At 71.6% G+C, this 56,665-nt stretch carries 51 protein-coding genes (2 of these 51 only partly in view); 39 read left to right on the top strand and 12 right to left on the bottom strand.

Annotated features, from left to right (window positions below):
• From grpE to AB0D53_RS25620, 3 genes are all read left to right on the top strand, one after another.
• A protein-coding gene (gene grpE, locus AB0D53_RS25610; protein WP_072487848.1) for a nucleotide exchange factor GrpE crosses the window boundary here: on the top strand, positions 1 to 493 show its 3' portion. It extends 161 nt beyond the left edge of the window; 493 of the gene's 654 nt are visible here — the last part of the coding sequence; its start codon lies beyond the left edge, outside the window; the stop codon is at positions 491 to 493.
• A 93-nt stretch (positions 494 to 586) separates the two neighbouring features.
• Positions 587 to 1,777, top strand: coding sequence for a molecular chaperone DnaJ (gene dnaJ, locus AB0D53_RS25615; protein ID WP_362450478.1), 1,191 nt, complete (start codon positions 587 to 589; stop codon positions 1,775 to 1,777).
• A 1-nt stretch (position 1,778) separates the two neighbouring features.
• Positions 1,779 to 2,225: a helix-turn-helix domain-containing protein gene (locus AB0D53_RS25620; protein WP_072487850.1), complete on the top strand. Its 447-nt coding sequence runs from the start codon at positions 1,779 to 1,781 to the stop codon at positions 2,223 to 2,225.
• Between the two features lie 147 nt (positions 2,226 to 2,372).
• Here the strand turns inward: AB0D53_RS25620 and AB0D53_RS25625 are convergent, their stop codons facing one another.
• Positions 2,373 to 3,386 (bottom strand): helix-turn-helix transcriptional regulator, encoded by a 1,014-nt coding sequence (locus AB0D53_RS25625; protein WP_362450481.1) that lies wholly within the window; start codon positions 3,384 to 3,386, stop codon positions 2,373 to 2,375.
• Positions 3,387 to 3,487: 101 nt separating this feature from the next.
• Here AB0D53_RS25625 and AB0D53_RS25630 point away from each other — a divergent pair, with 101 nt between their 5' ends.
• Together AB0D53_RS25630 and AB0D53_RS25635 are read left to right on the top strand one after the other, a co-directional pair.
• Entirely contained in the window at positions 3,488 to 3,868 is a 381-nt protein-coding gene (locus AB0D53_RS25630; RefSeq protein WP_362450483.1) for a hypothetical protein, read from the top strand.
• The gene (locus AB0D53_RS25635) at positions 3,865 to 4,185 is read left to right on the top strand and encodes a (2Fe-2S)-binding protein (RefSeq protein ID WP_072487853.1); all 321 of its coding nucleotides are present in this window, start codon (positions 3,865 to 3,867) and stop codon (positions 4,183 to 4,185) included. The genes AB0D53_RS25630 and AB0D53_RS25635 overlap by 4 nt, the downstream gene beginning before the upstream one ends.
• A 146-nt stretch (positions 4,186 to 4,331) precedes the next feature.
• On the opposite strand, the gene AB0D53_RS25640 is transcribed toward AB0D53_RS25635, so the two are convergent.
• Positions 4,332 to 4,736 (bottom strand): TIGR03618 family F420-dependent PPOX class oxidoreductase, encoded by a 405-nt coding sequence (locus tag AB0D53_RS25640; RefSeq protein ID WP_362450485.1) that lies wholly within the window; start codon positions 4,734 to 4,736, stop codon positions 4,332 to 4,334.
• Between the two features lie 248 nt (positions 4,737 to 4,984).
• On the opposite strand from AB0D53_RS25640, the gene clpB reads away from it, so the two are divergent.
• The 5 genes from clpB (at position 4,985) to AB0D53_RS25665 (ending at position 10,890) form a co-directional block, all read left to right on the top strand.
• A complete protein-coding gene (gene clpB / locus AB0D53_RS25645; protein ID WP_362450487.1) occupies positions 4,985 to 7,606 on the top strand; it encodes an ATP-dependent chaperone ClpB in 2,622 nt (873 codons plus the stop codon).
• A gap of 362 nt (positions 7,607 to 7,968) precedes the next feature.
• Positions 7,969 to 9,222, top strand: a complete 1,254-nt coding sequence (locus AB0D53_RS25650) for an MFS transporter (RefSeq protein WP_362450601.1) — start codon at positions 7,969 to 7,971, stop codon at positions 9,220 to 9,222.
• Between the two features lie 69 nt (positions 9,223 to 9,291).
• The gene (locus tag AB0D53_RS25655) at positions 9,292 to 9,852 is read left to right on the top strand and encodes a YbjN domain-containing protein (protein WP_362450489.1); all 561 of its coding nucleotides are present in this window, start codon (positions 9,292 to 9,294) and stop codon (positions 9,850 to 9,852) included.
• A 205-nt stretch (positions 9,853 to 10,057) separates the two neighbouring features.
• Complete coding sequence (locus AB0D53_RS25660) at positions 10,058 to 10,543, top strand: prevent-host-death family protein (protein WP_362450491.1); 486 nt, start codon at positions 10,058 to 10,060, stop codon at positions 10,541 to 10,543.
• A complete protein-coding gene (locus AB0D53_RS25665; RefSeq protein ID WP_362450493.1) occupies positions 10,540 to 10,890 on the top strand; it encodes a hypothetical protein in 351 nt (116 codons plus the stop codon). The genes AB0D53_RS25660 and AB0D53_RS25665 overlap by 4 nt, the downstream gene beginning before the upstream one ends.
• An 80-nt stretch (positions 10,891 to 10,970) precedes the next feature.
• Here the strand turns inward: AB0D53_RS25665 and AB0D53_RS25670 are convergent, their stop codons facing one another.
• Positions 10,971 to 12,149 carry a pyridoxal phosphate-dependent aminotransferase gene (locus tag AB0D53_RS25670; protein WP_362450496.1) on the bottom strand — a complete coding sequence of 393 codons (1,179 nt, stop codon included), beginning with the start codon at positions 12,147 to 12,149 and terminating at the stop codon, positions 10,971 to 10,973.
• A gap of 730 nt (positions 12,150 to 12,879) precedes the next feature.
• On the opposite strand from AB0D53_RS25670, the gene AB0D53_RS25675 reads away from it, so the two are divergent.
• The 15 genes from AB0D53_RS25675 (at position 12,880) to AB0D53_RS25745 (ending at position 28,981) form a co-directional block, all read left to right on the top strand.
• On the top strand, positions 12,880 to 13,422 hold the full coding sequence (locus AB0D53_RS25675; RefSeq protein ID WP_362450498.1) for a DUF2617 family protein: 543 nt from the start codon (positions 12,880 to 12,882) through the stop codon (positions 13,420 to 13,422).
• 63 nt (positions 13,423 to 13,485) lie between these two features.
• Positions 13,486 to 15,084 carry a polyamine aminopropyltransferase gene (locus tag AB0D53_RS25680; RefSeq protein WP_362450500.1) on the top strand — a complete coding sequence of 533 codons (1,599 nt, stop codon included), beginning with the start codon at positions 13,486 to 13,488 and terminating at the stop codon, positions 15,082 to 15,084.
• A 145-nt stretch (positions 15,085 to 15,229) separates the two neighbouring features.
• The gene (locus tag AB0D53_RS25685) at positions 15,230 to 16,186 is read left to right on the top strand and encodes an SRPBCC domain-containing protein (RefSeq protein WP_362450502.1); all 957 of its coding nucleotides are present in this window, start codon (positions 15,230 to 15,232) and stop codon (positions 16,184 to 16,186) included.
• A gap of 83 nt (positions 16,187 to 16,269) precedes the next feature.
• Complete coding sequence (locus AB0D53_RS25690; RefSeq protein WP_362450504.1) at positions 16,270 to 17,070, top strand: aldose 1-epimerase; 801 nt, start codon at positions 16,270 to 16,272, stop codon at positions 17,068 to 17,070.
• A 41-nt stretch (positions 17,071 to 17,111) separates the two neighbouring features.
• Positions 17,112 to 17,651 carry an orotate phosphoribosyltransferase gene (pyrE, locus tag AB0D53_RS25695; RefSeq protein ID WP_266731675.1) on the top strand — a complete coding sequence of 180 codons (540 nt, stop codon included), beginning with the start codon at positions 17,112 to 17,114 and terminating at the stop codon, positions 17,649 to 17,651.
• 277 nt (positions 17,652 to 17,928) lie between these two features.
• The gene (fbaA, locus tag AB0D53_RS25700) at positions 17,929 to 18,951 is read left to right on the top strand and encodes a class II fructose-bisphosphate aldolase (protein ID WP_362450507.1); all 1,023 of its coding nucleotides are present in this window, start codon (positions 17,929 to 17,931) and stop codon (positions 18,949 to 18,951) included.
• Positions 18,952 to 19,040: 89 nt separating this feature from the next.
• Positions 19,041 to 20,216: a MalY/PatB family protein gene (locus AB0D53_RS25705; RefSeq protein ID WP_362450509.1), complete on the top strand. Its 1,176-nt coding sequence runs from the start codon at positions 19,041 to 19,043 to the stop codon at positions 20,214 to 20,216.
• A gap of 67 nt (positions 20,217 to 20,283) precedes the next feature.
• Positions 20,284 to 21,810, top strand: a complete 1,527-nt coding sequence (locus tag AB0D53_RS25710) for an MFS transporter (RefSeq protein ID WP_362450511.1) — start codon at positions 20,284 to 20,286, stop codon at positions 21,808 to 21,810.
• Between the two features lie 56 nt (positions 21,811 to 21,866).
• Positions 21,867 to 22,280, top strand: coding sequence for a DUF3151 domain-containing protein (locus AB0D53_RS25715; RefSeq protein WP_072487865.1), 414 nt, complete (start codon positions 21,867 to 21,869; stop codon positions 22,278 to 22,280).
• A gap of 215 nt (positions 22,281 to 22,495) precedes the next feature.
• Entirely contained in the window at positions 22,496 to 23,344 is an 849-nt protein-coding gene (locus AB0D53_RS25720; RefSeq protein ID WP_362450515.1) for a tryptophan 2,3-dioxygenase family protein, read from the top strand.
• A gap of 13 nt (positions 23,345 to 23,357) precedes the next feature.
• Entirely contained in the window at positions 23,358 to 24,605 is a 1,248-nt protein-coding gene (kynU, locus tag AB0D53_RS25725) for a kynureninase (protein WP_362450604.1), read from the top strand.
• A gap of 90 nt (positions 24,606 to 24,695) precedes the next feature.
• Positions 24,696 to 25,568, top strand: a complete 873-nt coding sequence (locus AB0D53_RS25730; RefSeq protein ID WP_362450517.1) for an alpha/beta hydrolase — start codon at positions 24,696 to 24,698, stop codon at positions 25,566 to 25,568.
• 169 nt (positions 25,569 to 25,737) lie between these two features.
• A complete protein-coding gene (locus AB0D53_RS25735; RefSeq protein WP_362450606.1) occupies positions 25,738 to 27,015 on the top strand; it encodes a histidine kinase in 1,278 nt (425 codons plus the stop codon).
• Positions 27,012 to 27,689 (top strand): response regulator transcription factor, encoded by a 678-nt coding sequence (locus AB0D53_RS25740; protein ID WP_362450520.1) that lies wholly within the window; start codon positions 27,012 to 27,014, stop codon positions 27,687 to 27,689. Before AB0D53_RS25735 ends, AB0D53_RS25740 begins: the two co-directional genes overlap by 4 nt.
• 62 nt (positions 27,690 to 27,751) lie before the next feature.
• Entirely contained in the window at positions 27,752 to 28,981 is a 1,230-nt protein-coding gene (locus AB0D53_RS25745; protein WP_362450522.1) for a cytochrome P450, read from the top strand.
• Positions 28,982 to 29,026: 45 nt separating this feature from the next.
• Here AB0D53_RS25745 and AB0D53_RS25750 read toward each other — a convergent pair whose 3' ends face one another.
• The 3 genes from AB0D53_RS25750 to AB0D53_RS25760 form a co-directional block, all read right to left on the bottom strand.
• On the bottom strand, positions 29,027 to 29,356 hold the full coding sequence (locus tag AB0D53_RS25750) for a hypothetical protein (RefSeq protein ID WP_362450525.1): 330 nt from the start codon (positions 29,354 to 29,356) through the stop codon (positions 29,027 to 29,029).
• 68 nt (positions 29,357 to 29,424) lie between these two features.
• Positions 29,425 to 31,059 carry an ABC transporter permease gene (locus AB0D53_RS25755; protein ID WP_362450527.1) on the bottom strand — a complete coding sequence of 545 codons (1,635 nt, stop codon included), beginning with the start codon at positions 31,057 to 31,059 and terminating at the stop codon, positions 29,425 to 29,427.
• On the bottom strand, positions 31,056 to 31,988 hold the full coding sequence (locus AB0D53_RS25760) for an ABC transporter ATP-binding protein (RefSeq protein ID WP_362450529.1): 933 nt from the start codon (positions 31,986 to 31,988) through the stop codon (positions 31,056 to 31,058). Before AB0D53_RS25760 ends, AB0D53_RS25755 begins: the two co-directional genes overlap by 4 nt.
• Before the next feature lie 218 nt (positions 31,989 to 32,206).
• On the opposite strand from AB0D53_RS25760, the gene AB0D53_RS25765 reads away from it, so the two are divergent.
• Positions 32,207 to 32,653 (top strand): MarR family transcriptional regulator, encoded by a 447-nt coding sequence (locus AB0D53_RS25765; RefSeq protein ID WP_362450608.1) that lies wholly within the window; start codon positions 32,207 to 32,209, stop codon positions 32,651 to 32,653.
• A 277-nt stretch (positions 32,654 to 32,930) separates the two neighbouring features.
• Here the strand turns inward: AB0D53_RS25765 and AB0D53_RS25770 are convergent, their stop codons facing one another.
• Positions 32,931 to 34,868: a hypothetical protein gene (locus AB0D53_RS25770; protein WP_362450531.1), complete on the bottom strand. Its 1,938-nt coding sequence runs from the start codon at positions 34,866 to 34,868 to the stop codon at positions 32,931 to 32,933.
• A 28-nt stretch (positions 34,869 to 34,896) separates the two neighbouring features.
• Positions 34,897 to 35,754, bottom strand: a complete 858-nt coding sequence (locus AB0D53_RS25775) for a diacylglycerol kinase (protein ID WP_362450534.1) — start codon at positions 35,752 to 35,754, stop codon at positions 34,897 to 34,899.
• A gap of 186 nt (positions 35,755 to 35,940) precedes the next feature.
• Between AB0D53_RS25775 and AB0D53_RS25780 the strand changes: the two genes are divergently transcribed.
• The 3 genes from AB0D53_RS25780 to AB0D53_RS25790 all read left to right on the top strand — a co-directional run bounded on the left by AB0D53_RS25780 (position 35,941) and on the right by AB0D53_RS25790 (position 39,535).
• Positions 35,941 to 37,224: an adenylosuccinate synthase gene (locus AB0D53_RS25780; protein ID WP_329197109.1), complete on the top strand. Its 1,284-nt coding sequence runs from the start codon at positions 35,941 to 35,943 to the stop codon at positions 37,222 to 37,224.
• Between the two features lie 238 nt (positions 37,225 to 37,462).
• A complete protein-coding gene (locus AB0D53_RS25785; protein ID WP_362450611.1) occupies positions 37,463 to 38,341 on the top strand; it encodes a glycoside hydrolase family 19 protein in 879 nt (292 codons plus the stop codon).
• A gap of 306 nt (positions 38,342 to 38,647) precedes the next feature.
• A complete protein-coding gene (locus tag AB0D53_RS25790; protein WP_362450538.1) occupies positions 38,648 to 39,535 on the top strand; it encodes a glycoside hydrolase family 19 protein in 888 nt (295 codons plus the stop codon).
• An 86-nt stretch (positions 39,536 to 39,621) separates the two neighbouring features.
• Here the strand turns inward: AB0D53_RS25790 and AB0D53_RS25795 are convergent, their stop codons facing one another.
• On the bottom strand, positions 39,622 to 41,100 hold the full coding sequence (locus tag AB0D53_RS25795; protein WP_362450613.1) for a helix-turn-helix domain-containing protein: 1,479 nt from the start codon (positions 41,098 to 41,100) through the stop codon (positions 39,622 to 39,624).
• A gap of 337 nt (positions 41,101 to 41,437) precedes the next feature.
• On the opposite strand from AB0D53_RS25795, the gene dnaN reads away from it, so the two are divergent.
• The 3 genes from dnaN (at position 41,438) to AB0D53_RS25810 (ending at position 44,492) form a co-directional block, all read left to right on the top strand.
• Positions 41,438 to 42,571: a DNA polymerase III subunit beta gene (dnaN, locus tag AB0D53_RS25800; RefSeq protein WP_362450541.1), complete on the top strand. Its 1,134-nt coding sequence runs from the start codon at positions 41,438 to 41,440 to the stop codon at positions 42,569 to 42,571.
• Between the two features lie 7 nt (positions 42,572 to 42,578).
• On the top strand, positions 42,579 to 43,409 hold the full coding sequence (locus tag AB0D53_RS25805; protein ID WP_362450544.1) for an aminoglycoside phosphotransferase family protein: 831 nt from the start codon (positions 42,579 to 42,581) through the stop codon (positions 43,407 to 43,409).
• A gap of 150 nt (positions 43,410 to 43,559) precedes the next feature.
• Entirely contained in the window at positions 43,560 to 44,492 is a 933-nt protein-coding gene (locus tag AB0D53_RS25810) for a CPBP family intramembrane glutamic endopeptidase (RefSeq protein ID WP_362450547.1), read from the top strand.
• Between the two features lie 114 nt (positions 44,493 to 44,606).
• On the opposite strand, the gene AB0D53_RS25815 is transcribed toward AB0D53_RS25810, so the two are convergent.
• Positions 44,607 to 46,595, bottom strand: coding sequence for an Ig-like domain repeat protein (locus AB0D53_RS25815; RefSeq protein WP_362450550.1), 1,989 nt, complete (start codon positions 46,593 to 46,595; stop codon positions 44,607 to 44,609).
• Positions 46,596 to 47,064: 469 nt separating this feature from the next.
• Positions 47,065 to 48,936, bottom strand: coding sequence for a serine/threonine-protein kinase (locus AB0D53_RS25820; RefSeq protein ID WP_362450552.1), 1,872 nt, complete (start codon positions 48,934 to 48,936; stop codon positions 47,065 to 47,067).
• Positions 48,937 to 49,172: 236 nt separating this feature from the next.
• Here AB0D53_RS25820 and AB0D53_RS25825 point away from each other — a divergent pair, with 236 nt between their 5' ends.
• The 3 genes from AB0D53_RS25825 to AB0D53_RS25835 all read left to right on the top strand — a co-directional run bounded on the left by AB0D53_RS25825 (position 49,173) and on the right by AB0D53_RS25835 (position 52,232).
• Entirely contained in the window at positions 49,173 to 50,537 is a 1,365-nt protein-coding gene (locus AB0D53_RS25825; RefSeq protein ID WP_329820303.1) for an aspartate aminotransferase family protein, read from the top strand.
• Between the two features lie 164 nt (positions 50,538 to 50,701).
• A complete protein-coding gene (locus AB0D53_RS25830; protein WP_362450554.1) occupies positions 50,702 to 51,457 on the top strand; it encodes a GntR family transcriptional regulator in 756 nt (251 codons plus the stop codon).
• 124 nt (positions 51,458 to 51,581) lie between these two features.
• On the top strand, positions 51,582 to 52,232 hold the full coding sequence (locus AB0D53_RS25835; RefSeq protein ID WP_362450616.1) for a hypothetical protein: 651 nt from the start codon (positions 51,582 to 51,584) through the stop codon (positions 52,230 to 52,232).
• A gap of 106 nt (positions 52,233 to 52,338) precedes the next feature.
• Here AB0D53_RS25835 and AB0D53_RS25840 read toward each other — a convergent pair whose 3' ends face one another.
• Positions 52,339 to 53,100, bottom strand: a complete 762-nt coding sequence (locus AB0D53_RS25840; RefSeq protein WP_362450556.1) for an SLATT domain-containing protein — start codon at positions 53,098 to 53,100, stop codon at positions 52,339 to 52,341.
• A gap of 357 nt (positions 53,101 to 53,457) precedes the next feature.
• Between AB0D53_RS25840 and AB0D53_RS25845 the strand changes: the two genes are divergently transcribed.
• The 4 genes from AB0D53_RS25845 to AB0D53_RS25860 all read left to right on the top strand — a co-directional run.
• Positions 53,458 to 53,793: a YbaB/EbfC family nucleoid-associated protein gene (locus AB0D53_RS25845; RefSeq protein WP_189543466.1), complete on the top strand. Its 336-nt coding sequence runs from the start codon at positions 53,458 to 53,460 to the stop codon at positions 53,791 to 53,793.
• Between the two features lie 37 nt (positions 53,794 to 53,830).
• On the top strand, positions 53,831 to 54,430 hold the full coding sequence (gene recR, locus AB0D53_RS25850; RefSeq protein WP_329820306.1) for a recombination mediator RecR: 600 nt from the start codon (positions 53,831 to 53,833) through the stop codon (positions 54,428 to 54,430).
• A 131-nt stretch (positions 54,431 to 54,561) separates the two neighbouring features.
• A complete protein-coding gene (locus AB0D53_RS25855) occupies positions 54,562 to 55,221 on the top strand; it encodes a DUF5063 domain-containing protein (RefSeq protein ID WP_329820307.1) in 660 nt (219 codons plus the stop codon).
• 839 nt (positions 55,222 to 56,060) lie between these two features.
• On the top strand, positions 56,061 to 56,665 hold the 5' portion of the coding sequence (locus tag AB0D53_RS25860; RefSeq protein WP_072487889.1) for an aspartate kinase. It continues 667 nt past the right edge of the window; only the first 605 of its 1,272 coding nucleotides appear in the window; its start codon is at positions 56,061 to 56,063; the stop codon falls past the right edge of the window.

The following is a 56,665-nucleotide window of genomic DNA, read 5'->3' on the forward strand; positions in this document are numbered from 1 at the left end:
CCAGGTCCGCACCGCGCTCAACGAGCGCACGGGCGACCTCCAGCGGCTCCAGGCCGAGTACCAGAACTACCGCCGCCGCGTCGAGCGGGACCGGGCCACGGTCAAGGAGATCGCCGTAGCGGGTCTCCTGTCCGAGCTCCTGCCCGTGCTCGACGACGTCGGCCGGGCCCGGGACCACGGCGAGCTCGTGGGCGGGTTCAAGTCGGTGGCCGAGTCTCTCGAGACGGTCGTCGCCAAGCTGGGCCTGCAGCAGTTCGGCAAGGAGGGCGAGCCCTTCGACCCGACGATCCACGAAGCCCTGATGCACTCGTACGCGCCGGATGTCACCGAGACGACCTGCGTGGCGATCCTGCAGCCGGGGTATCGGATCGGCGAGCGCACCATCCGCCCCGCGCGGGTGGCGGTGGCCGAACCCCAGCCGGGTGCGACACCGGCAGCGGCCAAGGAAGAGAAGGCAACCGACGAGGAGAGCGGTGGCACCGAGGAGGTCTGACATCCCGTCTGACCATCTCGCCGCACACCGCCCGGCCATGCGACCGGCCCACGGGCCGGTCGCATGGCCGATCGTCCGGAAGGAGGGACGTCGATGAGCACGAAGGACTTCGTCGAGAAGGACTACTACAAGGTCCTCGGCGTCCCCAAGGACGCCACCGACGCCGAGATCAAGAAGGCGTACCGGAAGCTCGCCCGCGAGTTCCACCCGGACGCCAACAAGGGCGACGACAAGGCGGAGGAACGCTTCAAGCAGATCTCCGAGGCGAACGACGTCCTCGGTGACAGCAAGAAGCGCAAGGAGTACGACGAGGCGCGCGCCCTCTTCGGCAACGGCGGCTTCAGGGCCGGGCCCGGAGGCGCGGGAGGCAACTTCAACTTCGACCTCGGCGACCTCTTCGGAGGCGGCCAGGGCGGCGGTCAGGGCGGCGGAGCCGGCGGTTTCGGCGGCGGAGGCGGCGGTCTGGGCGATGTCTTCGGCGGCCTGTTCAACCGGGGCGGTACGGGGACACGGGTGCAGCCGCGACGCGGCCAGGACATCGAGTCCGAGGTGACGCTCAGCTTCACCGAGGCGGTCGACGGGGCGACGGTCCCGCTGCGGATGTCCAGCCAGGCGCCCTGCAAGGCGTGTTCCGGCACCGGTGACAAGAACGGCACCCCCAGGGTCTGCCCGACCTGTCTCGGCACCGGCCAGGTCTCGCGCGGCACCGGCGGCGGCTTCTCGCTCACCGATCCCTGCGTGGACTGCAAGGGCCGGGGCCTCATCGCCCAGGACCCCTGTGACGTCTGCAAGGGCAGCGGACGGGCGAAGTCCTCCCGGACCATGCAGGTCAGGATTCCGGCGGGCGTCTCGGACGGCCAGCGGATCCGGCTGCGCGGCAAGGGCGGCCCGGGCGAGCGCGGTGGACCGGCCGGCGATCTGTATGTCGTGGTCCACGTCGGCGCCCACCCGGTCTTCGGCCGCAAGGGCGACAACCTCACGGTCACCGTGCCCGTCGACTTCACGGAGGCGGCGCTGGGCGGCGAGGTGAAGGTGCCCACGCTCGGCGGACCGCCGGTCACCCTGAAGCTGCCCGCAGGCACCCCCAACGGGCGCACGATGCGCGCCCGCGGCAAGGGCGCCGTACGCAAGGACGGCACCCGGGGCGACCTGCTGGTCACCGTCGAGGTGGCGGTCCCCAAGGGCCTCAGCGACGAGGCCAGGGACGCACTGGAGGCCTACCGGAAGGCGACCGCGGGCCAGGACCCGCGGGCGGAACTGTTCCAGGCGGCGAAGGGAGCTTGAGGTGGACGGCCGACGACGCAATCCGTACGAACTGACCGATGAATCACCGGTGTACGTGATCTCGATCGCGGCCCAGCTCTCGGGCCTGCATCCGCAGACGCTGCGCCAGTACGACCGCCTCGGCCTGGTCTCGCCCGACCGCACGGCCGGGCGCGGCAGGCGCTACTCGGCCCGCGACATCGAGCTGCTGCGCACCGTGCAGCAGCTGTCGCAGGACGAAGGCATCAACCTCGCCGGCATCAAGCGCATCATCGAGCTGGAGAACCAGGTTGCCGCGCTCCAGCAGCGTGTCGCCGAGCTCTCGGCGGCCGTGGACGGCGCGGCACAGGCGATGCAGCAGCGCGAGGCCCAGGTCCACGCCTCGTACCGGCGCGATCTGGTGCCGTATCAGGACGTGCAGCAGACCAGCGCGTTGGTGGTCTGGCGGCCGAAGCGTCCGAAGGACTGAGCGGGACGGGCGACCGGGCACGGCTGTGCCTGGTGGACCGCCCGCCCGCACGGCGAAGGGCCGGGGAGCCGACTCACGGGTCGGTTCCCCGGCCCTTTGCCGTACACCGACGCGAAGGGGGAAGCTGCTCGCGGGGCGGGCGGCGCCTCAGTTCTGCTCCTCTTCCAGGATTCCCGACCGGGCTATCAGATAGCCGAGCTGGGCCCGGCTGTTGCTGCCGAGCGCGGCGGCGAGTTTGGCGACATGGGCCCGGCAGGTGCGGACGTTCATGCCGAGACGGCGGGCGATGGAGTCGTCCACGTGGCCCTCCACGAGGAGCTGGGCGATGGAGCGCTGGACCCCGCTGATGCCCAGGGAGGTCGGTTCGTACTTGACCTCCTCCCGCAGCGGAGCCGCCCTGGTCCAGAAGTGCTCGAACACGTTGGCCAGGTACTGCACGAGCCCGGGGTGGCGGAGTTCCAGGGCGACGTGGTCGTCGTCGCTGGCCGGGATGAAGGCGACGGTCCGGTCGAACACGATCAGGCGGCCGATGAGCTCTTCGAGCGTGCGTATTTCCACGTTGTCGTCGGTCATGCGTTCCGCGTACGCGAGTGTGCTGGGGCTGTGGCGCGCGGTGTGCTGGTAGAGGGTGCGCATGCTGACGCCGCGGTGGATCACGGACAGGCCGCGTTCCAGCGACTTGCTCAGACGATGCTCGGTCCGGCCGCCGCCGGGCTGGACGGTGAGCACTTCGGTGCGGCACTCTGCGGTGGCGAGATCGAGGGCCGCGTTGATCCGGTTCCCGCCCTCCAGCACGGTGATGGCGTGGGTGCTGGGCGGCCCCAGAGTGCTGATGTCCATGAACGGCTCGAACGACTCCGTCAGTTCGACCGAGTGCCGGCGCCGTTCCAGGATCTCGCGCTCGATGGGATGCAGATATTGCGCAAGAGCGGTGGACGGCGGAACGGGCCGGAGCCAGGCCGCGTCGTCCGGATCGGGATGCAGCAGCGCGAACTCCATCAGGCAGGGCGCCGGTTCCACTTCGACGCGGGCGATGCGTCCCAGCCGCAAAGCGCTGGCGTAAAGGCGTGCTCCCGCGTCGCACAGTTCGGTGATCCCGTGAGAATGTGTCGGCTTTGTGTTGCTTGTGGTCATATCGTCACCCCCCAGGTTCCTGAACATGCAGGAACATGATGCATCTACTCAGTGGTGCTGGCGTGCCCAGGTGAGACATCGTCTTAGGTGCGGGGGAGAAGAATCCACAAGTGAGGACGAAGCCGACTATGTATAAGCGAATGCATCGCTCGGCGCTTGCCGTCTCGTTCGTCGCGGCCCTGGGCATCGGGCTGCTGGGCGGCAGCGACATTGGCTGGAGCGAGGACAGTGTTGCCGGTGGCGACATCGGGTGGGCTGTCCAGGCTGCGGCCGACGGTGACATCGGGTGGCCGGTCGCACCTGCCAAGTCGTCCGACATCGGGTGGGTCGTCCAGGCTGCGGCCGACGGTGACATCGACTGGGGTTCGCCCGGCAAGTCGTCCGACATCGGCTGGGTCGTCCAGGCCGCGGCCGATGGTGACATCGGGTGGCCGGTCGCACCTGCCAAGTCGTCCGACATCGGCTGGGTCTCGCCCACCGGCTCCGCCACGGCCCGCACAGGCGCATGACCATCCCGCCGGACGACCGGACCTTCCGGCGAGAGATGGCCACGGCCTACCGATCAGGCTGGCATTTCATCGATCTCGTCACTGCCATCCCCCACTGTGGCGACTCGTTGATGGTCACTCTGTTCGGCGACCCCATCGTTGTCGCACGTGAAGAAGACGACGAAGTACGTGCCTACCGTTGCCTGCGCAAGCCGCGCGGAGCACCGCAGCCCGTTCGCTGTGCGATCCGGTACGACATGATCTTCGTCAACCTCGACCGGCGGGACCACCAGCTGTTCGAGCCAGAGACTATCTCCGCCACCCCCCGCAGTGCCTGAGCGATCCCCCGTCGTTCCATGTCGCTCAGTCACTCCCCCACACAACGGCGCCATCGTGACCTGAACACGATGGCGCCGTTGTGCTTTTCCCGGCCGCGCCCGCCGTGTCTTCCCCGGCCCGGCGCGGCCCCCGGCCCGCGGACCGCTCAGGCCCTGCCGAGCGCCCGGTCCACGGCGATCTCGATGACGATCCGGTCCGGGTTGGGCTTCGGCGTGCGCCCGTAGCGCTCCGTGTAGCGGCGTACCGCGTCGGCCACCGCCTCCGGCTCCGTGCGCACCGTCGCGCGCCCCTCCAGCGTCGCCCAGCGGCGCCCGTCGATCTGGCAGACGGCGACCCGTGCGCCGTCCGGGCCCGCGGCCAGGACGTTTGCGGCCTTCCGGGTGTTCTTGCCGGTGATGACGCGCGCCAGCCCCGTCCCGGGGTCGTACGTCACGCCCACCGGCACCACGTGCGGTGTGCCGTCGGGACGGGGCGTGGTCAGGGTGCACACATGGCGTGCGCGCCAGAAGGCGAGGTACTCGGGGCCGGGGTTCGTCACGTCTACTGCCATGGGGACAGCGTAGGCAGCGCGGGCGCGGCGCCGGCCGTGCCGTGGGCCCGCTGCGGTGGCGGAGGGCCGGTGCGGCCGGTTCACTCGAAGCACCGGGACGAGGGCGGGGCCCGCGCGGACAGCTCCCGGCATCAAGTTGAGTGGAGTAGACTCAACATTGGCTTGAGTGGAATAGACTCAACTTTATGCACGTTGACTAAGTCAGTGTTGTCGAGAGGGCAAGTCGCCGCAAGGAGGAGAAAGCGCACGTGGACGCCGAGCTGACCAACAAGAGCCGGGACGCCATCAACGCGGCCACCAGCAGGGCCGTGAAGGACGGGCACCCCGATCTGACCCCCGGGCACCTGCTGCTCGCGCTGCTCGCGGGCGAGGACAACGCGAACATCACCGATCTGCTCGCCGCCGTCGAGGCCGACCAGATCGCCGTACGCACCGAGACCGAGCGGCTGCTGGGCGCGCTGCCCAGCGTCACCGGGTCGACCGTCGCCCCGCCGCAGCCCAACCGCGAGCTGCTCGCCGTCATCGCCGATGCCGCGCAGCGCGCGAAGGAGCTCGGTGACGACTACATCTCCACCGAGCACCTGCTGATCGGCATCGCCGCCGAGGGCGGCCGCGCCGGTGAGATCCTCGGTGGGCAGGGGGCCAGTGCGAAGAAGCTGCTGGACGCATTCGAGAAGAGCAGGGGAGGGCGCCGGGTGACCACACCCGACCCGGAGGGCCAGTACAAGGCGCTGGAGAAGTTCGGTACGGACTTCACCGCGGCCGCACGCGAGGGCAAGCTCGACCCGGTCATCGGGCGCGACCAGGAGATCCGCCGCGTCGTCCAGGTCCTGTCCCGCCGCACCAAGAACAATCCCGTGCTCATCGGTGAGCCCGGCGTCGGCAAGACGGCCGTCGTCGAGGGCCTCGCCCAGCGCATCGTCAAGGGCGACGTCCCGGAGTCGCTGAAGAACAAGCGGCTCGTCTCGCTCGACCTCGGCGCGATGGTCGCGGGCGCCAAGTACCGCGGTGAGTTCGAGGAGCGCCTGAAGACCGTCCTCTCCGAGATCAAGGACAGCGACGGGCAGATCATCACCTTCATCGACGAGCTGCACACCGTCGTCGGCGCGGGCGCCGGCGGCGACTCCGCCATGGACGCCGGCAACATGCTCAAGCCGATGCTGGCCCGCGGCGAGCTGCGCATGGTCGGCGCGACGACGCTCGACGAGTACCGCGAGCGGATCGAGAAGGACCCCGCTCTGGAGCGCCGCTTCCAGCAGGTGCTGGTGGCCGAGCCGAGCGTCGAGGACACCATCGCGATCCTGCGCGGGCTCAAGGGCCGCTACGAGGCCCACCACAAGGTCTCCATCGCGGACTCCGCGCTGGTGGCCGCCGCGACCCTGTCCGACCGTTACATCACCTCCCGCTTCCTCCCCGACAAGGCCATCGACCTGGTCGACGAGGCGGCGTCCCGGCTGCGCATGGAGATCGACTCCTCGCCCGTCGAGATCGACGAGCTCCAGCGCGCCGTCGACCGCCTCCACATGGAGGAGCTGGCCCTCAAGAACGAGACCGACCCCGGCTCCCGGCAGCGCCTGGAGAAGCTCCGCCGCGACCTCGCCGACAAGGAGGAGGAGCTGCGCGGCCTCAACGCCCGCTGGGAGAAGGAGAAGCAGGGCCTCAATCGTGTCGGTGAGCTGAAGGAGCGCCTCGACGAACTGCGCGGCCAGGCCGAACGCGCCCAGCGCGACGGCGACTTCGACACCGCGTCCAAGCTTCTCTACGGCGAGATCCCGGGCCTGGAGAGGGAGTTGGAGGAGGCGTCCGAGGCGGAGCAGGAAGCGGCCAAGGACACGATGGTCAAGGAGGGCGTCGGCCCGGACGACATCGCCGACGTCGTCGGCTCCTGGACCGGCATCCCCGCCGGACGCCTGCTGGAGGGCGAGACCCAGAAGCTGCTGCGCATGGAGGACGAGCTCGGCAGGCGCCTCATCGGGCAGGGCGAGGCCGTGCGTGCGGTGTCGGACGCGGTGCGCCGTACCCGCGCCGGAATCGCCGACCCCGACCGGCCCACCGGATCGTTCCTCTTCCTCGGCCCGACCGGTGTCGGCAAGACGGAGCTGGCGAAGGCCCTCGCCGACTTCCTGTTCGACGACGAGCGGGCCATGGTCCGCATCGACATGAGCGAGTACGGCGAGAAGCACAGCGTGGCGCGGCTCGTCGGCGCCCCGCCCGGATACGTCGGCTACGAGGAGGGCGGCCAGCTCACCGAGGCGGTCCGCCGCCGCCCCTACAGCGTCGTGCTGCTGGACGAGGTCGAGAAGGCCCACCCCGAGGTCTTCGACATCCTGCTCCAGGTCCTCGACGACGGCCGGCTCACCGACGGACAGGGCCGGACGGTGGACTTCCGCAACACCATCCTGATCCTGACCTCCAACCTCGGCAGCCAGTTCCTGGTCGACCCGCTGACCAAGCCCGAGGAGAAGAAGCGGCAGGTCCTGGAGGTCGTCCGGGCCTCCTTCAAGCCGGAGTTCCTCAACCGGCTCGACGACCTGGTGGTCTTCTCCGCGCTCTCCGGCGACGAGCTGGCGCACATCGCGCAGCTCCAGATCGACCGGCTCGCCGGCCGCCTGGCCGACCGCCGGCTCTCCCTCGACGTCACGCCCGAGGCCCTGGCCTGGCTGGCCGAGGAGGGCAACGACCCGGCGTACGGGGCACGGCCGTTGCGCCGGCTCATCCAGACGGCGATCGGCGACCGGCTGGCGAAGGAGATCCTCGCGGGGGAGGTCAGCGACGGGGACACCGTCCGGGTGGACCGGGTCGGGGACGACCTGCTCGTCGGCCGCGCGACCTCGGACGCCGGCGCGGCGGCCCCGGGCGGCGCCGCGTAGAAGGCACACGGACCGTCGATGCGTTCGCCCCTTGCCGTGCGGAAGGCCGCCGCGCAAGGGGCGATGCATTGCGGTGATTTCGGGAGAAAGTGAAAGCGGTCGCCGTCGGGGGTGATCCATTGTTCAACATCGGTATTGAGCCAAACGCCTCGCTGTGCACCGGTGGGCGGCATCTCCTGAACCGGCGCCGCCACGGACCGCATCACCCGCCCCTGACAAGGGACTTCCGTGCGGGTGCGGGCAGTGTCCGCCCAGCGGTGAGGGAATAATCAGGACACCTCGGTGGGCCCGTCATGACCTGCTCGCAAGCAAGGTTGGGGGTCGAATTCGGCAGTCGGTAGCGTGCCCGTATGAACGAGCGGATGGGCGATGAGATAAATCCGGGGCCAAAAAAGCCCAGATCTGACAATCTCTTTCACCTTGGCGAATTCCGTACCCTTTGGGCTGCTTATGCTCAGTCGATCCTGGGTGACCAACTGGCCCGCGTGGCCCTGTCGTTGCTCGTGTTCGAACGCACCGACTCGCCGGGGTGGACCGCGGCGACGTACGCGCTGACCACCTTGCCCGCTCTGTTGTCCGGGGTGCTCCTGTCCGGACTGGCGGACCGGTTCCCCCGGCGTACGGTCATGATCGGCTGCGACCTGGTGCGGATGGTGCTGGTCGGGCTGATGGCCCTGCCCGGGATGCCCCTGCCGCTGCTCGCCGGACTGCTGGTGCTGGCGCAGCTGGCCGAGGCGCCCTTCGGTGCCGCCCAGGGCGCGCTGCTGCCCACCGTGCTCGGCGCGCAGAGGTACGAACGCGGCCAGCGGGTCATGCAGATCACCCACCAGACCGGACAGCTGGTCGGCTTCGCCGGTGGCGGTCTGCTGGCCGCGTGGCTGGGCAGCAACCTGTCCCTGGGCGTGAACGCGGTGACCTTCCTCCTCTCGGCGACCCTGGTCAGGTTCGGCGTGAAGGCCCGTCCCACGGCGAGTGCCGACGCCCGCAGGACGCGGCTCGGCGCACAGGTCGGGGGCGCGGCCGCACTGATCTGGTCGGACCGCAGGCTCCGGTCGCTGCTCGCACTGGGGTGGCTTGCGGGGTTCGTGGTCCTGCCGGAGGGACTGGCCGCCCCGTTCGCGGACGAGGCCGGTGGCGGCGCCTACTCGGTGGGACTCCTGCTCGCCTCGCATCCGGCGGGAATGGTGCTGGGAGCGGCCCTGCTGGGGCGGGCCAAGGTCGGCGACGAGTCGCGGCGCCGCCTGTTGGGGCCGCTGGCGGTCGGTGCGAATCTGCCGCTGCTCGCCTACTGGCTCGATCCCAGTGTGGGCGTGGCCATGTTCCTGCTGCTGGTGGCCGGGGTGTGCTCCGCGTACCAGATCACCGCCGGGGCCACCTTCGTGCTTCTGACCCCGGCCGACCGGCGTGGCCAGGTGCTGGGGCTCGCCAGGTCGGGGGTGACCGCCATGCAGGGGATCGGCGTCGCCCTGGGGGGTGTGGCGACGGAGCTGACCGGCTCGTCGGCGAACACCATCGGCGCGTCCGGGCTCCTCGGAGTGCTGTGCGCGATTCTTGCCGCCACTGCCTGGGCGCGGGCGCGGGGAGCCGATGCGCAGATGATTACCCGCAGTGCGTAGGGCCTGGCGGCGAAACGCGGCTAGGGTCGTCGGCAGGAAACCACGTGCGATCCACAGGAGTACCCAGCGATGTCTATCGATCCGTCCTCGATTCCGAATTTCGGGGGCCAGCCCGAACCGCAGGCGGCAGGACCCGAGGGCCCCGTTGTCCCTGACCAGGACCTCGTCAAGCAGCTTCTCGAACAGATGGAGCTGAAGTACGTCGTCGACGACGAGGGCGACCTCGCGGCGCCGTGGGAGGACTTCCGCACGTACTTCATGTTCCGGGGCGAGGACGAGCAGCAGGTCTTCTCGGTCCGTACGTTCTACGACCGCCCGCACGCCGCGGACCAGCGTCCGGTCCTCCTCGACGCGATCGACGACTGGAACCGCCGCACCCTGTGGCCCAAGGTCTACACGCACACCCACGAGCCCGAGGAGGGCTCCGAGGACACCGAGATCTCGGTCCGTCTGATCGGTGAGGCGCAGATGCTCATCGGTACGGGCGTCAGCCTGGAGCACTTCGTGTCGTCGACGGTCAGCTGGGTGCGCGCCTCGATCGAGTTCGACAAGTGGCTCCAGGAGCGTCTGGGCCTGGCCCCGGCCGAGGAGCCGGCGGACGGCGAGGACCCGGTCCCGCCGAGCGCCTGAGCCCTCGTACGGCAGTGACACCCCCACCCCGGGGCGGCGGTCCCAGTGACCGCCGCCCCGGGGTGCTGCCGTTTCAGGGCGCCAGACGCCGCAGGCGGGCGACCGCCTCGTGCAGGACGTCGTCCTTCTTGCGGAACGCGAAGGTGTACACATCGATGGCCGGGCAGCACTGGAAATCAGAACAGGATCTGAGTACACTCTGATCATGTCTAGCCTGCGCCTGGAAGCAGAAACGGAATCCGTCTCCTTCACCGATCTCTCCCGCAACCCCAAAGGGGTCGCGGCCAGGGCTGCGGCCCTGGGGCGCCTTCGCGTGACACATCGGGACGCGCCGGACATGGTGCTGACCACGGCAGCACGGGCGCAGAATGACGAGGAGAACCTGACCACCGCCTCACGGCTTTTCCTCGCACTCATGAAGCGGGACGACGGCGCCAAGTCGCTCCTTCTCGCGCTCCCTGAAGTGTTCCCCTGGGTGCGGCACCTGGACGCGGAAGAAGTTCGGGCCTTCACCGTCGAGCTCCTTGAAGCGCTGTCGGACGCTGCTGAACTGGGGGCGGGAGAGGCGGTGCATCGCGCGATCATCTCCTGGCGCGCCACGGCTCGCATCAATGCCGATCCCGACCAGCTCCGGGAGTCGGTGCGGCCGCTCGATGGTGATGACCTCGGCCCGGTCGAGGTGCGTGGATGAGCCCGAAGAAAGGGGATCGGGTCAGTGTCCCGCCCCTCAACGGGTGGAACGTCGTCTTTGGAACCACGGAGGCGGTGACCGGCTGGGAGGAGCTGTGCCGCGTTGCGTTGCCGAGCGCGCATCGCTGCCTCGACGCCCTCCGAGGAGACCCCCTGTCCCGCTCCAACTGGAATCGCCAGCATCAGTTACGAGGCAGGCACGCGACCAAAGCGTGGAAAGGGTCCGACCTTGAGCAGTGGGAGTACGAGGTCACCAGCGGTGGTCGAGTGCGCTACCTGGTCAGCGCGGAGACTTCCACCGTGATCCTCGTGTACGCCTCCCCGCGGCATCCGAAAGACACCGAGTGAGCCGTGGTCGCTTCGGGGGCGGGGCTTGAGCAGCTCCCGGCGCCGAAGCGAACCGGCGGCACTCTTTTCGCGCTCCCCTGTCAGACCGTCAATCGCTTGAGGCGGGTAACCGCTTCTTCCAACACACCCTTCCGCTTGCAGAAGGTGAAGCGGACCTGGCTGCGGCCGGCGTCGGGGCCGTCGTAGAAGACGGAGTTGGGGATGGCGACGACGCCGCAGCGTTCGGGGAGCGCGCGGCAGAAGGCGTAGGCGTCCTTCTCGCCGAACGGGGTGATGTCGGTGGTGATGAAGTACGTGCCCTGGGGCCGGTGGACCTCGAACCCGGCCGCACGCAGGCCGTCGCCGAGCAGGTCGCGCTTGCGGCGCAGGTCTGCGCGGAAGTCCTCGAAGTAGGTGTCCGGCAGCCGCAGTGCTTCGGCGACGGCGTACTGGAACGGGCCCGCGCTGACGTAGGTCAGGTACTGCTTGGCCGTCCGGACGGCGGCGACGAGCGGGGCGGCCGCGACGACCCAGCCGACCTTCCAGCCGGTGTACGAGAAGGTCTTGCCGGCGGACGAGATGGAGACGGTGCGCTCGCGCATGCCGGGCAGTGAGATCAGCGGGATGTGTTCGCCCTCGAAGACCAGGTGCTCGTACACCTCGTCGGTGACCACCAGGAGGTCGTGCTCCACCGCCAGTCCGGCGATCGCGGTCAGTTCCTCGCGGGTGAGGACCATGCCCGTCGGGTTGTGGGGGCTGTTCAGCAGCAGCAGCCGGGTGCGGGGCGTGATCGCGTCCCGGAGGGCGTCGAGATCGGGGCGGAAGTCCGGGGCGCGCAGGGTCAGCGGGACGCGGACGCCGCCGGCCATGGCGATGCAGGCGGCGTACGAGTCGTAGAAGGGCTCGAACGCGATGACCTCGTCGCCGGGCTCCAGCAGGGCCAGCAGGGTGGCGGCGATGGCCTCGGTGGCGCCGGCGGTGACCAGGACCTCGGTGTCGGGGTCGGTGGTGAGGCCGTAGCGCCGCTGCTGGTGGTCGGCGATCGCGGTGCGCAGTTCGGGGACGCCGGGGCCCGGCGGGTACTGGTTGCCGCGCCCGTCGCGCAGCGCCCGGACCGCGGCCTCCCGGATCTCCTCGGGGCCGTCGGTGTCGGGGAAGCCCTGGCCGAGATTGATGGAGCCGGTACGTACGGCAAGCGCCGACATCTCCGCGAAGATCGTCGTACCGAACCCGGCGAGGCGGCGGTTGAGCAGCGGTCGTCCCTGTGTCATGGCTGCCATCCTGCGCGGAAGCTCTGGAGTTGCTCAAGTCTGCTTTGGCCCTTCGGGGGCGGGGGCATCCCCCACACACGCGACAGGCGCGGGGGAAGCGGGGGACCTCGCTTCGGGGGACGGAAGGACGTGAGGTCGGTGTCGATCTTCGCAGGCGTAGGTGTGGTGATAGCGGTCGCTCTGATCGCGCTGTTGGTCTCGGTCCTGAGGGGCGGGGGCAGGGCGAAGGTGTCGGGCCGGCGCGGCGGGCGACGGAGGTCGGGCGGCAGCTCGAACGGGGGCAGCTGGTGGGCGGGGGGTGACAGTGGCGGCGGTACGTCCTGCGGAAGCAGCAGTGGGCACTCCGGTGGGCACTCCGGAGGCCATTCGTGCGGCGGCGGCCACTCCTCGTGCGGCGGCGGATCGTCGTGCGGCGGCGGGGGCGGATGCGGTGGAGGCAGCTGATCAGGACGGCTGTTTCCAGAGGTGTCCGGCGGGTGAACTCCCGCCGGACACCTTTTTGTTGGGGCTTTTCGCGAGTTGCCGGTGAACAGATGATCCGAGAGGCCCCCGAGCGGATGGAAACCACGGCAAGTTGGGTAAAAACCCTGTGGATGCGACTTATTCGTGGTTCCCTCGGTGGAGAGAACATTCAGCCCTCGGACCCCAGTTGGACCTGATCGGGCGCTCCACCTCCCACGTGTGTCACGTCGGGGGCGTCCCCTGTCCATGCGTCCATGCTTGCTTGCGGAGCCGACTCATGCTCACGACCCTCCAGACGGCCTATTCCGACACCCGTGCGGCCGACCTGGCCTGGACGCTGGGGCGTGAACCGCTCCCCGCCCTGGCCGTGCTCGATCTCGATCTCGCGGGTGCCCGGCTGCAGATGCGCCTGCTCGGCGCCTCCCACCAGGTGCTTCTTGAGGAGAAGCGCGGCACCTGTTCCGAAACCGTGGCGTGCATCCCCGGCAGCAGTACGCCGCTGCCGCTCGGTGTCTCCAAACGACTCGGTGAATGGGAGTACGAATTCGCGGCGCGCGTCGAGACGCTCTCGGCGGGCTCGTTCGCGGGGCGCGCGCAGGAACTCCTCGCGCTGGTGGCCGACCATCCCCAGGGTCTCGCCGGGACGTTCCCCGGCAGCCCGCACGCCTTCACCGCCATGCTGGCCCAGCGGACCGAGGGGCAGGTGCGGTGGCGCACCTGGCACGCGTACCCGCAGGAGGGGCAGTTGGTGGTGACGCGCACCCGAGTGGGGGTGCGGATGCCGGCGGCGGCACTCCGAGAAGTCCCAACTCCGTTGTGAGCACGCCACTTGCACCCTTGTGGGTGACAGGCTGCCATCTGATCGTGACGTAGCGTTCGCATCATGATCGACCAGCAGGTGTCGCTGCGAGGGGGCGCGGCGTGTCTTCCCGTACGGCCGAGAACCGGTCGGTGTCTCGTGCTGGCCGCAGTCTTCGTCTGTGCTGCCTGTGGTCTGGTGTACGAGCTCGAACTGGTGGCGCTCGCCTCCTACTTGATCGGTGACTCCGTCACCCAGGCGTCCGTCGTGCTCTCCGTGATGGTGTTCGCGATGGGCGTCGGGTCGCTTCTCGCGAAACGTTTACGCAGCCGTGCCGCAGTGGGTTTCGGGCTGATCGAGGCGGCTCTCGCGCTCGTCGGCGGCTCCTCGGCGCTCGTGCTGTACGCGTCGTTCGCCTGGATCGGGGAGTCGCGGTACGCCCTGGTCGGGTTCTCGCTCACGATCGGCATCCTGATCGGTGCGGAGATCCCGCTGCTGATGACCCTGATCCAGCGCGTCGACCGGCAGGACGCGGGCGGTGCCGTCGCGGATCTCTTCGCCGCCGACTACGTGGGCGCGCTCGTCGGCGGGCTCGCGTTCCCCTTTCTGCTGCTGCCGGTGCTCGGGCAGCTCACCGGGGCGCTGTGCACCGGTGCGGTCAACGCGGCGGCGGGCGGGGCGCTGGTGCTGTGCGTCTTCCGGCGCGATCTCACCCCGCGCTCGCGCCGGCTGCTGATCCTGGCCAACGTGGCGGTGATCGTGGTGCTGGCCGTCACCGCCGTGCTGGTCGACGACTTCGAGCGGGCGGCGCGGCGGGCCGTGTACGGGGACGGGGTGCGGGTCGCGGTGCAGACCGAGGTGCAGGAGGTGGTGCTGACGGGGTCGGGCCGCAGCTCCCTGGACCTGTATCTGGACGGACGGCTGCGGGTCAGCGCCCGCGACGAGTACCGCTACCACGAGGCGCTGGTGCACCCGGCGATGAACGGGCCGCACGCCCGCGTCCTGATCCTGGGCGGTGGCGACGGCCTCGCCGCCCGGGAGGTGCTGCGCTACCCGGACGTACGCGCCGTCACCGTGGTCGAGATCGACCGGGGCGTCACCCGCCTGGCCCGTACCGACCGGGCGCTCTCGGAGCTGAACGGCCACGCGTTCGGCGACCCGCGGGTCACGGCCGTCACCGCGGACGCCTTCAACTGGCTGCGGGCGGCCCACGGCCGCTACGACGTGGTGATCTCCGATCTGCCCGATCCGGGGATCTCCACCAGCACGAAGCTCTACTCGGCGGAGTTCTACGGCCTGGTCGCCGAGTCGCTGGCGCCCGGCGGCCGGCTGGTGGTGCACGGGGGCCCGCCGGTCTCCCGGCCGCGTACGTTCTGGACGGTCGAGGCGTCGATGCGGGCGGCGGGCCTGCGCACCCGCCCGTACCGGATGAGCGGCCGGCTCACCGACTCCGCGGCCGGCCCCGACCGGGCCACGCACCGGGCGCGCCCCGCGTACGGCTGGGGCTTCGTCCTCGCCGGCCCGGGGAAGCGGCCGGAGCTCGGCCTCGCCCCGAAGGCGCCGGAGCTGCGCTCGGTGACGGAGCCCGCGCTGCTGGACGCGGGGCGGGAGACGGAGCGGGCCCGGCTGCCGGGGCTGCCGCCGTCGACGCTGGTGCATCCGCGGTACTGGGAGGACCGGTGAGCCCGGGTCGTGCGCGGGGCGAGAGGGCCCGGGTTCGTGGTCCGGGCGCCATGGTTCGTGGTCCGGCTGTCCGGGGCCGGTGCCCGGCGGCCTCGCGGGGCCGAACCGCTGACGTGACGGCCGGGGCTGAGTAGGCTCGGTTTCCATGGAGCATGAGGTGTTCGTTCCGGTTCCGGCCCCGTCCCTGCGGCGGACGCTGGGTGACCCCGCCCGCGTCGCGCGATGCGTGCCGGGGCTCCAGCAGGACGCCGACGCGTCCGCGGGCCCGCTGTCCGGCCGGCTCAGGATCCGGGTCGACGGCCACACGATCACGTACCGCGGCGCGCTCGGGCTCACCGACGCGCCGCAGGACGGACCGGAGGGGGCGCGGGGAGCAGCGGTCCTGGTGACCGGCGAGGGCTCCGAGGCGAGAGGCAGCGGCTCGGCGGAGCTGACCCTGACGATCACGCTGACCGAGCGGGACGGCGGCACGGCGATCGGGTTCTCGGGTACGGCGAGCGGTGACGGCCGGTTCCTGGAGCTGGACGCGGCGGCGGCGCTCGCCGCGGCCCGCCGGCTGCTGGACCGCTTCGCCCAGCAGCTGGTGACCGAGACACTGGCGGCCGGTGCGGAGGGCGGTGCCGAGCCGGGGGAGGTGCTCGGGGAAGCCGAGAAGTCCGTCGGGGAAGCCGTGGAGCAGGCCATCGAGGAGGCGGCGGAGGAGGCCGACACTACCGGCGCGGCTGCTGCCGACGACGCGGCGCCCCCTGCGGAGAAGCCCGAGGAGCCCGAGGAGTCCGAGGCGTCCCAGGAGCCCGGGAACCCCCCGGGCACCGGCTCCGTCTTCGACGCGCCCGTTCCCCCGCCCCCGCTCGACCCCGTCTCCGAGGTGGAGTTCACCGTCCCCGACGGCCCCCCGGCGGAGGCCGCGCACGCCAGACGCACCATGATCGGCCGCAGCGCCGAGGAGGTCGACCACGCGCCGCCGCGCGGCCGGTACGCGCCCGTCCCGTCACCCGATTCGACCACCGCGGGTGCCACGCTCCGCTGGGTCGCCCCGGCCGCCGCACTCGCGCTGGCCTCGGCCGTGGTGGTGAGCCGGGCACTGAGGCGGCGACGGTAAGGGCCGCCCGTGACCCAGGCCGGCGTGCGGTGTCCAGGGATCACGGGACGGGCCGTGGCCGCCGCGCCAGTAATCTCGGTCGGGTGAGTAGCAGCGAGAAGGATGTCCGGCTGTCCGTCGGCGACACAGAGTTGACCGTGAGCCCCGCCCATGGCTGCCGCATCGGCAGCCTGCGGATCGGTGGCACCGAGCTGCTGCGGCAGGGGGAGCGGTACGGCTGCTTCCCGATGGTGCCGTGGTGCGGGCGTACCGGGAACGGGCTGTTCCACAACGGCGGCGTCCCGCACCGGCTGCCGCTGAACTCCCCGCCGCACGCCATCCACGGCACCGGCCGGGACAGCGTCTGGCGCACCGCCCGACTGGGCGAGCGGGAGGCTGCGTTCTACTACGACCTCGCCGACCCCTGGCCGTATCCCGGCCGGGTGACCCAGACCTTCGAGCTGGCCGAGGACTCGCTCACGCTCGCCTTCGGCATCGAGACCTACGGGGACTCGTTCCCGGCGCAGGCCGGCTGGCACCCCTGGTTCCTGCGCAACCTCGGCGACGGCGGCAAGGACGTGCAGCTGGCCTTCGACGCGGCCTGGCAGGAGGAGCGCGGCGAGGACCATCTGCCGACCGGCCGCCGCATCCCGCCCCTGAGCGGCCCCTGGGACGACTGCTTCGGGATGCCGGACGGGGTCGAGGTGACGCTCACCTGGCCGGAGCAGCTGGAGCTGACCGTGAAGAGCCGGGACGAGTGGGTCGTGATCTACGACGAGCAGGACGAGGCCGTCTGCGTGGAGCCGCAGTCCGGCCCGCCGAACGGGCTGAACACCGCGCCCCGCTACGTCACCCCGATCGACCCGCTGGAGATCTCGACCACGTGGAGCTGGCGCAGGCTCTGACCCCGGCGGTGGTCCGCCGGGCAGGCCCTAAGCTCGTAGCCATGAGTGACGTACGTGCTGAGCTGCTCCAGCAGATCAAGGACAAGGCCGTGGTACACGGCAAGGTGACCCTCTCCTCGGGTCTTGAGGCCGACTGGTACATCGACCTGCGCCGCATCACGCTGGACGGCAAGGCCGCTCCGATGGTCGGTCAGGTCATGCTCGACGCCACCGCGGAGCTGGACTACGACTGCGTGGGCGGGCTGACGCTGGGCGCCGACCCGGTCGCCACGTCGATGCTGCACGCCTCCGCCGCGCGCGGGCAGGAGCTGGACGCGTTCGTCGTCCGCAAGGCCCAGAAGGCGCACGGGATGCAGCGCCGCATCGAGGGCACGGACGTGAAGGGCCGTCGCTGTCTGGTGGTCGAGGACACCTCGACCACCGGCGGTTCGCCGCTGACCGCCGTGGAGGCGGTGCGCGAGGCCGGTGGCGAGGTCGTGGCCGTGGCCGTGATCGTGGAGCGGGGCGCGGCCCCGGCCATCGCCGAGGCGGGCCTCCCGTACGTCCACGTCTACTCGGTGGCCGATCTCGACCTGGCCTGAGGCCTGAGGCCCGGCCCGGCGTCCGGCCGAGGCCTGGATGCGGCCCGGCCGGGGCCCGGCCTGACATCCGGCTTGACCTGCGGCTTCTTCCGGGGGCGGGCTGTTTCACGTGAAACAGCCCGCCCCTTCCGCATGTCTGCCGCGCAGCTGCGGGACCGGCCAGGCGAAGGGCCGGGTGGAGCCGGAACGAGAGTCTGGGAAGATAGGGGCGACGATGACGTCGCCCCCAGGTCAGGGAACCAGCAACGCACACCCGCATATCCCAAGGAGCGGTCAGATGCCCATCGCAACCCCCGAGGTCTACGCCGAGATGCTCGACCGGGCGAAGGCAGGCAAGTTCGCCTACCCGGCCATCAATGTGACGTCGACCCAGACCCTGCACGCTGCGCTGCGCGGCTTCGCGGAGGCGGAGAGCGACGGCATCGTCCAGATCTCCACCGGTGGGGCGGAGTTCCTGGGTGGTCAGTACAACAAGGACATGGTCACCGGCGCCGTCGCCCTGGCCGAGTTCGCGCACATCGTCGCCGCCAAGTACGACGTCACGGTCGCGCTGCACACCGACCACTGCCCCAAGGACAAGCTGGACGGCTATGTGCGTCCGCTGCTCGACATCTCCGCCGAGCGCGTCGCCCGGGGCGAGAACCCGCTGTTCCAGAGCCACATGTGGGACGGTTCGGCCGAGACGCTGGCCGACAACCTGGCCATCGGCCAGGAGCTGCTGGCCAAGGCCGCCGCCGCCAAGATCATTCTTGAGGTCGAGATCACCCCGACCGGTGGCGAGGAGGACGGCGTCACCCACGAGATCAACGACGAGCTGTACACCACCGTCGACGACGCGCTGCGCACCGCCGAGGCGCTCGGCCTGGGCGAGAAGGGCCGCTACCTGCTGGCCGCCTCCTTCGGCAACGTCCACGGTGTCTACAAGCCGGGCAACGTCGTGCTCCGTCCCGAGCTGCTGAAGGACCTCCAGGAGGGCGTCGGCGCCAAGTACGGCAAGGCATCCCCGTTCGACTTCGTCTTCCACGGCGGCTCCGGCTCCACCGAGCAGGAGATCGCCACCGCGCTGGAGAACGGCGTCGTGAAGATGAACCTCGACACCGACACCCAGTACGCCTTCACCCGCCCGATCGTGGACCACATGTTCCGCAACTACGACGGTGTGCTGAAGGTCGACGGCGAGGTCGGCAACAAGAAGGTCTACGACCCGCGCAGCTGGGGCAAGTCCGCCGAGGCGGGCATGGCCAAGCGCGTCACGGAGGCCTGCGCCAACCTGCGTTCCACCGGCACCAAGCTGAAGTAGCAGCCGGTACGAAGTGTGGCCGTGGGCCCGGTACCCGTGGGGTGCCGGGCCCACGGCATGTCCGACAGACACATTGGCAAGGGGTAGCTGTGGGTTCCAGCGCGCGCTATGACTTCGACACCGTCGTCGACCGCCGGGGCACCTGGTGCGTCCAGTGGGACGGGGTCGCGGACCGGTTCGGGGTGGACGGGCTGCTGCCGTTCACCATCTCCGACATGGACTTCGAGACCGCCCCGCAGGTGCTGAGCGCGCTGCGCTCCCGCCTCGACCACGGGGTGTTCGGCTACACGGACTGGCGGCAGGACGACTTCCGCTCGGCGATAGAGCACTGGTACCGGACCCGGTACGGCACCGAGGTGGACACCGGCCGGCTGGTGTACGGGCCGTCCGTGCTCAGCCAGCTCTCGCAGCTGCTGCAGATGTGGACGTCGAGGGGCGAGGGCGTGGTCGTCCACACCCCCACGTACGACGGTTTCCGCAAGGCGGTCACCGGGCTCGGGCGGGAGCTGCGGGGGGTGCCGGTGGGGGACGGGGCCGCGCTGGAGCGCGAGCTGGCCCGCCCCGACAGCAAGGTCCTGATCCTCTGCTCGCCGCACAATCCGACCGGCCGGGTGTGGACGGCGGCCGAGCTGGAGGCGACGGCCTCGCTCGCCGCACGGCACGGGGTCGCGGTGATCAGCGACGAGATACACGCGGACTTCGTGCACGAGGGGCATACGCACGTGCCGTGGACGAGGGTCGCGGGCGAGGGGCGCTGGGCACTGGTCACCTCCGCGTCGAAGGCGTTCAACTTCCCCGCGCTGACAGGTTCGTACGGGCTGATCGGCGATCCGGCCGACCGGACGGAGTATCTGCGCCGGATGGAGACGGCCGAGGGGCTCGCCTCCCCGGCCGTGCTGTCGCTGACCGCGCACATCGCCGCGTACCGGGAGTCGGAGACCTGGCTGGACGAGCTCCGGGCGTATGTCGCCGGGAATCTGGCGCTGGTCGCGCGGCGGCTGGACGAGGAGTTCCCGGAGCTGGGATGGCGGCCGCCGCAGGCCGGCTATCTGGCGTGGATCGATCTTCGGCCCGCGGGTGTCGACGGCGACGAGGCCTTGCAGCGGGTGCTGGTGGAGCGGGAGAAGGTCGCGGTGATGCCGGGCGGGGTGTACGGCGCGCCGGGCTTCGTGCGGCTGAACGTGGGGTGCCCGCGCTCCAAGGCGGAGGCCGGGGTGGAGGCGCTGATCAGGGGCGTACGGGCGGTGACGGAGCGGGCGTCGTAGGTCGTCCGGTGCCGGCCGGGCGCCCCGCCCGATGGCCCTGCCGGCCCGGAGCGGGGATGCTGCTGGTATGCCTGACGCAGCCGAGACGGGCGCCCTCCGCGTCGCCTCCGCCACCGGACGCTGGGTCGTCCTCACCACCGTCCTCGGCTCCAGCATGGCCATGCTGGACTCCACCGTCATCAACGTCGCCCTGCCCCGCATCGGCAAGGACCTCGGCACCGACCTGGCCGCCCTCCAGTGGACCGTCAACGCCTACATGCTGACCCTCGCCGGGCTGATCCTGCTCGGGGGATCGCTGGGCGACCGGTACGGGCGGCGGCGGGTCTTCGTCGTCGGCGTGGTCTGGTTCGCCACCGCGTCCGTGCTGTGCGGTGTGGCGCCGAACGCCACCGTCCTGGTCGCCGCCCGCGCCCTCCAGGGCATCGGCGGGGCGCTTCTGACGCCCGGTTCGCTGGCCCTGATCCAGGCGAGCTTCCACCCCGACGACCGGGCCCGCGCCGTCGGGCTGTGGTCGGGGTTCGGCGGGGTCGGGGCCGCCGTCGGGCCGTTCGTCGGCGGATGGCTCGTCGACGGGCCGGGCTGGCGGTGGGTCTTCCTGCTCAATGTGCCGCTCGCCGCGGTCTGTGTGCCGGTGGCGTTGCGTCACGTACCGGAATCGCGCGACCCGCGCGCGCACGGGCGCTTCGACGTCCTGGGGGCCGTGCTCGGGGCGCTCGCCCTCGCCCTGGTGACCTATGCGCTGATCGAGGCGCCGGGGCAGGGGGCGTCCGCCGCGGTGATCGGGGCGGCCGTCGCCGGGGTCCTGCTCGGCGCTGCCTTCGTACGCGTGGAGCGGACCCGGAAGGACCCGATGCTGCCGCCCTCGATCTTCGCGTCCCGGCAGTTCACCGTCGTCAACGTCATCACCCTCTGCGTGTACGCGGCGCTCGGCGGCTACTTCTTCCTCGCCGCGATCCAGCTCCAGGTGGTGGCCGGGTTCTCGGCGCTCGGCGCGGGCACGGCGCTGCTGCCGACGACCGTGCTGATGCTGCTCTTCTCGGCCGCCTCGGGCGAACTGGGGCAGCGCATCGGGCCCCGCATCCCGCTCACCGTGGGCCCGCTGGTCGCCGCCACGGGCATGCTGCTGATGCTGCGGGTCGGGCCCGGGTCGAACACCGTCTCCGGCTACCTCACCGATGTGCTGCCCGCGGTCGCCGTCCTCGGCGTCGGGCTCGTCACCCTGGTCGCACCGCTCACCGCGACCGTCCTGGCCTCCGTGGACACCGCACGGGCCGGCCTCGCCAGCGGGATCAACAACGCGGCGGCCCGCGCCGCCGGGCTGATCGCGGTGGCCGCGCTGCCGCTGCTCGCCGGAATGGGCCCGGAGGCCTACCGGAACGCGGACGAGTTCGCCTCGACCTTCCGCCGGGCCATGCCGATGTGCGCCGGGCTGCTCGTGCTGGGGGCGGCGATCGCCTGGGCGACGGTACGCACCCCCCTGCCCGCGGCCGACGAGGAGGAGCAGACCCGCCCGGAGTGCACGGTGCACTGCGGCATCGCGGCCCCGCCCCTGGAACCCGCGCACGAGGAGCCGGAGAACCCGGGCACGGGCTGACCGGGTGCCCGGAGCCCGGGTACCCCGGCACGCCAGTGCCAGGCACACTTGAACCCATGTCGATCCACGAGAACCTGCTCGGGGGCCCTCCCCCGACCCATCTGCCCGACGACCCGGAGCCGCGCGAGCTGCTCGCGAACGGCACGGCCCCCGCCGATGTCGCCGCGAAGTACCCGACCTCCTCCCTGGCCTGGGCGCAGCTCGCCGACGAGGCCTTCGACGGCGGCCGCGTCGTCGAGTCGTACGCCTACGCCCGCACCGGCTACCACCGCGGCCTCGACGCCCTGCGCAGGGCCGGCTGGAAGGGCCACGGCCCCGTACCGTTCGAGCACGAGCCGAACCGCGGCTTCCTGCGCGCCCTGCACGCCCTGGCGCGGGCCGCCCAGGCCATCGGTGAGCAGGAGGAGTACGAGCGCTGCTCGGCCTTCCTGCGCGACTCCTCGCCGACCGCCGCCGAGACCCTCGGCTAGGGTCTGTCAACTGGATCAAGCCGGCCCCCGCGAGCCCGGCAGGATCCGGACGAGAAGCCCTGGAGCATCGCCCGGGACCCCGTGGACAGGTGGTACGTCCGCGGGGTCTGCGTGCTCCTGGGGCGTCCGTTTAGGATGCGGACAGGGGACCGGAGCTCCACCACCTCACGGAAGGGGCGGACCGCTACCCGGAAGCTTGTGTCGAGGAGACAGCAATGTCGACGATCCACCCCGACCCCGAAGCCACCGGTGCGCAGACCCCGCACCTCGACTTCGCGGGAACGACTCCGTACGAGGACTATGTCCAGGCGGATGTCCTGACCCATCTCCAGCACCCTCGCTCCGACGATCCGGGCGAGATGGTCTTCCTGGTCACCACACAGGTCATGGAGCTGTGGTTCACCGTCATCGTCCATGAGTGGGAGACCGCCGCGCACGCCCTGCGCGAGGACCGGCTGACCGTCGCACGCGACGCGCTCAAGCGGTCGGTGCGGGAGCTGGAGGCGCTCAACGCCTCCTGGACCCCGCTCGCCCAGCTCACCCCCGCCCAGTTCAACTCCTACCGCTCCGCCCTCGGCGAGGGCTCCGGCTTCCAGTCGGCGATGTACCGGCGGATGGAGTTCCTGCTCGGCGACAAGTCCGCGTCCATGCTGGTCCCGCACCGGGGCGCGCCCCGGGTCCACGCCGAGCTGGAGAAGGCGCTCGCCGAGCCGGGGCTGTACGACGAGACGCTCGCCCTGCTCGCCCGGCGCGGTTTCGCCGTGCCGCAGTCCGTGCTCACCCGGGACCTGACGCGGAAGTACGAACCGTCCCCCGAGGTCGAGGCGGTCTGGACGGAGATCTACGCCGCCCCGGAACAGCACGAGGACCTGGTCCGGTTCGGCGAGGCGCTCACCGATGTCGGCGAGCTGGTGTGGCGCTGGCGCAACGACCATCTCGTCGCCACCCGGCGCGCGATGGGCTCCAAGACCGGGACCGGCGGCTCCGCCGGGGTCGCCTGGCTGGAGAAGCGGGCCACGAAGAACGTCTTCCCCGAGCTGTGGACGGCGCGCAGCCATGTCTGAGACCTTCGCCGCCATGCCCGAGAACTCCGCCGCCCTGTCCGAGTCCCTCGCCGCGCGGGCCGCGGCACTCGACGCCGCCGACCCGCTCGCGGACCGGCGGAAGCTGTTCACCCTCGACGACACCGTCTACCTCGACGGAAACTCGCTCGGCGCGCTGCCCGCGCACGTGCCCGCCCGGGTGCAGGAGGTCCTCACCCGCGAGTGGGGCGAGCTGCGCATCCGGTCCTGGGACGAGAGCGGCTGGTGGACCGCGCCGGAACGGATCGGTGACCGGATCGCCCCGCTCGTCGGCGCCGCCGCCGGGCAGATCGTGGTGGGCGACTCGACCAGCGTGAACGTCTTCAAGGCCGTCGTCGCCGCGACCCGGCTGGCGCCGCAGGGGCGCGACGAGATCCTCGTCGACGCGACGACCTTCCCCACGGACGGGTACATCGCCGCATCGGCGGCCCGGATGACCGGCCACCGGATCGTCCCGGTCGCCCCCGCCGAGGTGCCCGGCGCGCTGGGCCCCCGTACCGCGGCCGTGCTGCTCAACCATGTCGACTACCGCACCGGCAGGCTCCACGACCTGCCCGGACTCACCGCCGCCGTGCACGGGGCGGGCGCCATCGCCGTCTGGGACCTGTGCCACAGCGCCGGCGCCCTGCCCGTCGGCCTCGACGAGCACGGCGTGGACCTGGCGGTCGGCTGCACGTACAAGTACCTGAACGGCGGCCCGGGTTCGCCCGCCTACATCTATGTCGCCGAACGCCACCAGGCGGCCTTCGACTCGCCCCTACCGGGGTGGACGTCGCACGCCGACCCGTTCGGCATGACCCCGGAGTACACCCCGGCCGACGGGGCGGTACGAGGCCGGGTCGGCACCCCCGACATCGTCTCCATGCTGACGCTCGAAGCAGCGCTGGACGTGTGGGACGGGGTGTCCATCGACGAGGTGCGGGCCAAGTCCCTGGCGCTGACGGACTTCTTCCTGGAGTGCGTCGCCCGGTACGCACCCGAGGGCCGGGTCCCCTCCATCACCCCCGCCCCCGAGGAGCGCGGCAGCCAGGTCGCGCTGCGCTGCGAGGACGCGGACCGGGTGATGAGCGGACTCATCGCCCGGGGCGTCGTCGGGGACCTGCGCCGGCCGGACGTGCTGCGGTTCGGATTCACGCCGTTGTACGTCGGATTCGCGGACGTGGAGCGGGCGGCGCGGGTGCTGAGCGAGGTGCTGGCGGAAGAGGTGGCGGGATCCTCCGCGGGAGCCGGTCTCCCGCGGTGATCCTCCGCGGGGACGGAACCCTTCGGTACTGGTACCGTCCCCGCAGGTCAGGCCAGTTGGGCTCAACAGCTACAGGACGGTAGGAGCAGCATGTCGGATTCTGCCGCGCGCGATCGGGACGCCGCTGAGGCCGAGTCGGCCTTCTCGCATCCACCGGTCGCCCCCGACACGTCCGCCGCCTACGGCAGCCACCCCGACCAGCTGATCGACTTCTACGCCCCGCGTGACGGGCGGACCGGGGCGCCGGTCGTGGTCGTCCTGCACGGCGGGGTCTGGCGGGCGCCGTACGACCGGCGGCATGTGTCGCCGTTCGCGGACTTCCTGGCCCGGCGCGGATTCGCCGTCGCCAGCGTCGAGTACCGGCGGGGCGGGATCCCGCCGCAGCGGGGTGCCGACTGGGTGGCGGGCCGCTGGCCGGAGACCTTCGACGACGTCGCCGCGGCGATGGACGCGCTGCCGGCGCTGCTGGCCCGGGAGCTCCCGCAGGCCGATGCCCGGCGGATCGTTCTCGCCGGGCACTCCGCGGGCGGGCAGCTGGCGCTGTGGGCCGCCGCCCGGCACGTACTGCCCGAGGGGTCGCCGTGGCGGCTGCCCACGCCGCCGCAGCTGCGGGGGGTCGTCGCCCTGGCGCCGCTCGCCGACTTCACCACCGCCGTCGCGCTGGACGTGTGCTCCGGGGGCGTCGCTCAGTTCCTCGGCCGTGCGGAGGACTTCGAGGAACGGGCGGCGCACGCCGACCCGGCCGTGCTGCTGCCCACCGGCATCGCGACCACCGTGGTGCAGGGCACCACCGACTCCGATGTGCCGCAGGCGGTCGCGGAGGCGTTCGTCGACGCGGCGGCGAGGGCGGGCGAGACGGTGGGGCTGACCCTGCTGCCCGAGGTGGGCCACTTCCCGCTGATCGATCCGGCGGCGGACGCGTGCGCGGTGGTGGCGGAGGAGCTCGCCCAACTGGCCTGGTGAGCGCGGGGACGCGGCGGGACGGCGCGGTGCGGAGGACTCCGTAGTACTTGCGACGGACGGCGCAGGATCCGTATCACTGCTGACGACCGGGCCCCGGACCGCCCCCTACCGTGGAGGCGTGACCGAGACCAAGAGCAGAAGTCCGGAGTACCGGATGGCCGCGGGGGCGATGGGCGGCCTCCGGCAGGCCCTCATGCACGACGCGTTCGCCTATCGCCCGATGCCGCAGCTGCGGATGGACGGGCCACTGATCCGCCGGCTGCCGAAGCGGATACGGGCGCGTGCCGTATGGGCGCCGCACGCGCTGGTGGTGACGGCGGCGCTCCTCACCTTCCTGACGGGGATCGCGGCGACGGAATTCCCCCTCGCCGAGCTGCTCGCGGTGTTCCCGGCCGTCAGCGTCCTGATGACCCTGGTCAGGCCGGTCGGGGCGTTCTGGATGTCGCTGCTGCTGACCCCGGTGACCGCGGTGGTCGGGCACGGCGGGTGGCCGTGGGGGCCCAGCTCGTTCTTCGCGCACCTGGTCGTGCTGGTCGTCGTCGCGGCCAGGACCGGGCCGCGTACCGCTGGCTGGATGTGGGGCCTGACCGTACTGCTCGGCACGGTCATGGAGAACGCCGTCTGGCGGCCCGGGACCACCACCGTGGGCATGGCCGTGGTCTCCGCGCTCGCTCTGCTCGTGGTCGCGATGGTGCAGATCCGCCAGGACGCGGAGCGCGAGGTGACCGTGCAGCGCACCGTGACCGCCGTCGAACGCGACCGGCGCACGCTGCTGGAGGAGCGCACCACCATCGCCCGGGAGCTGCACGACGTGGTCGCGCACCACATGTCGGTCGTCGCGATCCAGGCCGAGGCCGCCCCGTACCGGGTGGAGAACCCGCCGCCCGAGCTGGAGCAGGCCTTCGTCACGATCCGGGAGAACGCCGTCGCCGCCCTCACCGAGCTGCGCCGGGTCCTCGGCGTCGTACGGGCCGAGGACTACCAGGCCCCGGACGCCCCGCAGCCCACCCTCGCCCAGCTCGACGGGCTCCTGGCCAATGTCCGCGAGGCCGGCCTGGAGACGGAGAAGACGGTCACCGGCGCGGTACGTGAACTGCCGCAGGGCGTCGAGCTGTCCGCGTACCGGATCATCCAGGAGGCCCTGAGCAACACCCTGCGGCACGCGCCGGGCGCCACCGCCAAGGTGGAGATCGGCTATGTGCTGGGCGGGCTCGGCCTGCGGATCGTCAACGGGCCGCCCACCGGTCCGGTGAAGCCCTCGCCGGGGGCCGGGCACGGGATCACCGGGATGCGGGAGCGGGTCGCGATGCTGGACGGGGACATGACGGCCGAGGCGACGGGCGAGGGCGGTTACGAGATCTCCGCGTTCATCCCCGTACAGGCCGGCTCCGAGCCCCGGGAGAAGGCGGACCGGGCAGTGCCTCTGGAAAAGGCGGACCGGGCATGAGCACTTCCACCGCCCCGTCCATCCGGGTGCTGATCGTGGACGACCAGATGATGGTCCGCGAGGGCTTCTCGGTGCTGCTCAACGCCATGCCGGGGATCGAGGTCGTCGGCGAGGCCGTCGACGGCCGGCAGGCCGTCGCCCAGGTCGCGGCGCTCCGCCCCGACGTGGTCCTGATGGACATCCGGATGCCGGAACTCAACGGCATCGAGGCCACCCGCGAGATCGTCGCCGCCGACGCGGACGCCAAGGTGCTGGTGCTGACCACCTTCGACCTCGACGAGTACGTGTACCAGGCGCTGCGCGCCGGGGCGTCCGGCTTCCTCCTCAAGGACGCCTCCGCGCGCCAGCTCGCCGACGGGGTACGGGTGGTGGCCTCGGGCGAGGCGCTGCTCGCCCCGACCGTCACCAAGCGGCTGATCAACGAGTTCTCGAAGCTCGCACAGGCCCCGCGCTCGCCCGCCCTCTCCCGGGTCGGCGACCTCACCGAGCGCGAGACGGAGGTGCTGGTCCTGATCGCGCAGGGCCGGTCCAACGCCGAGATCGCCTCGCACCTGGTGGTCGCCGAGTCCACCATCAAGACGCATGTGAGCCGCATCCTGGTGAAGCTGGGGCTGCGCGACCGGACCCAGGCGGCCGTCTTCGCGTACGAGGCCCGGCTGGTCACCCCGTCCTGAGGGCGCCGGGCCGGGTGCGGGGCGGGTGGCCGGTGGCGGTGGGGTGCGGTTAGCGTCCGCCCATGCACCCGTCTCACCGTTCCGCGGCCGATGCCCGCTTCGACCCCTGGTCCCCGGCCTTCGTCGCCGACCCGTACCCCGCCTACGCCGCGCTGCGCGCCACCGGCCGGGTGCACCGTTTCGAGCCGACCGACCAGTGGCTCGTCCCGCACCACGCCGATGTGTCCGCCCTGCTGCGCGACCGCCGCCTGGGCCGCACGTATCTGCACCGCTTCACCCACGAGGAGTTCGGCCGGACACTGCCGCCCGCCGGGCACGAGCCCTTCCACACCCTCAACGGGCAGGGGCTCCTCGACCTGGAGGCCCCCGACCACACCCGGATCCGGCGCCTGGTCTCCAAGGCGTTCACCCCGCGTACGGTCGAGCAGCTCGTCCCGACCGTGCGGCGGCTGGCCGCCGAACTGGTCGACTCCTTCGTCGAGGCGGGCGGCGGCGATCTGCTCACGGCGGTCGCCGAGCCGCTGCCGGTGGCCGTCATCGCCGAGATGCTCGGCATCCCGGAGTCCGACCGGGCCCCGCTGCGGCCCTGGTCCGCGGCGATCTGCGGAATGTTCGAACTGAACCCGTCCGAGGAGACCGCCCGCGCCGCCGTCCGCGCCTCGCTCGACTTCTCCGCCTATCTGCGCGAGCTGATCGAGGAGCGGCGCGAGAACCCCGGTCCGGATCTGATCTCCGCGCTCATCGCCGCCCACGACGAGGGGGAGCGGCTGAGCGAGCAGGAGATGATCTCCACCTGTGTGCTGCTGCTGAACGCCGGCCACGAGGCGACCGTCAACACCACCGTGAACGGCTGGTGGACCCTGCTGCGCCACCCCGGGCAACTGGCCGCGCTGCGCGCCGACCACGGGCTGCTGCCGACGGCGATCGAGGAGCTGATGCGGTACGACACCCCGTTGCAGATGTTCGAGCGCTGGGTCCTGGACGACATCGAGATCGACGGGACGGTCATTCCGCGCGGCTCGGAGGTGGCGCTGCTCTTCGGCTCCGCCAACCGCGACCCCGCCCGCTTCACCGCCCCGGACACGCTGGACCTGGCACGGCGGGACAACCCGCACATCACCTTCGGGGCGGGCATCCACTTCTGCCTGGGCGCCCCGCTGGCCCGGGTCGAACTGGCCGCGTCCTTCGGCGAACTGCTGCGCCGCGCCCCGGGCATGCGGCTGTCGGCCGAACCGGAGTGGAACCCGGGCTATGTGATCAGGGGGCTGAAGGAACTGCGCGTGGAGCTGTGACGGGCCGCGGGCCGGGGCCCGCCGGGCGCCCGGCCGCCCCGCGGCTCAGCATCCCGGTCCGCAGGCCAGGGGCGGGCCCTCCAGTACGTCGAAGGCCACCCCGAAGCCGGTGATCGCGGCGAGCACCGCCGCCGCCCCGAGCGCCCGCCGCCACTTCCGCCCCGCGAGGGCGACGAGGGTGAGCCCAGCCGTGATACCGCCGAGTGTCATGACCGGCAGCCCGAGCCAGAGCACGTTCCACTCCGTCGCGCCCTCGAAGCCGCTCACGAGGCCGTGCCTGCCGTACGGCGCCCAGGCGAGCATTCCGGCGGCCCCGCCCGCGGCGACGACCAGGCATCCGACGACCCCGCGGACGGCTTCGCTTCGGTTCTCCATGAACGGAGTGACGCGGGGGCACCGCTGCGGGGTTGCACCCGCCGGGGCTCCCTGCCCCCGCGCCACCGTCAGGTCAGGACATCGCGTCTGCGCAGTGCCCCCACCCCGGCCCCGGTCAGCACCGCCGCGACGGCGGTGAGCGTGAGCACCGGGCCCCATTCCATTCCCGTGCCGCCCGGCAGCTTCGGCAGGTGCGTGAACGGCGATACGTCCATCACCGCCTGCGGCATGTCGACGGCGGGCCCGATCCACCCCAGGGCCAGACAGACCCCGGCGACGCCCCAGGCCGCCACCGCCGCCCTCGGGAACGCCCCGTACAGCAGGACCGTCACCCCGCCCAGCAGCCAGATCGCGGGCAGCTGCGCCAGCGACGCCCCCAGCACGGCCGGGAGCTCGTGGCCGTACCCGACGGCCAGGCCGAGGCCGCCGGCCGTCATGAGCAGGGCCGCGCCGCCGAACGCGATGACCAGATGACCGGCCGCCCACCCGGTCCGGCTCACCGCGCCCGCCAGCACCGGCTCGGCGCGGCCGGCGGTCTCCTCGCCGTGCAGCCGCAGCACCGACGCGACGATGTACAGCGCCGCGACCATCCCGAGGACGGAGACCATCGCGGCGAGGAACGCGTCGGTCAGGCCCGCCTGACCGCCCATCCGCTCGAAGATCTCCCTGGTCTTCGCGTTGTCACCGACGAGATCGGCCGCCCCGCCGGTCAGCCCGCCGAAGGCGACACCGACCACGGCGAAGGAGAGCGTCCACCCGGTCAGCGCACCGCGCTGGAGCCGCAGCGCGAGACCGAAGGCTGTGGCGATCCGCCCCTGCGCGGGCCCCGGTCTGGTGGCCAGGAAGCTCATGCCGACATCGCGCCGACCGGCCAGGCCGTACGCGAGGACGGCCTGGACCGCCACGGCCGCCGCGAGGACGAGCAGCACCCACCAGCGCTCGTCCGCATACGCCCGGACGTTCTCCGCCCAGCCGATGGGGGAGAGCCAGGTCAGCACGGACGAGCCGTCGTCCGCCGCCGAGTCGCCCGCCGCCTTCAGGACGAACGCGGCACCGATCACCGCCGCCGTCAGTCCCTTGGCGAGACGGGCGCTCTCGGTGAACTGCGCGGCGATCGCGGCCGTGCAGGCGAACAGCACACCCGTCCCGGCGACCGCCAGGGCGAGGGCCACCGCCCCGGCGCCGCCCGCGCCGGCCCCCGCCAGGCCCGCCGCGACCACCAGCGCCAGGGCCGCGTTCGCGATCACCGCGGTGAGGAGCGCGGCGGTCAGCGGGGCGCGGCGCCCCACCATCGCGGCGGAGAGCATCTCCTGACGGCCGGTCTCCTCTTCCTCCCGGGTGTGCCGGACGACGACGATCAGGCTCATCACGGCCGCCAGCACCGCTCCGAAGGCGGCCATCCGCCAGCTCACGAGCCCGCCGACCGAGTCGTCGAAGACCGGTCCGTACATCGCCCGGAGCGAGCTGTTGCCGTTCATCGACGCGGCGAGCCCGGCACGCTGGGCGGCGGTGTCGTAGAGCGAGGCGATGGAGCTGCCGACGGAGGAGAAGGAGCCGCCGAGGGCGAGCACCCAGATCGGCAGCATGACCCGGTCGCGCCGCAGTGCGAGCCGCAGCAGCGTCCATGTCCCGGCGAGCTGCCCGGTCGCGGCCCGGGGCCGGTGCCGGGTGCCGGCCGGGGCGGTCGTGGTCACGGCGGTCATCGCGCTGTCACCTCCGCGTCCTCGCCGCTCCCGGGGGCATCCGCCGCGGCGGTCGCGTAGTGGCGCAGGAAGAGCTCCTCCAGCGTGGGCGGGGTGCTGGTCAGCGTCCGTACGCCCGAGGCGGTGAGCGACCTGAGCACGGCGTCCAGCTTGTCCGTGTCGACCTGGAGCGTGACGCGCAGGCCCTGGACGTCGAGGTCGTGGACGCCGGGCAGACGGGCGAGCCCGTCGGGCGGTCCTGCCAGCTCGGCGCTGATGTTCGTACGCGTCAGATGGCGCATGTCGGCCAGCGAACCGGTCTCCACCGTCCGCCCCTGGCGGATGATGCTGACCCGGTCGCAGAGCGTTTCGACCTCGCTGAGGATGTGGCTGGAGAGCAGGACCGTCCGCCCGCGCGCACGCTCCTCGGCGACGCAGTCCTGGAAGACCTCCTCCATCAACGGGTCGAGCCCGCTGGTGGGTTCGTCCAGGATCAGCAGATCCACATCGGAGGCGAAGGCGGCGACGAGGGCGACCTTCTGGCGGTTGCCCTTGGAGTACGTACGCCCCTTCTTCGTGGGGTCGAGCTCGAACCGGTCGACGAGGTCGGCGCGCCGGGCCCGGTCGAGGCCGCCGCGCAGGCTCCCGTACAGGTCGATCACCTCGCCGCCGGAGAGGTTGCGCCACAGCGTGACGTCACCCGGCACGTAGGCGACCTTGCGGTGGAGCTCCACCGCGTCGCGCCACGGGTCGCGGCCGAGCAGCTGGGCGGCGCCGGAGTCGGCCCGCAGCAGGCCCAGCAGCACCCGGATGGTGGTGGACTTCCCGGAGCCGTTGGGCCCGAGGAAGCCGTGGACCTCGCCGGCCTCGACGGTGAGGTCGAGCCCGTCCAGCGCGTGTGTCCGACCGAACGACTTGTGCAGTCCGGCCACCGTGATTGCCTTCGTCATGTTTCTGAACGTACGCTACTTTCACAAAGTTGTGAAGTTAAGGAAGCGTATAAAGTTGACGTTACGGCGGGGGCCGGGAAAACAGGGGAGACGATCGGGCGATGACCAGCGAAACCGGGACCGAGGCCGGGACCGAGAGCGGCGAGACCGGACAGGGCGCGGGCTCCGGGCGCGACGCGGAGGCGGTGTCGCGGTTCGTGGAGCGGTTCGCGTCCGAGATGACCGAAGCGGGGATGCAGCGGATGGCGTCGCGGGTCTTCGCCGCGCTCCTCGCGGACGACGACGGCTCCATGACCTCCGCCGAGCTCGCCATGGCGCTGCAGATCAGCCCGGCGGCCGTGTCCGGCGCGGTCAATTACCTCACGCAGGTCAGCATGGTCGGCCGCGAGCGCGAGCCGGGCTCGCGCCGCGACCGCTACCGCCTGCTCGACGAGGTCTGGTTCACCACCTTCGCCAGCCGCGACCGGGTGCTCACCCGGTGGGAGAACACCCTCAAGGAAGGCGTCCGCATCCTGGGCGAGGACACCCCGGCCGGCGCCCGGATCGCCGAGACGGTGGCGTTCTTCGAGTTCCTGCAGGCGGAGCTGGTCGGGATGATGGACCGCTGGCACGAGCACCGCAAGACGCTCGACTTCCCGGCCCGCGAAGGGCGCGCGGACGCCTGACGGGCCGCGCGGACGCGTGACGGGCCGCGCGCATGCCTGACGGGCCGCGCGGACGCGTGACGGGCCGCGCGGACGCGTGACGGGCCGCGCGCATGCCTGACGGGCCGCGCGGACGCGTGACGGGCCGCGCGCATGCCTGACGGGCCGCGCGGACGCGTGACGGGCCGCGCGCACGCGTGACGGGCCGCGCGCACGCGTGACGGGCCGCGCGGGGCCGGCCCGGGCTTGTCGCATCGGGCCGGCCCGTCACGCCGATGTGTCGCACGGGGCCGATGTGTCACATCGGGCCGGGGAGCATCTCCGCCACGGCGCCGAGGGCCTCGGGGTCGGACGGATCGATGCCGCGGTACGGGTCCTGCGGCCAGTACGGCCGCCCCTCGATCCAGGCGACGACCACCGGCTCCTCGTCGTCCGGCCACCCGCGCAGCTCGGCGGTCCCGGTGGGCGCGGGCAGCCCCGCCCAGGGGCACTTGTCCGGCCCCGGCGGCAGGAGCCGCAGCAGCCCCTCCGGCAGCGCGTCACCGCCATCGGCGGTCGGGAAGAGCACGAGCAGGGGCCCGGCATCCGCGTCGTTCCTGTCGAACAGCAGGGCATATCGCCGCGTCCGGGGCTCCGGGGCATCGGCGGCACGGGCCATCCGGCGCACCAGCGGGATGCCCGAGCGGAACGTCCGCCAGGCGTAATAGCACCCCATGATCCCGCTGAGCACCGCGCTCGCCCTCGGCGCCCCCGGGACCGAGTCGGCACCCAGGGCCCAGCACAGCACGGCGATGACGACCGTGTACCCGAGCAGCCCCGAGGTCCGTGCGATCCCGGCGACCCACCGGAGCGTCGGCACCCGCCACCAGGTCACCGGCCGCCCCGCCCGTACATCGCCCGTGCCCCGAGGCTTCGCCGTGTCCGGGCCCCGCAGCCGGGCCTGCAGTTCCGCCGTGGTGGCCAGCGCGGCGTAGGCGACGGACGAGGCCCCAGTGGCCTCCGCGCCGAACGGTCCGTCCGATCCGGCGTCCGATCCGGCGTCCGGCCCGGCGTCCGGGCCGGTACCGGCCCCCCGCAGGCCGGCCGACGCGTACAGCGCCGCATCCTGCTCCTCGCGCCGCCGCCGGGCCGAGACCACCAGCCTGGCCACGCCGCCGACGGACCCGACCGCGGTGAGCGCCAGCCCGCCGAGCCCGGCGGTGTCCGTCGCGGTGACGGCCGAGGTGCCGCGCAGTTCGCTGTCGTACAGATCGCCCTTGAACGGCCCGTACGAGACGACGAAGCCGGTCTCCCAGCCGTCGAGCGGGCCGCCCAGCTCCTGGCAGTGGAACGGCCCCGTGCGTGTCTGCCCCTCGAACGGATCGGTCCACCGCACCAGGCAGCGGTCGTCATCGCTCCGACCGGTCACCGTCAGGTCGACCTGAGGGTCGTCCTCGGACGCCACCGACCAGCTGGTCGCGAGCGCCATCAGGAGGCAGCCGACGAGGACCGCCCAGCGGAACGTCCCGCGCCACCAGGGCCGCCGCCCCCGCACCGCCGTCTCCAGGGCCGTCGCCGGGGCCGCCGTCGCTCGGGCAGGCCCGTCGGCCGCGCCGCCGGGGGCGCCCTGCGGCTGTCGCGGGGCCGGGCGGGTACGGAGGCCGCCGACCTGCGGAAGAGCCGTGATCGAGCGGGCGCGACGGCCCCGTACCGGCCCGGCCCAGATCAGTTCCGTGCCGCCCGGCGGCGCCAGCACACCCCCTGTACGGGCGTCGCCGCACCACCACAGCACCCCGGCGGGGCGGTTCAGCAGCGGGAAGCGTGACGGGGTGGTGTACGGCCTCAGCGGCAGCAGCTCTCCTGCCCCGGGGCCGCCCAGCACCACGGCCGCCCCGTTCATCCCGCGCTGCAGGGCGACCGAGGAACGGGCCGCCCACGGCCGCGCCCCCAGCACCCGGCGCATCCGCCGTGCCCGGGACCGTACCGCGCCCCCGGCCAGCAGCGAGGCCGCACCCGCTCCGGCCACCAAGGGCAGCGTGGACCGGAAGAACCCGCCGACGAACACCGCGTGGGGCACCCACAGCAGCACTCCCACCACCCCGGCCCCGGCCCAGCGCCGGGCCGAGGCCCGGTACCGCTCCAGCGCGTCCGCCGTCCCCGGCAGCTCCAGCGCGACCCGCGCCACCCGAACGGCCGCTCCCGCCTCCCCGCACCCGTCCGGGCCCGGTCCGTCCCCGTTCCCCGGGAGGTCCGACATCCTTCTCACCCCACCCCTCGGCCGGAGGCTATTCCTCGCCCGCCGGCAGCATCAGTCCCCAGGCCCCCGCCCGCACCGTCCAGGTCCGCGTCCGCACCGGGCCGCCGACCTGTATGTCCGCCCGGTAGCGGAAGTCCGCGCCCGAGACCGTGACGGCCTTCGCCTCCGCCGTCACCGGATCGGCCGACGGCGGGCGGATCACCACCTCCGCGAGGCCCCCGTCGCCGCCCTGCGCGGTCACGGTCACCGATTCGACCGGGCGGTCCAGATCGTTCAGCAGGACACCGTCCGCCTCGACCCGCAGGCGGTGCGTCGGCAACGGGGCGGCAGGCGTCGCAGGGGTGGGGCGCACCAGGGTGCGGACCAGGTTGCGGCAGCTGTCCCAGACCGCGGTGACCCCCGTGTGCCCGGGCGCCGCGCCCGGCAGCGTGCTCGGGGCCGGGATGCGCAGCGCGCCCAGGACCACGCCGTCGCTGTCGTCGACCAGCAGGTCTAGCCTGTGCGCGGCACCGTCCAGCGCGGTGCGCGCAGCGGCCACCGCACCCATCGGCACGCCGAGCGACTGCGCGAGTTCCAGCGCGGCCGCGGTGCCGACCGGGATCAGTGAGAGCGCTCCCCCGGCGGGCTCGCGCTCCCGGTGCAGCTGGGCCACCGCCCGCCGCAGTGCGCGGTCGTCGCCGACCACCACCGGCCGCCGACTGCCCCGGCGGGCCAGGGCCCGGGCGAATTCCTCGGGCCCGTCGGGCAGGCAGATCTTGGCGTGCGAACCGGCGCTCAGCACGTCCTTCGCGATACGCACGGACTCGCCGTCGGTCCGGCGGGCGACCGGGTCGATGACCACCAGCAGCTGGTGCGCACCGTCGCCGGGGGGCTGGGCAGCCGACACCTCGGTCCTTCCTCGGGTAGCATCTTGGTGCAAGAGCCCCTTGCGCTATTGCGCCAGGGGCTTCGTCTATTCCGGGGCACCCGGTTCGACGGTTCAGGCCTTGTCGTACATCGTCGTACGGCATGTACGACGTTTACGTACGCCCCCTGACCTTGGACATGCCCCGCCCGGAAGGGGTGTACGCCTGTGCCCGCACTTGTGCTGCTCGGTGCTCAGTGGGGTGACGAGGGCAAGGGAAAGGCCACCGACCTCCTCGGTGGATCCGTGGACTATGTGGTGCGTTACCAAGGCGGCAACAACGCCGGCCATACGGTGGTCGTCGGTGACCAGAAGTACGCACTGCATCTCCTCCCCTCCGGAATCCTTTCGCCGGGGTGTACCCCGGTCATCGGAAACGGTGTCGTCGTCGACCCGGCCGTCCTGCTCTCCGAGCTGAGTGGGCTGAACGACCGCGGCGTGGACACGTCCAAGCTGCTGATCAGCGGCAATGCCCATTTGATCACCCCGTACAACGTCACGATCGACAAGGTGACGGAACGGTTCCTCGGGAAGCGCAAGATCGGCACGACCGGTCGCGGCATCGGCCCGACGTACGCCGACAAGATCAACCGGGTGGGCATCCGCGTCCAGGACCTCTACGACGAGTCGATCCTGGAGCAGAAGGTCGACGCGGCCCTGGAGCAGAAGAACCAGCTCCTCGCCAAGGTCTTCAACCGGCGCGCGATCGAGTCCGGCAGGATCGTCGAGGAGATGCTCCAGTACGCGGAGCAGATCAAGCCCTACGTCGCCGACACGACACTGATCCTGAACGACGCCATCGACGCGGGCAAGGTCGTCCTCTTCGAGGGCGGTCAGGGCACGCTGCTCGACGTCGACCACGGCACGTATCCCTTCGTCACCTCGTCGAACCCGACCGCGGGCGGCGCCTGCACCGGTGCCGGCGTGGGCCCGACGAAGATCAGCAGGGTCATCGGCATCCTCAAGGCGTACACCACCCGCGTCGGCGCCGGCCCGTTCCCGACGGAGCTGCTCGACGAGGACGGCGAGGCGCTGCGCCGGATCGGTGGCGAGCGCGGTGTCACCACCGGCCGCGACCGTCGCTGCGGCTGGTTCGACGCGGTCATCGCGCGGTACGCGACCCGGGTCAACGGCCTCACCGACTTCTTCCTCACCAAGCTGGACGTGCTGACCGGCTGGGAGCAGATCCCGGTGTGCGTGGCGTACGAGATCGACGGCAAGCGCGTCGAGGAACTCCCGTACAGCCAGACCGACTTCCATCACGCGAAGCCGGTCTACGAGATGCTGCCCGGCTGGTCCGAGGACATCACGAAGGCCAAGACCTTCGGCGACCTGCCGAAGAACGCGCAGGCGTACGTGAAGGCGCTGGAGGAGATGTCCGGCGCCCCGATCTCCGCGATCGGCGTCGGCCCCGGCCGCACCGAGACCATCGAGATCAACTCCTTCCTCTAGGAGCGGCGAACACCGAGGGGGCCGGGACGGCGAGTCCCGGCCCTCTCGGCGTCCCGGCCGCCGGTGCTCCGGTACCCCCGGCCGCCGGTGCTCCGCCCGCCCCGGCGGTCCGTTCTTCCGGAGCGCGCGGGTCAATGGTCCAGACCTTGACAGGTTCAGACCATTGGGTTTTGAGTGGCGGGACGTCCAGACGGCCCGCTGAGGTGTTCGGCGTGCCCTGTCGAAGGAGTGAGCAGCGCTGAAACGCATCAAGAGCCTTCTGATCGTGCTGAGTTCCGTCGTCGCGGCGGCCGCGTTCCTCCCCACCGCATCCGCATCCGCCGCCTCCGGCCCGGCCACGCGGTGTGCGCCCGTATGGAGTTCGTCGACCGCCTACACGCAGGGCGGTACGGCCTCGCACCACGGCCGCAACTGGACGGCCAAGTGGTGGACGCAGAACGAGAGTCCGGGCGCCACGACCGTCTGGGCCGACCAGGGGGCCTGTACCGGCGGGGTCTCGGACTTCGTCATCGGTGAGGCGCAGTTCGACGAGATCTTCCCGGACCGCAACCCCTTCTACACGTACCAGGGCCTGATCGACGCCCTGCACGCCTACCCGCGCTTCGCGAACACCGGCACGGCGACCACCCGGGCCCAGGAGGCCGCGGCGTTCCTGACCCACGCGGACTTCGAGTCGGTCGGTCTCCAGTACGTGAAGGAGATCAACGAGGACAACTACTGGCGCAAGTGCGACTACAGCCGGCCGTACGGCTGCCCGGCGGGGCAGAAGGCGTACTACGGCCGGGGCCCGATCATGTTCAGCTGGAACTTCAACTACAAGGCCGCGGGCGACGCGCTCGGCCTCGATCTGCTCAACGATCCCTGGCTGGTCGAGCGGGACCCGTCCGTGGCCTGGCAGACGGCCCTTTGGTACTGGAACACCCAGAACGGTCCCGGCACCATGACCTCGCACGAGGCGATGGTCGGCGGTGCGGGATTCGGCGAGACGATCCGGTCGCTCAACGGCGCCCTGGAGTGCGACGGCGGGAATCCCGCCTCGGTCGCGGCCCGGGTCGCCACGTACGAACGGATCACCGGCATCCTCGGCACGGCGCCGGGCTCCCGGCTGGGCTGCTGACGGTTCGCCGCCGGGCCGGCCGGGTCCGGCGTTCCGCATGCTGGACGGGCCCGGAGGTTTTTTACCTTCGGGCCCGTCCGCGCTGCGGGGCATGATCCGGATGAACTCCTTCCGGAATCACTCCTGTTGAGGGCCGGGGTGGTGGTGCGAACGAGCCGCCGGCGGGCCCCTGGGTGCTCCGCCGGGAAGGGTTTCCGCTGTTGGTCCAGACCTTGACAGGTCCAGACCAGCAACGCTTGAGTGGCCGTCACCCCCCCATGGCGGTGCACCGCCCGGCTCGTTGCGCCGCACCGAAGGAGTGATCGCATGATCAGACGCATCATGGGCCTGCTGGCCGCGCTGGGCGCGGTCGTCGCAATGGTCGTCGTTCTCCCCGCCACCACCGCCGCGGCGGCCGACTGCGCGGCGCCCTGGAACTCCTCGTCCGTCTACACCGGCGGCGGAACGGCCTCCTACAACGGGCACAACTGGACCGCCAAGTGGTGGACCCAGAACGAGACCCCCGGCAGCTCCGACGTCTGGGCGGACCAGGGCAGTTGCGGCGGTGGCGGTGGTACGGACCCGGGCAACCCGTCCGGCTTCGTCGTCAGCGAGGCGCAGTTCAACCAGATGTTCCCGAACCGGAATCCGTTCTACACGTACAGCGGGTTGACCGCGGCCCTGAGCGCCTACCCGGGCTTCGCCAACACCGGGAGCGACACCGTCAAGCGCCAGGAGGCGGCGGCGTTCCTCGCCAACGTCAGCCACGAGACGGGCGGTCTGGTGTACGTGGTCGAGCAGAACACCTCCAACTACCCGCACTACTGCGACAGCAGCCAGCCCTACGGCTGCCCGGCCGGCCAGGCCGCCTACTACGGCCGCGGGCCGATCCAGCTCAGCTGGAACTTCAACTACAAGGCCGCCGGTGATGCCCTCGGCATCGATCTGCTGGGCAATCCGTACCTGGTCGAGCAGAACGCCTCGGTCGCCTGGAAGACCGGCCTCTGGTACTGGAACACCCAGAACGGACCCGGCACCATGACCGCCCACAACGCCATGGTGAACGGCGCGGGATTCGGCGAGACGATCCGCTCCATCAACGGTTCCCTGGAGTGCAACGGCGGCAACCCCGCCCAGGTCCAGAGCCGTATCGACCGCTACCAGGCGTTCGTGGCGATCCTCGGCACCACGCCCGGCTCCAATCTGGGCTGCTGACCCGCATTCCGCGGGTCCGCGGTTGTGGACCCCCCCCACCCGACGGGGGCGTGCCCGGCTCCGGCCGGACGCGCCCCCTCTTCGGTTCAGCGGGCGGTGCCGGCTCCCGCGACGTCCAGGGACCGGAACGCGAGCCACAGGTCGTAACGGGCGCTGGGCGTCCGGAGCAGTGAGCGGCCGAGCGCCGATTCGAGCCGGGTGAGACGCTTGCGCACCCCCGGCACCGAAATGCCCAGGGACTCTGCCGTCGGGGCGAGCTGGGCCTCGCAGTGCAGCCAGGCGCGGAGGGTCTCCTGCGGGTCGGCGGCGCTCCTGGGGGTGTCGGGTCCGGTGAGCGGGCGCAGTTGCTGGACCGCCCATTCCCGCACGGCCGGGACGCCCAGGATGTCGTCCAGGCCCAGGGGCGGCCGGTCCGCCCGCTCGTCCCGGCGGGCCTTTCCCGGGCCGGTGGGGGTGGCGCGGATGCGCAGGGCGAGGTCGAGGGCGGCCTGGTCGCCGACCCGGTTCAGGTCGAGGCCGAGCAGTTCGCCGATCAGCCGGAGCCGGGCGGCCAGGGTGTTCCGGTGGATCTTCAGATGCTGGGTCGCGTGCGAGGAGAACGCGAGCCAGGAGGCGAGCGTCGCCGCGAGTTCCTGGCTGCCCGGGTCCTGGCTGCGCCGGGGCAGGTACGTGAGCAACGGGTGCAGCAGCTCGTCCGCCCACCGCGCGCCGGCCGCCCCGGCGACCACGGCCGGGTCCGGTGCCGAGCCGAAGCAGGAATGCCGGTCGGGCAGTCCCCGGGCCACGGCCAGCGCGTGGAACGCCTGGCGGTAGCCGGTCGCCGTGTCGGGCAGCGGCAGGTCCTCGCTCACCCCCACGACGCACTCGGTCACCACCTCGGCGACCCGGAGGCCGAGCCGCTGTTCGGCCAGGTCCGCGTCCGCCGGCACGACGAGGATGAGATGGCGCGCGTAGACCGGGCAGCGGACGATCCAGGACCGCCCGCCGGAAAGGTCCGTGCAGATCCGGGTCACCTCGTCGCGGCGGCCGGCCGGGCACTCCACGACGTACACCCGCACGGGGTCGGGCAGCGTGGGCCGCAGGGCGCCCGCCACCTGGTGCGCGATCGACAGCTGACCCGTCATCAGCAGGTGCAGCACCGCCTCCCGGCTGCGGGACTCCGCGAGGACGACGCGGCGCCGCCTGCGCTCCACGGCCTCCGCGGCCCAGCACATGGCGAGCGGCATCGCCACGTCGGAGAGCAGGATGACCAGCCCGTCCGGCAGCGGGCGCGGCGCGACCACGGCGAGGATCGGAGCGGCGGCGTCCGGCGCGCCGTCCAGCGGGAAGAGCAGCGCGGTGTGCGGGCCCCGGTCGAAGGCGAAGGAGCGGGCTTCGAGCCCCGACAGGGTCTTCGCGTACTCACCCGCCAGCGCGGCCGCCTCCACGCCCGTACGGTCCGGGCCGCGGGTCACGCCGTGCAGCACGGTGCCGTCCCCGTCGAGGAGCCCGGCCCAGCCCGCCGCCCGGCCGGACACCCAGTGCAGAAGCTCCCGCGACCCGCCGGACCGGGCCAGCCGGTACATCCGCAGTACGTCATCGGCCCGTTCCCGCGCGTGCACAGATCCTCCACTCCTGCCCAAAAACCGGAATGAAGGGTACCGGTTTGATTGTGCGGACTGATACCTTCCGCCGCCCACACCGTGCGAATTGAAGCTTTCGAGTACCTACCCGAGGACCTAGAGTCCGAACACGGTTGCGGCACCCTCGGGGGAGGGGCAGGGGGGCGACAGCAGCGGCTCACGGGGGTGGCCGCTGTCGCGTCGGCCGCAACCGTTCTTCTTCTTCCGTTGTCAGTGGCGGCCCCTAGTGTCGGCGCGGGATCACGACCGTGATCGGAGCCGACCGGGAGAGGCCGCCGCCATGGAATTCCGTATCGAGCGCAGCACGCTGACCGACGCCGTGGCCTGGGCCGCCCGGGTGCTGCCCACCCGCTCGCCCGTTCCGGTGCTGGGCGGGCTGCTGCTGGAGGCGGCCGACGGCCGGCTGCGCATCTCGGGGCTGGACTACGAGGCGTCCGCCCGCATCGAGGTGGAGGCGGAGACCGTACGGGCCGGGAGAGTGCTGGTCATGGGCCGTCGGCTGCTCGATGTCTGCCGGGTGCTGCCCGAGAAGGTGGTGCAGTGCGCGGTCGAGGGCTCACGGTTCTCGCTGGCGAGCGACGGAGCCCGGTTCGGCCTCTCGGTCCTGCCGTTCGACGACTACCCGGTGCTGCCGTCGCTGCCGGAGGTGCTCGGTGAGGTGGACGCGGAGGAGTTCGCGGCCGCCGTGGCCCATGTGGCGGTGGCGGCGGGCCGGGACGACTCGCTGCCGGTGCTGACCGGCATCCGGCTGGCGCTGGACGGCGACACGATGACGCTCGCCGCCACGGACCGATACCGGTTCGCGGTGCGCACCCTCGCCTGGAAGCCCGGTGCGGACGGTGCCCCGGCGGGTGTGCCGGCCGATGTCGTGGTCTCCGCCCGCAGGCTCACCGAGATCGCCCGCTCCTTCGGCCGGGGCGGCATGGTCCGGCTCGCGCTGGACGCCGGCTCGGCCGGTTTCGAACTGGCCGGGATGCGTACGACGGTGCGTCTGCTCGACGGCCGGCTGCCGCGTCACGACAAGCTGTTCACGATGACCGGCGCGGTCACGGCGCGGACGGACCGGGCGCCCCTGGTCGAGGCCGTCAAGCGGGTCGCCGTGGTCGCGGAGGGCGGCAGCCCGCTCCATCTCACGTTCGCCGAAGGCTCGGTGCTGCTCCAGGCGGGCTACGAGGACGACGTGGCCTCCCAGCGCCTGCCCGCCGCCCTGGAGGACGCCGACGAACTGACGGTCGCCTTCAACCCCGCGTATCTGATGGACGCTCTGGGCTCGTTCGACACCCCCGTGATCAGGTTCGAGCTGATGGGCCCCGGGCAGCGCGCGATGGTCACCGGCCTGACGCCCGGCGAGGACCCGGAGGCCTTCCGCCCCGCCCACCGGCACCTGCTGATGTCGGCCAAGCCGCTGGTCTAGAGGGCGCATGAACTCCGCGCTGTGGAGCACCCATACGATCGAGATCCGCGACGACGTGGTGACGAAGCGGTACCGGAAGGGCGATGCCCGCGCCCAGCTCGACCGTGAGTGGCGGGCCCTGACCCTGTTGGACGCCCATGCACCGGGACTCGCCCCCGCACCGATCGCCGTCGATCGTGACGCCGCCACGCCGACGGTGGTGATGTCGCGCGTGCCGGGGGTCCCGTTGCGGGGGTCACCGGTGGACGCGGAGAGAACGGCGGCGCTCGCCGCGACGCTCGACGCGCTGTACCGGGCGGTCCCGTACGACCGTCTTGCCCGGGTACCGATGCGCCCGGACCACCAGGCCGGGCTGGTCGCGCGGCTGCGCACCTGGCACGGTCGGGGTCCCGGACCGACTGCCGCAGCCGTGGTGCGGGCGGCGCTGCGCGAGGGCATCGCCTGGCTGGACAGGTCGGGCCTCGCCGCCGGGCCGGACGCCCCCGGCGCACCGGTCTTCGGCCCCGGTGACGGGAACCTCGCCAACTACCTCTGGGACGAGGAGACTTCACGTGTCGGAGTGGTCGACTTCGAGGACTCCGGCCGCAGCGACCGCGCCTTCGAGCTCGCGGAGATCACCGAGCATGTCGCCGGCTGGGTCGACGGAGGTTTCGACGCCACGGCCTTCCTCGACTGTTTCGAGCTGACCGCCGAGGAGCGCGTCCGGCTGCGGGAGTGCCGTCGTCTGCTCGCCCTGACCTGGCTGTTCATTCTCGCGTTCGAAGACCCCGCACATCGCAGGAACCCGCCCGGTACGGCTGAGCGGCAGGCGGGCCGACTGCGTGAACTGCTCGGCTGAGGCGAACACCCCTGCCGCGACCTGCACTTACTCGCCCGAGCGACGAGAGAGGTGGAGAGAGATCCCCCGCGGACAGTGGAGTCGGCTCCCCTGTCGATACACGACCCAGCTGGATTCCTCGGCGTCGCGCCGATCCGTAGGTTCCACATCATGAAGCTTTCCACCAGGCAGATACCGCTCGCCAACCGGCGACGTGGTCTGTTCATCTTCCTCGGCGTCGCCTACATCGGCATGTGGGCGGCCATGTCACCACTCCTGGCCTCCGGTTACCAGCGCGGCAGCGCACGCGAGGAGACAGGCACGCTGCAGGAGGTGTGCATCTCGGCCGCGATGCTGGCGCCCGCCCTCGCCGCGATCCTCGTCGTCCGCTTTGTCGAGCGCAGCGGCCGGGTGCGGGACACGCTCGCCCTGCGATGGCCGAAGCCCTGGGGGCGTGCCGTCCGGACGTGCCTGTTGGCCTTGCTCGTCCCCGCCGGGCTCACCACGGCCGCTCTTGTCATCAGCACCCTCGCCGGCCACTACCCGTTCGGTGGAGTGCACTGGAACGGGCTCGGCTCGTGGGCGACCGCAGCGGTGCTGGGCATGCTGGTGTCGCTCCCGCTCTTCTTCGGCGAGGAACTGGGCTGGCAGGGCTACCTCTTTCCGCGCCTCGCGCAGGACGGTGACCGCCGGAGCCTGATACGGGCGTACGCGATCACGGGCTCGGCCTTCGCCCTGTGGCACCTGCCCACGCTCCTGATGGGCGGCCAGTACCCGGGCCGGCCCTGGTACGTGTCGGTGCCCGGCATGCTGGTGAGCTGCATCCTCATCCTGCCGGTCTTCACCTGGCTGCGGCTGCGCTCCGGCTCGGTCGTACCGGCCGTCCTCGGCCATGCCTTCGTGAGTTCGGTGAGCGTCGACATGGTCGTGGAGTTCGCCGATCCCGATGCAGCACTGGACCCCATGCACATGAGCATGGTCGGATGGCCCGGCTGGATCGCCACAGGCGCGTTCGTCGCCTTCCTGGCGCTGACCGGCCGGCTCCGGCCGTCCTTCTACGAGGCCCGGACCACCCCCGACCCCGCACCGGCCCGCACACGGTAAGTACGTGTCCGACGGGGCCGGCCACGGGTGCGGGGCCGGGCGGTCCGCCCGGCCCCGCACTCCTGCCGTCCGCGTGCGGCCCTGCCCTCCGCGGGGCCGGCCACCGCTGTCCGGCTACTTCGTGAAGATGAAGTACTGCCAGGCGCCGTGCGTGGTGGAGTTCACCGAGTCGCCCGAGGTGCCGTTGACGTACGAGGCACGGACGCGCATCCGGTAGCCCGTGTCATGGGTGCCCTTCAGCGTCACGAGGGACTTCCCGTCGGTGCCGAGCTTGAAGTACTGCGAGCCCGCGTCGTACCACTTGCCCTGGTAGTACAGCTCCAGGGACAGCTTGTGCGAGCGGTTCTTGTAGTACGTCATCGTCGTCGTGAAGACCGGGTCGGTCTTCTTGTGGAAGTACCGGTACGACGTCTTGCCGATCTTCGCCGTCCTGTACTGCTTCGAGATGGAGGTCGAGACCTTCACCTTGGCGAACGCGGTCGACGTGACCTTCTTCGGGGCGTACCGGCCGTCGCCCTTGAAGACCGCGGTGACGGTGGTGTCCCGGGTCATGTCCACCGTGGTCGACAGGTCGCCCTTGGAGTTGACCTTGCCGGTCCTCACCAGCTTGTTGGGCTTGTCCGACCCGAACGGGTCCACCCACAGCTCGACGGTGCGGTTCTTGTACGTCTTGCCGAGGTGCGCGGTGAACGACACATCGGCACCGTAGGAGTACAGCGCCTTGTTGTGGTTCAGGGTCAGCGAGGTGGCCGTCCGGGAAACGGCGACCGTGTCGGAGCCGGAGGCCGCCGAGTGGGTCGCGTCGCCCGCGTACGACACCTTGTAGGTGACCTGGCCGCCCGCGGCCGGGGTGTCGGTGAAGGAGAAGCTGCCGTCCGGCTTGAGCGTCACCGGGGGCAGCGCCTTGCCCTTGGGCGACTCGATGTCGGTGCGCGTGACCGTGGCCTTCGAACCCGCCGGGAAGGAGCCCGCGGACTTCACCCGCCCGGTGACGGTCAGCTTCTTGTCGAGCGCGGACTTCTCCGGAGCGCTCACCGTGACGGTGCTCGGGGACTTCACGGCGTCGGTGAGCACCCGCAGCGAACGGACGCCCGCGCTGTTCTCGGTGACCGCGAAGAGCCGGCTGGTGTCCGGTGCCCAGGCCAGCCCGGCCGGCACCAGGAGGTCCGATCCACTGCTGGTCCCGGTGTTGGGGAAGTCGTACGTCCGGATCGGTGTGGTGGTGTCCTGCTTGTAGACGTACACATCCGGCTCGTACGAGCCGTCGATGCCCGCGGCGACCGTGCCGTCCGGCGCGATGTCGACGGCGTTGGGGTACGCGTCGGAGGGGTACGAGGTGCCGGTGGTGAGGTCGGACGTCCGGTACGCCTGGTGGCGGTACGGGGCCCCACTGGCCACCACGACCTGCGAGCCGTCCGGGGTCAGCGCCAGGTCACGCAGGTTGCTGCCGTCGGTGCGGATCTGCGCGGTGCGCGTGGCCGTCCCCGAGGCGACGTCGTACACGGCCAGCTGGACGGGGCTCTGCCCCTCGATCCCGGCGGCCAGCGTGCCCGGGGCGCCCGGCGTGGACGCCAGGGTCGGGGCCGAGTACCAGGTGCGGTCCGGCTCCTGGTCCAGGGTGACGACCGGTTCGGCACCGGACAGGTCGATCGACCCGATGTTGCCCTCGGTCGCCGCCCCGTAGCCGAACCAGAGCTTGCCGCCCGCCAGCGCCGGGTGGGCGGGCTTCGTGTTCGCGCCGGTCGCGTAACGTGCGGACTCCACGAGAGCAGCGGTGTCGATCGCCGCGATGGCGTCGGCGTCGCGCACCCCCGCGTACAACGTGCCGGAGTCGGCGGAGAGTTCGAGGCCGGTCACGCCGGGCAGCGACGGGATGGTCCCGACGACGTTGCCGCTGTAGTCGGTGGCGAGGACCTTGCCACTGGTCGGGTCACTGATGAAGACCCGCTGGTGCACGCCGTCCGCGACGACGTCGCCGACGGAAGCGGCGGGAAGAACCCTGCTGGAGTCGGCAGCGGCCGGATTCGCCGCCCCGCCGACCAGAACCACTGAGCTGAAGAGGACTGCGAGCGAGGTCGCGGTCGAGATTCTGCGCGTACGCAAAATGATTTACCCCCACGGTAAGAGAGGGCCGCATGGCGCCCGGAGACGAGTCAGGGGTGCGGCCCAGGAACGCAGGGTATGCCATGGCGTCCACAAGTCGTACACATTTGTGGGGCCGGGCGGCTCCGGCCTCGCGGATGGTCGGTTCGCCCAGGTGGGGAACGTCGACCGGGCATCGGGGGCGAGGGCGGAGGCGGGGCCTTCGGGAACCCTGGAGCCCTGGATGTGGACGGAGTGAGGACGGGCGGCGACTCCGATGCACTCGCCGCCGCGGCGGGAATCGAACCACCGCAGGACGTCGCTCCTTGCGCTGCTCCTGCCGCCAACTGCACGCTGAGGTAAGGCGATTCACGAGGGCCCGGAGCCCGTGACCGGATCTCCGCACGGCGCCGGGCGCGTGTACTCACCTTCCCGAGGCGCTGATCGGCGGACTTCCGCCCTGCGTCTCCAGGTGTGAACACCCTTCTTGCTACTGGTCCTTGGTGTAAGTGAGCTTGTCGCCGCTGTCGTTGTTCTCACGGCTCAGCGTGCCGTCCGGGAGGAGGGTGAGCGTGGTGGCGCCGCCCGGGGTGCAGGACGTCATGGGCTCGCCCACCGTGACCGTGGAGGGGCCGATCTCGACCGGGCCGCCCTGGGAGGGATCCGAGGACAGGCTCGCCCGGAAGACGCAGTGGTAGGAGCCGCCGGTGTCGAGCGGGCCGTCCGCGGTGAGGGTGAGGACGCTCTGGCCGACCGGGCCCTGCCGGATGACGAGCTTCCGGGTCGAGTGACCGGCCGCGTTGTCGACGGAACCGGACCAGGTGCCGATGTAGCCGGAGGGGATGGGGCCGTCGCCGTTCTTCTGGTCGGCGGTCGGGGAGGGGTCCGGTGACGACGGGTCGCCGCCCGATGCGCCCGATGCGCCCGAGGCGGGCGGGGAGACGGTGGGGCCCGGTTTGGGGGCCGGGGCCCTGCCGTTCATGAGCGCATAGACGGAGCCGCCCGCGCCGATGGCCACGAGCACGGCGACGGCGATGAGCGCGATGGTCGAACCCCTGCCCCGGCGGGCGGGTTTGGGCTCGGGCTGCGGGGCGGTGGGGAAGGTGGGGCCGTACGGGGGCGTGGGGCCGAACCCGGGCTGCTGGTAGGGCTGTTGATGCTGCGGCGGATACCCGTACCCGGCCTGGTTCTGCGGGGAGCCGAATCCCTGCCCGGCCAGCGGCGGATAGCCGTAGGCGGGGGCCCCGTGCGGCGCCGGTGCGGCGGCCTGGGTCGGGGTCGGGGTGACGGCCGCCGGGGACGGCGGGTGCAGGAGGTAGTCCGCGGGAGGCGTGGACGGGGGCGTGGGGGTGGGCGGCGGGGACGTGTGGGTGGGCGTCGGGGGTGTCGGGTCCGGCGCGGGGGCCGGCTCGTCCGCCGTCACCTCCTCCGGATCCTCCGAGTCGAGCAACTCAACAGCATGGCGGCCCAGTTGGGCTATCAACGCGCCCGGGAGCCAGGGTTCCACCATGTCGTCGCCGGTCAGGCGCTCCAGGATCGCGTCCGTCGTCGGCCGGGCGGCCGGGTCCTTGTGCAGGCAGTCCCGGACCAGTTCGACGAGGTCCACGGGGACGCCGGTCAGGTCCGGGTCCTCCTTCGCTATCCGGAACATCTGCGCGGCCGCACCGCTGTCGGACGCCCCGAACGGAAGCCGGCCGGTCGAGGCGTACGCCAGTACCGAGCCGAGACAGAACACGTCGCACGCCGGGGTCACCCGCTCGCCCCGCACCTGCTCGGGCGCCATGAATCCGGGCGATCCGACCAGGACCCCGGTGCGGGTGACGCTGCCCCCGGTGACGGTGTCGAGTGCCCGGGCTATGCCGAAGTCGATGACGCGCGGCCCGTCGATCGTCAGCAGGATGTTGGAGGGCTTGAGGTCGCGGTGAATGATCCCGGCGGTGTGGATGGCCTGGAGGGCGCGGGTGAGACCGACCCCCAGGATGTGGACCGAACGTTCCGGCAGGGGGCCGTACGCACCGGGGGCCGCTCCCTCGGGGGTGCGCGGGCGGCCGGTGACGGTGGCGTGCAGCGAGGGGCCGGCGACGTATCCCGTGGCGACCCAGGGCACGGCGGCCTCGGTGTCGGCGTCCAGCACCGGGGCGGTCCAGGTGGAACCGACCTGGCGGGCGGCCCGCACCTCGTGGCGGAACCGGTCGCGGAACTCCTGCTGCTCGGCGAGTTCGCCACGGACCAGCTTGATCGCGACGGTGCGGCCGCGGTCGGACCGGGCCAGATAGACCTGGCCCATACCGCCCGCGCCGAGCCGCCCCAGCAGCCGGTACGCGCCGATGGCGCGCGGATCCTGTGGCGTCAGGCTCTGCATGGCGCTGACACGTCCTTCCCCCGGGATTCAACTGACCGTGCCTGGCGTGGCTCGCTCGATCATAGGGATCCACGCCGCGCACGGCCGGGCCGGTTGCGGCTTCGGGAGGATTGAGGGGTTCCGGAGGCGTGGGCCCGGCCCGTACGCCGACGACCCGACACCCTGCCCACCAGAGCGCGCCACGCCATACAAGGTGGCCATGTCGGACCGCTCCGGGCGCCGCCTACGCTCGCCGCATGACCCCTCATGCCCCTCATGTCGACCCCGCCGCCGGTGCGGCCGTGAAGGCCGCCGACCGCGCGCACGTGTTCCACTCCTGGTCCGCCCAGGGTCTGATCGACCCGCTCGCCGTCGCCGGCGCCGAGGGGGCGTACTTCTGGGACTACGACGGCAACCGCTACCTGGACTTCACCAGCGGCCTCGTCTACACCAACATCGGCTACCAGCACCCCGTCGTCGTCGCCGCGATCCAGGAGCAGGCGGGCAAGCTCGCCACCTTCGCCCCCGCGTTCGCGATCGAGGCGCGCTCCGAGGCCGCACGCCTCATCGCCGAGCGCACCCCCGGCGACCTGGACAAGATCTTCTTCACCAACGGCGGGGCCGAGGCCGTCGAGAACGCCGTCCGGATGGCCCGGCTGCACACCGGCCGTTCGAAGGTGCTCTCCGCCTACCGCTCGTACCACGGCGCCACCTCCACCGCGATCAACCTGACCGGTGACCCGCGCCGCTGGCCGTCCGACAACGGCTCGGCGGGCGTCGTCCGCTTCTGGGCGCCGTTCCTCTACCGCTCGCCGTTCCACGCCGAGACCGAGGCCGAGGAGTGCGCCCGCGCGCTCCAGCACCTGGAGGACACCCTCGCCTTCGAGGGTCCCGGCAACATCGCCGCGATCATCCTGGAGACCATCCCCGGCACCGCGGGCATCATGACGCCGCCGCCCGGCTACCTCGCGGGCGTCCGCGAGATCTGCGACCGGTACGGCATCGTCTTCATCCTCGACGAGGTCATGGCCGGCTTCGGCCGCACCGGCAAGTGGTTCGCCGCCGACCACTTCGACGTGGTGCCGGACCTGATGACCTTCGCCAAGGGCGTCAACTCCGGTTACGTACCGCTCGGCGGTGTCGCGATCTCCGCCGAGATCGCCGCGACCTTCGAGACCCGCGCGTACCCGGGCGGACTGACCTACTCCGGTCACCCGCTGGCCTGCGCGGCGGCCGTCGCCACCATTCACGTGATGGAGGACGAGAAGGTCGTCGAGCACGCCGCCCACATCGGCGAGACGGTCCTCGGCCCGGGCCTGCGCGAACTCGCCGAGCGCCACCCGTCGGTCGGCGAGGTCCGCGGCCTCGGCGCGTTCTGGGCGCTGGACCTGGTCCGCAACAAGGAGACCCGCGAGCCGCTGGTCCCGTACAACGCGACGGGCGAGGCCAACGCGCCGATGGCGGCCTTCGGCGCCGCGGCCAAGAAGAACGGTCTGTGGCCCTTCATCAACATGAACCGCACGCACGCCGTTCCGGCCTGCAACGTCACCGAGGCCGAGGCGAAGGAGGGCCTCGCGGCCCTCGACGCGGCGCTGTCGGTCGCGGACGAGCACACCGTGTGATCCGGGCCCGCGTGCCCCGGACCCGCACGGTCCGGGGCCGCGCGGGTCCGGCAGCACAGTCGGTGGTGCTGCCCGAAAGTGCGACGCGCCCCTCCCCTGCCCGGATCCGGGCACAGCGGCCCTGGCTTAAGGTGACCGCAGGCAAGAAAATGGGGAGGGGCGCCATGTGCGCGAGCGGAGCTGTGACCCGCAGTACGCTGCGGCAGCAGATCGCGGACGCGCTGCGTGACGAGGTGCTCGCCGGGCGTCTGCAGCCGGGGCGGGAGTTCACGGTCAAGCAGATCGCCGAGCAGTACGGCGTATCGGCGACACCGGTGCGCGAGGCGCTCTTCGACCTCTCCGCGCAGGGGCTGCTGGAATCGGACCAGCACCGGGGCTTCCGGGTAAGGGAGTTCACCGTCGCCGACTACCGCTCCCTGGTCGAGGCACGCTCCCTGGTCATCGACGGGGTCGTCCGCGGCATCTTCTTCGGCGCCGGGCTCTCGACCGTGCAGTCCGGGGGGTACCGGGACTGCCTGGTCTCCGTACGCCGCAGGGCCCAGGAGGCCGCACGCGCGGCGCGGGGCGGCGACCTCGACATCCTCATCGGCTACGACCTGCGGTTCTGGCGCGAACTGGGCACGCTCGTGGGCAACACGTACATCAACGACTTCCTGCATCGACTGCGCGTCCAGGCCTGGGTGTTCGCGGTGCCGTACCTGCGTCATGAACCGGCCGCCCGGGACTGGCTCTGGCACGGCCACGAGGACCTCGTCGCGGCGATCACACTCGGCGAACACGACGCGGTGCGCGCGGTGCTGGACGACTACAGGACCCACGCGCTGAACTGGGCGGACCGGCTCGCGGCCGGTGAGCTCGGGCATCCGCGCCGCGACGGCCGCCCGGCCGGACAGGCCCCGGACCCCGGGGCGCCGCGGTAGCAGCCCCCGCTCCGCCCCGCCGGGGTCCGGGCCGCCGACGGCCACTGTGCGCAACGCGCCCACCGCATTACGCTGTCCCGACCATCCTGAACATCCGATGCGCACCGTGGGAGAGCGAGACTTCGTGGCCTGTGACCTGTGGCTGGTCCCCCTCGTCGATGTGCTGTGCCACAGCCCCGACAACCCGTTCGCCGAAGAGATAGCCGTCTACGACAGGGCGTTGGGCGAGGCCGGACTGCCGCCCGTCCCCGTGTACACCTACATGCCGGGGCTGACGGGCGACGTCGCACCGGTCGCGGGCTTCGACTACGACGCCCTGCACTTCCTGCGCCGCGCCTTCCTGCTCCAGCTCAGCGGCCTCGCCGTCACGCCGGTCGGCGAACTGGGCGGGGACTACGAGCAGTTGCTGGAGATGTTCGAGGCGACGGCCCGTCAGTCCCATCTGGTCTGGCACTACGACCACGCCGGGGCGTACGTCCCGCTGGACTTCGCCGCCCCGCTCTCCGCCGACGACCTGCTGGAGGGCGGTGGTCCGCTCGGCTCCTCGCACGGACTGCTCCGCGAACTGCAGTACGTCGCCCCGTCCATCGGCATCGACCCGGCGAACCCGCCGGCCGCCCCGCTGCCGCCCGCCGCACCGACCTCCCTGGAGGAACCGGCGGCCCCGATCCCCTACGACAACAGCCCGTTCGCCCGCGAGCGGCACGTCTGGCTGGGGCTGCACGCGGCGGCCACTCGCAGCCTCGCCCAGGGCTCGATGATCATCTTCAGCTAGGGTCGTTCGTTCGGATCGAGCCGGGCCCCGCGAGCCCGGCGTGATCCGAACGAGAGGCCCCGTGATCCGAACGAGAGGCCCCAGGGCCTGTGCGGCGCCCGCGAGGTCACCGAGGGGACTCCGGAGGGCGCTGGCGCGGCATGTTCGGCCGGGTCATCGTCTGCAGCGGGAACCGTCCCGACAGCACCCCGTGGTCCGTACGCCCACCGTTGCCGCCGTTCGACGACAGCGTCTGCATCCCCATCGGCGCGGGGCCGGCCCGGAACTCCACCATCCAGTCCGCGGTCTCGGTGCGCACCAGCTCCGTGATGTCCTCCGAGAACCGCCGCAGCACGCCCAGGCACCGCTCGGCCGCCTCGCTGGCCGTCCCCTCGGTCGGGCCGAGCACCTCCCGTACGCACTCCGAGGCCCAGTCGAACTGGAGCACCTGGAGGCGCCGCTGCACGGCCTGGGCGGTGGCGAGGTTCCTTATCCAGCCGGAGGTGAGGCCGAAGTACCGGTCGCAGGCCATGCTCGCGGCACCCAGCAGCAGCGACAGATAGCCCCAGCCCGCCGCCCCGTGCAGCGCCCCGGTCAGGTCGAGCAGCGGCAGCGCGGTGCCCGCGACCGCCCCGAACGCGGTGCCGATCCGCAGCGCCCTGGCCCCGCGCCGTTTCCCCACCCGGTCGCTCAGATACCAGTCGGCGGTGCGCAGCGCGTCGGTCTCGACCCAGCGGTACAGCTCGTCGAGGCGGTCGGCGGGTTCGCCCCAGTCGCCGAGCGGGAACGGGGTACCGGTCAGATCCCGGCCCCGTGCGCGGGAGTCCGAGCCGGCCGGGCCGGGCTCGTTGCGGGGCGGCCCTTCGGGCTGCATCTCCGGCTGACTCACCGGGTACTCCTCTGCATTCTGCGTAGCGACGCCTGATGTGGCGATGTGTTTCGAGGCGGCGGGGTGCTCACTGCTCTCCGGCGTGGCCGACAGTCCCGCAGAGGTAACTTTGCGTGACGGACGGTGGGCCTGGGTGTCCTGATGTGCATGCCCTTCCTACCGCCGAATGGTGGGCCATGGGGCAGAAAACGCGGTATTCCCGGGTGTGCGGAGCCTGTGATCAGGTATAGGAGCCCGGCAAGGGCTGCCTGAATCTCACTCGAAAGGGTTGCTCGCCAGTGGGTGGGGCGAGCCGCCCGATGACCACGTAGGCTCGGCATACCGAAACATTTTGTCGTCGAAATGCCAGGAGTGACCGTGATTCCCGGTGGTGGTCAGCCCAATATGCAGCAACTGCTGCAGCAGGCCCAGAAGATGCAGCAGGATCTCGCCGCGGCCCAGGAGGAACTGGCCAGGACCGAGGTCGAGGGCCAGGCGGGTGGCGGTCTCGTGAAGGCGACCGTGACCGGCTCCGGCGAGCTCCGCAACCTGGTGATCGACCCGAAGGCGGTCGACCCGGAGGACACCGAGACGCTCGCGGACCTCGTCGTCGCCGCGGTCCAGGCGGCGAACGAGAACGCGCAGCAGCTCCAGCAGCAGAAGCTGGGCCCGCTGGCCCAGGGCCTGGGCGGCGTGCCCGGCCTCCCCTTCTGACTGGAACAGAACAGAACAGGAAAGGAAGGCGTTCCCGTTGTACGAAGGCGTGGTTCAGGACCTCATCGACGAGTTGGGCAGGCTGCCCGGCGTCGGTCCCAAGAGCGCGCAGCGGATCGCCTTCCACATCCTGCAGGCCGAGCCGACCGATGTGCGCCGCCTCGCCCATGCCCTCCTGGAGGTCAAGGACAAGGTCCGGTTCTGTTCGGTCTGCGGCAACGTCGCCCAGCAGGAGCAGTGCAACATCTGCCGGGACGCGCGCCGGGACCTGTCGGTGATCTGTGTGGTCGAGGAGCCGAAGGACGTCGTCGCGATCGAGCGGACCCGTGAGTTCCGGGGCCGGTACCACGTGCTCGGCGGCGCGATCAGCCCGATCGAGGGCGTCGGCCCGGACGATCTGCGCATCCGCGAGCTGCTCGCCCGCCTCGCCGACGGTTCGATCACGGAGCTGATCCTGGCGACCGACCCCAATCTGGAGGGCGAGGCCACGGCGACGTACCTGGCGCGGATGATCAAGCCGATGGGCCTGCGGGTCACCAGGCTGGCCAGCGGCCTGCCGGTGGGCGGCGACCTGGAGTACGCGGACGAGGTCACCCTGGGCCGCGCCTTCGAGGGGAGGCGCCTGCTCGATGTCTGACGCCCTCATGTCTTCCGATGTTCTTCCGACGCCCGTTTCCACGACCGTTCCCGCGACTCACGGCGGCTTTACGTTCAGCGACGCTATGTTCTACTCACCGTTCGCGACCGTGCCCACGGGAGGTCCCCTCGATGTCTGACGCCACGCTGAACTCCGTCACGCAGGACCCGGACGATTTCGCCGTCCAGATCGCCGACCAGATCAAGACGTTCATCGTCGCGGTCACCGAGGTGTCCAAGGTCGAGGAGCCCGAGGAAGCCGTCCCCGTCCTGCTGCTCCAGGTCTCCCAGCTCCTGCTGGCCGGCGGCCGGCTCGGCGCGTACGAGGACATCGTCCCCGACGAGCGCTACGAGCCGGACCTGGGCGCGGAGCCGGACGCCGACGGCCTGCGCGAGCGCTTCGCCGCCCTGCTGGAGCCGATCGACGTCTACTCCGAGGTCTTCGACCCGTACGAGCCCCGCAAGGCCCCGGTCCCGGCCCGGATCTCGGACGACCTGGCCGACCTGGTCACCGACCTGCGCCACGGCCTGGCCCACTACGAGGAGGGCCGCACCACCGAGGGCCTGTGGTGGTGGCAGTTCTCCTACTTCTCCAACTGGGGCTCCACCGCCTCCGCCACCCTGCGCGCCCTCCAGTCCCTGATCGCCCACATCCGCCTCAACCAGCCCCTCCAGGAACTGGACGGCCTGGACACCGACTCGGAGACCATCGACGACGACCTGGCCGAGGAGGCCGGCCGCGTCATGGCCGAGGAGATCGCGGGACCGCTGGGGCTGCGGCCGGTGCAGTAGCGGCCCGGCGGTGACCGGCCGTAAAGCGCGCGCTGTTGCCGGGGCGCGTTGCCTGCCTCCTCTCGGCCTGTGACGAACACGGGCGGTGAAAGGGGGGCGCATCCGAGTGATCAGAGGTGCGGCGGGCCGCCCGGGAGCCACCATCCGATGACGGTCCTCTCCCGGGGAGGGGGGCATGGTGACGCGTTCGAGGTCCGCCACGAGCCGTCCTCATCCAGCCGGGAGCCGGTGATGCCCGATGCGGACGGTCTGTGAGCCGGAGGTGGTGGTCACCCGGTTCGAGCAGCCGGACGGCGGCCAGGGGCGGCGCGGGGCACCGGATCGCGCTCGTCCGCGACGATGCGGCGAACCGGATCATGCTCTGCGTGGACGGCTGCGCCAGGACTGCGGGTACTGCCGAGTTCCGTGGCGGCTGGACGAGTGGCGGCTCCCTCCAGGTCGGCCGAGGGGCGTAGGTCCGTTGGATGGCGCGTACCTGCGGGGCGGTGGGCCAGGTCCGGGCCTTCTCCGGCGCGGTGACCGGCAGCGAGGCCGGCGCTCTCCGGCAGCGGGCGCCGGTTTGCGCGTGGCGGGGCCTCCGAAGGGCGGATGGCTGGGTTCCGGTCCAGGCTGGAGGGGGAGAGCCGCCGGATCGTGGACCCGGACCGCCAGGCATGTGGGTCGGCTCACATGCGGGCGTGCGGGTCCACGCGGCGGGCAGGACGTGTACGAGCAGTCCGGGCGACACACCGATGATCACTTGCTGAGCGGGACATCTCACCATGTGATATCAGCGAGGCGTTTCCGGACTGCTCGTTAAACTGAGTCGACCGCAGTAATGGACTGAGCGAGGAGCGCACGTGGGCCTTGTCGTGCAGAAGTACGGAGGCTCCTCCGTAGCCGATGCCGAGGGCATCAAGCGTGTCGCCAAGCGAATCGTCGATGCCAAGAAGAACGGCAACCAGGTGGTTGTCGTGGTGTCAGCGATGGGCGACACGACGGACGAGTTGATCGATCTCGCCGAGCAGGTATCCCCGATCCCTGCCGGGCGTGAGTTCGACATGCTGCTGACCGCCGGAGAGCGGATCTCCATGGCCCTGCTGGCGATGGCGATCAAAAACCTGGGCCACGAGGCCCAGTCCTTCACCGGCAGCCAGGCGGGCGTCATCACCGACTCGGTCCACAACAAAGCGCGCATCATCGATGTGACGCCGGGCCGTATCCGTACGGCGCTGGACGAGGGGAACATCGCGATCGTCGCGGGGTTCCAGGGTGTGTCCCAGGACAAGAAGGACATCACCACCCTCGGCCGCGGCGGGTCCGACACCACCGCCGTCGCGCTGGCGGCCGCGCTGGACGCCGAGGTCTGTGAGATCTACACCGATGTGGACGGTGTCTTCACCGCCGACCCGCGGGTCGTGAAGAAGGCCCGGAAGATCGACTGGATCTCCTTCGAGGACATGCT

It is taken from the genome of Streptomyces sp. NPDC048295 (assembly GCF_040652135.1).
Taxonomy (GTDB): domain Bacteria; phylum Actinomycetota; class Actinomycetes; order Streptomycetales; family Streptomycetaceae; genus Streptomyces.

Excerpts from the sequence above, each read along its gene's own strand:
- AB0D53_RS25735 (WP_362450606.1), top strand. The coding sequence starts at position 25,738 with ATGGGCGGCCTCCGGCAGGCCCTCATGCACGACGCGTTCGCCTATCGC.
- AB0D53_RS25765 (WP_362450608.1), top strand. The coding sequence starts at position 32,207 with ATGACCGAAGCGGGGATGCAGCGGATGGCGTCGCGGGTCTTCGCCGCG.
- AB0D53_RS25670 (WP_362450496.1), bottom strand. The coding sequence starts at position 12,149 with ATGGCAGCCATGACACAGGGACGACCGCTGCTCAACCGCCGCCTCGCC.
- AB0D53_RS25770 (WP_362450531.1), bottom strand. The coding sequence starts at position 34,868 with ATGTCGGACCTCCCGGGGAACGGGGACGGACCGGGCCCGGACGGGTGC.
- AB0D53_RS25650 (WP_362450601.1), top strand. The coding sequence starts at position 7,969 with ATGGGCGATGAGATAAATCCGGGGCCAAAAAAGCCCAGATCTGACAAT.
- AB0D53_RS25740 (WP_362450520.1), top strand. The coding sequence starts at position 27,012 with ATGAGCACTTCCACCGCCCCGTCCATCCGGGTGCTGATCGTGGACGAC.
- AB0D53_RS25760 (WP_362450529.1), bottom strand. The coding sequence starts at position 31,988 with ATGACGAAGGCAATCACGGTGGCCGGACTGCACAAGTCGTTCGGTCGG.
- AB0D53_RS25655 (WP_362450489.1), top strand. The coding sequence starts at position 9,292 with ATGTCTATCGATCCGTCCTCGATTCCGAATTTCGGGGGCCAGCCCGAA.
- AB0D53_RS25665 (WP_362450493.1), top strand. The coding sequence starts at position 10,540 with ATGAGCCCGAAGAAAGGGGATCGGGTCAGTGTCCCGCCCCTCAACGGG.
- AB0D53_RS25805 (WP_362450544.1), top strand. The coding sequence starts at position 42,579 with ATGAACTCCGCGCTGTGGAGCACCCATACGATCGAGATCCGCGACGAC.
- AB0D53_RS25730 (WP_362450517.1), top strand. The coding sequence starts at position 24,696 with ATGTCGGATTCTGCCGCGCGCGATCGGGACGCCGCTGAGGCCGAGTCG.
- AB0D53_RS25635 (WP_072487853.1), top strand. The coding sequence starts at position 3,865 with ATGACCATCCCGCCGGACGACCGGACCTTCCGGCGAGAGATGGCCACG.
- fbaA (WP_362450507.1), top strand. The coding sequence starts at position 17,929 with ATGCCCATCGCAACCCCCGAGGTCTACGCCGAGATGCTCGACCGGGCG.
- AB0D53_RS25810 (WP_362450547.1), top strand. The coding sequence starts at position 43,560 with ATGAAGCTTTCCACCAGGCAGATACCGCTCGCCAACCGGCGACGTGGT.
- dnaN (WP_362450541.1), top strand. The coding sequence starts at position 41,438 with ATGGAATTCCGTATCGAGCGCAGCACGCTGACCGACGCCGTGGCCTGG.
- AB0D53_RS25660 (WP_362450491.1), top strand. The coding sequence starts at position 10,058 with ATGTCTAGCCTGCGCCTGGAAGCAGAAACGGAATCCGTCTCCTTCACC.
- AB0D53_RS25625 (WP_362450481.1), bottom strand. The coding sequence starts at position 3,386 with ATGTTCAGGAACCTGGGGGGTGACGATATGACCACAAGCAACACAAAG.
- AB0D53_RS25795 (WP_362450613.1), bottom strand. The coding sequence starts at position 41,100 with ATGTACCGGCTGGCCCGGTCCGGCGGGTCGCGGGAGCTTCTGCACTGG.
- AB0D53_RS25745 (WP_362450522.1), top strand. The coding sequence starts at position 27,752 with ATGCACCCGTCTCACCGTTCCGCGGCCGATGCCCGCTTCGACCCCTGG.
- AB0D53_RS25720 (WP_362450515.1), top strand. The coding sequence starts at position 22,496 with ATGTCGACGATCCACCCCGACCCCGAAGCCACCGGTGCGCAGACCCCG.
- pyrE (WP_266731675.1), top strand. The coding sequence starts at position 17,112 with ATGAGTGACGTACGTGCTGAGCTGCTCCAGCAGATCAAGGACAAGGCC.
- AB0D53_RS25820 (WP_362450552.1), bottom strand. The coding sequence starts at position 48,936 with ATGCAGAGCCTGACGCCACAGGATCCGCGCGCCATCGGCGCGTACCGG.
- dnaJ (WP_362450478.1), top strand. The coding sequence starts at position 587 with ATGAGCACGAAGGACTTCGTCGAGAAGGACTACTACAAGGTCCTCGGC.
- kynU (WP_362450604.1), top strand. The coding sequence starts at position 23,358 with ATGCCCGAGAACTCCGCCGCCCTGTCCGAGTCCCTCGCCGCGCGGGCC.
- AB0D53_RS25790 (WP_362450538.1), top strand. The coding sequence starts at position 38,648 with ATGATCAGACGCATCATGGGCCTGCTGGCCGCGCTGGGCGCGGTCGTC.
- AB0D53_RS25640 (WP_362450485.1), bottom strand. The coding sequence starts at position 4,736 with ATGGCAGTAGACGTGACGAACCCCGGCCCCGAGTACCTCGCCTTCTGG.
- AB0D53_RS25855 (WP_329820307.1), top strand. The coding sequence starts at position 54,562 with ATGTCTGACGCCACGCTGAACTCCGTCACGCAGGACCCGGACGATTTC.
- AB0D53_RS25685 (WP_362450502.1), top strand. The coding sequence starts at position 15,230 with ATGGAGCATGAGGTGTTCGTTCCGGTTCCGGCCCCGTCCCTGCGGCGG.
- AB0D53_RS25830 (WP_362450554.1), top strand. The coding sequence starts at position 50,702 with ATGTGCGCGAGCGGAGCTGTGACCCGCAGTACGCTGCGGCAGCAGATC.
- AB0D53_RS25675 (WP_362450498.1), top strand. The coding sequence starts at position 12,880 with ATGCTCACGACCCTCCAGACGGCCTATTCCGACACCCGTGCGGCCGAC.
- AB0D53_RS25715 (WP_072487865.1), top strand. The coding sequence starts at position 21,867 with ATGTCGATCCACGAGAACCTGCTCGGGGGCCCTCCCCCGACCCATCTG.
- AB0D53_RS25630 (WP_362450483.1), top strand. The coding sequence starts at position 3,488 with ATGTATAAGCGAATGCATCGCTCGGCGCTTGCCGTCTCGTTCGTCGCG.
- AB0D53_RS25710 (WP_362450511.1), top strand. The coding sequence starts at position 20,284 with ATGCCTGACGCAGCCGAGACGGGCGCCCTCCGCGTCGCCTCCGCCACC.
- AB0D53_RS25825 (WP_329820303.1), top strand. The coding sequence starts at position 49,173 with ATGACCCCTCATGCCCCTCATGTCGACCCCGCCGCCGGTGCGGCCGTG.
- AB0D53_RS25750 (WP_362450525.1), bottom strand. The coding sequence starts at position 29,356 with ATGGAGAACCGAAGCGAAGCCGTCCGCGGGGTCGTCGGATGCCTGGTC.
- AB0D53_RS25680 (WP_362450500.1), top strand. The coding sequence starts at position 13,486 with ATGATCGACCAGCAGGTGTCGCTGCGAGGGGGCGCGGCGTGTCTTCCC.
- AB0D53_RS25755 (WP_362450527.1), bottom strand. The coding sequence starts at position 31,059 with ATGACCGCCGTGACCACGACCGCCCCGGCCGGCACCCGGCACCGGCCC.